Origin of the sequence: Streptomyces sp. NPDC052101, assembly GCF_040680235.1 — a bacterium.
GTDB lineage: Bacteria > Actinomycetota > Actinomycetes > Streptomycetales > Streptomycetaceae > Streptomyces.
In genome coordinates this window covers 112640-170310 of the sequence record NZ_JBFAWH010000011.1, presented here as the reverse complement: position 1 = coordinate 170310, position 57671 = coordinate 112640, and the positions used below count along the sequence as shown (strand labels likewise).

Here is a 57671-nt window from a genome sequence, read left to right as displayed (position 1 = left end):
ATACGAGACCGTTCCGTATCGAAATGATCGTACGCTCGAACACATGACAAGTCCCGTCCCTGCCTCCCGGATACCGGAAGCGGTGCACCGGCGCCGTTGGGCGATCCTCGGCGTGCTGATGCTGAGCCTGCTGATCGTGGTGCTCGACAACTCGATCCTGAACGTCGCCATCAAGACCATTTCCAGCCCCGCGCCGATCGGCCTCGGTGCCTCCCAGGGCCAGATCGAGTGGGCGATCAACGCCTACACCCTCGTCTTCGCCGGCCTGCTGTTCACCGCCGGCCTCATCGGCGACCGCCTCGGCCGCAAGAAGGTGCTGCTCGGCGGGATCGCCGTGTTCGGCATCGGCTCCGCCCTGGCCGCCGAGTCCGGCTCGCCCGGCCAGCTGATCGCCTACCGCGCGCTGATGGCCCTCGGTGCCGCCTTCGTCATGCCGGCCACCCTCGCCGTGCTGATGAACGTCTTCGAGCGCGAGGAGCAGCCCAAGGCCATCGGCATCTGGGCCGGCGGCGTCGGCCTCGCCATCGCCATCGGCCCGATCACCGGCGGTGCGCTCCTCGACCACTTCTGGTGGGGCTCGGTCTTCTTCGTCAACGTGCCGATCGTGATCCTCGCGCTGATCCTGATGACCTGGCTGGTGCCCGACTCCCGCGACCCGAGGCCGGGCCGCCTCGACCCCGTCGGCGTCGTCCTGTCCGTCGTAGGCCTCGTCCTGCTGGTCTACGGCATCATCAAGGGCGGCGAGCTGGCCGACTTCACCGACGCGAAGGTGCTGGCGACGATCATCGCCGGTCTCGTCGTCCTCGCCGGCTTCGTCGTCTTCGAGAAGCGCAGCAGCCACCCGTCGCTCGACGTCACCTACTTCAAGAACAAGGTCTTCTCGGCCGCCATGAGCGCCATCGCGCTGGTCTTCTTCGCGCTGATGGGCGTCACGTTCTTCGGTGTCTTCTACACCCAGAGCGTGCGCGGCTACTCGCCGCTGGAGTCCGGTGTGCTGATGCTGCCGCTCGCCTGCGCCCAGCTGATCTTCGCGCCGCGCGCCCGGCTGCTCGTCGACCGGTTCGGCAACAGGGCCACCACCACCGGCGGCCTGGTGCTGATCGCCGCCACGCTGGCCGCGTTCGCCGGCTTCGAGGCCGACACGCCGATCTGGATCCTTGAGGTCGTCTTCTTCCTCATGGGCACCGGCATGGCGCACATCATGACGCCGACCTCGGTCGTCATCATGCAGGCGCTGCCGCGCGAGAAGGCCGGCTCGGCCTCCGCGCTCAGCAACACCTTCCGCCAGGTCGGCGGCGCCCTCGGCATCGCGGTCCTCGGCTCGGTGCTCGCCACCTCGTACCGCAACGGCATCGAGGGCAAGCTCGGCATGCTGCCGCCCGCCCTGCGCGGCAAGGCCGCCGAGTCCATCGAGGCCACCCTCGGTGTCGCCGACAAGCTCGGCCCGCAGGGCAAGGCCCTGGTCGCACCCGCCGCCGACGCCTTCCTGCACGCCATGCACGTCACCGCGCTGTGCGGGGTGGGCGTCGCGCTGGCCGGCGCCGTGGTGACGGCCCTGTTCCTGCCGGGCAAGCCGCCGGCCGCTCAGCAGGGCGAGAAGGAGACGGAGTTGGTCGCCACCGCGGAGTGACGCGGAGTGACGTGGAGTGACAGCAGACTGGATCGCACGGGGGAAGGAGGCGGCTGCGGGACAATTCCGCAGCACAGCGAGAGGACGGATCGACGTGAGCCTTGCCGGCAGCCGGTCGCGACCGGACGGGCCCGCGCGGGGACGACCCCGTAGCGAGGCCGTGGAACGGGCCATTCTGGAAGGCGTGATGAAGCTCCTGGAGGACGGCGTACCGCTCGCCGAACTCTCCATCGAGCGGGTCGCGCGCACGGCCGGCGTCGGCAAGGCCACCATCTACCGCCGCTGGAGCGGCAAAGAGGAACTGTTCATCGACGTCGTGCGCGCCGCCGAACCCCCCGATCCCGAACTCCCGGGCAGTTCCATGCGCGACGACCTCGTCGTCCTGCTCGAGAACCTGCGGCAGCGAGGACTGGCCAGCCGCTCCTCGGCGCTGCTGCACAACGCGCACGCCCAGATCAAGAGCAACCCCAGGATCTGGGCCGCGTACCACGACAACGTCATAGCGCCCCGGCGCCGTCTCGTCATCGACGTGCTGCGCCGCGGGCAGCGCAACGGCGAACTGCGACCGGACGTCGACGTGGAGCTGGCGAACGACCTGTTCGTCGGTCCGATCCTCGTCCGCTCCGTACTGCGCCCGGGTGCCCACCTGCCCGAGGGCCTGGCCGAGCAGATCGTGGACACCGTCCTCGCGGGCCTACGACCCGTCAGCTCGACAGCCTCGTAGCACTCATGTGCGCGTTTCGTCACAGACCCACGCGTCCCGGGGGTGAACGGAACTCGCGGCCCCGCCCCGTTCGTCCTCGTCTTCCGTACGGCCGTCATGGGACGGCGAGATCGGAGCCGATCATCCCCTAGGGTCGGAAGAACACACGGGGGAACGACGGTGTGCACGGCAGGCAGTGAGGCAGACGGTATGGCGCAGCAGGCATACATGACGGAGACGGCGGACGGCGGCTCGGGGCCCGAGCGACCGGGATCCCGGCTTCGGCGCCTGCTGCACCGCCTGTTCGCCGGCTGGCGCGGCGATCCACGCATCTGGCGCCGCGGCATCATCCTGGCGGCGCTGGCCCTGCTGCTCGCCCTGGTGATGGTGCTGCACTCGCGCATCCCGAACCGGGTGGGCAACCTCGGCAGTCTCACCGAGACGTTTCTGCCCTGGCTGGGCCTCGCCATCCCGCTGCTGCTGCTCCTGGCCCTGGTCCGGAGGTCGGCGACGGCACTGATCGCTGTCCTCCTCCCGGCGATCGTGTGGCTGAACCTCTTCGGCGGACTGCTCACCGACAAGTCGGGCTCCGGCGGCGACCTGATGGTGGCGACCCACAACGTCAACGCCGGTAACCCCGACCCCGCCGCGACCGCCCGCTCGGTGGCCGCCTCCGGCGCCGACATCCTCGCCCTGGAGGAGGTCCCCGGCACCGCCGTGCCCGTCTACGAGCAGGCGCTCGCGCCGACGTACAGGTATCACGCGGTGGTCGGCACGGTCGGCCTGTGGAGCAAGTACCCGATGACCGATGTGCGGGACGTCGACATCAAGCTCGGCTGGAAGCGCGCGATGCGCGCCACCGTGACGACCCCCAAGGGACCGGTCGCGGTGTACGTCGCCCACATGCCCTCGGTCCGGGTGAAGATGGAGGCCGGTTTCACCGCCCGGCAGCGCGACAGGAGCGCCGACGCGCTCGGCGAGGCCATCGCCGACGAGCCGCTGAAGCGGGTCGTCCTGCTCGGTGATCTCAACGGCACGATGAACGACCGCTCGCTCAACGCGGTCACCTCCCAGATGCGCTCCACGCAGGGCGCGGCGGGCAGCGGCTTCGGGTTCAGCTGGCCGGCGTCGTTCCCGATGGCGCGGATCGACCAGATCATGGTCAGGGGCGCGGAGCCGGAAAGCTCCTGGACGCTGCCGCGCACGGGCAGCGACCACCTTCCGGTGGCCGCCCGTGTGAAGCTCGACACGTCCTCGTAACCCGTTGGAATACCGGGCCCGAGAGACTTTGTTCCGTAGCTGAACATAGGCTGGTACGGAACTCCGCTCCCTCACCTCGAAAGGCAAAGGCCCCTTCATGCCCCTGGCCCTGCTCGCCCTGGCCGTCGGCGCCTTCGGAATAGGTACGACCGAGTTCGTGATGATGGGCCTGCTGCCCGACGTCGCGAGCGACCTGCACATCTCGATCCCCGCCGCCGGACACCTGGTCTCGGCGTATGCGCTGGGCGTCGTCATCGGCGCCCCGCTGCTCGCCGCGCTCACTGCCCGTATGCCCCGCCGCACGGTCCTGATCTCCCTGATGGGACTGTTCGTCGCGGGCAACGCCCTGACGGCGTTCGCCCCCGGCAACGGCTCCCTGCTCGCCGCCCGCTTCCTCAGCGGCCTGCCGCACGGCGCCTTCTTCGGCGTGGGCGCGGTCGTGGCGACGTCGATGGTCCCGCCGGAGCGCAAGGCCCGCTCCGTCTCCCTGATGTTCCTCGGCCTGACGGTCGCCAACATCGCGGGCGTCCCGGTGGCCACGCTCATGGGCCAGCACCTGGGCTGGCGCGCGACGTTCCTGGGCGTCAGCGTGATCGGCCTGGCGGCGATCGCCTCGCTGGCACTCCTGATCCCGCGCGACGGGGGCCGGCCCGCCTCGTCGACCGGCCTGCGCGGTGAACTGGCGGCCCTGCGGTCCCTCCCGGTGTGGCTGGCCCTCGGTACGACGGTGGCGGGCTTCGGCGCGCTCTTCGCGGCCTACAGCTACGTCACCCCGATGCTCACGGACACGGCGGGCTACGCCGAGTCCGACGTGACGCTGCTGCTGGCCCTGTTCGGCGTGGGCGCGACGGCGGGCAACCTGCTGGGCGGCCGCCTGGCGGACCACTCGCTCAGGGGAACGCTGTTCGGCGGCCTCGCCGCACTGGCGGCGGTGCTGCTCCTCTTCCCGCTCCTGATGCGGGCCGAGTGGAGCGCGGCGCTGGCGGTGACCCTGCTGGGCATGGCGGCGTTCATCACCGGCTCCCCGCTCCAGCTGATGGTGATGGAGAAGGCGTCGGCGGCCCCCTCCCTGGCCTCCTCCGCCAACCAGGCCGCCTTCAACCTGGCCAACGCCGGCGGCGCCTGGATCGGCGGCCTGGCCCTCGCGGCGGGTTTCGGTACGACGTCCCCGGCGCCGGCGGGCGCGGCCCTGGCGGTACTGGGGCTGGGCGTGGCGGCGCTGGCGTACGCCGTCGACCGGCGCCGGACTCCACCGGCCGGCCGGGAGAGGCTGGTCGCCTCCCACGTACCGGAGGAATCGGCGGCGCTGCACCACTGACCCGGGGGGCCGGCTGCCGCGGTCCGAGCCCGCGTCCTCACTCGCCCCAGACGACTCTGCCGTTCGCCTCTTTCCACTCTTTCCACCCTCGGCCGCGCGCGCCCCGCTCCGCCTGCGATCGTGTGAGGCGGAGGACGCGCGAGGCGCTGTTGGCGGTCGCGGCCGGGCGGAATCGGTGGCTGAAGTCCAGAGGGATGTCCAGGGCCAGGAAGTTCTTGCCGTTGCCCGTCCGTGCGCGCAGGCGGATCCGGTGCCGGGCCACCGGCACCGTCTCGGGAAGCCGGAGGTTCCACGCCTGCTTCCACGGCCCGGCGGGCAGCCTCGGGTCACCCGAGAGCCTCGTGCCCATGCCTGCCAGCAGATCGGGGAGCCGGTAGCTCTTGTCCAGCATCTTCACCGGACCGAACTTCATGATCACATTGCAGGTGACCCGGGTCAGGTCGACGGTCTCCTTGAGGTGGCCGTCCATCTCCCAGCGGACCTGGTGCCCGAGCCACGGTAACGCCGGGGTCAATGTGATGTCGCGGATGTCCAGGATGTAGGTGTCGTCGCTCGCGTCCTCCACCAGGCGCATACTCACCTCGCTCACCCCGCGGTGTCGCGGATACGCGCGGATATGAATGTCGCCGCCGATGGCGCGCGCCCGACCCGGCGGCGAAGCGTCGCTCAGGGCCTCGCTCCCACCCGTTCGGGGGTAGGGGAAGCGCCGGAACGAAACCGGCGGCCGTGCCCCCGGGACCTGCGTCAACGGGCGGTGTTCGGGCGGAAGTCACCAGGCGGGTCGGCCGGTGAGGGCAGGAACGGCCGCCCGGACGCCGGGCTGCGCCGCCTGGCGTCCGGCTCGGGCAGGGTGTGCACGGCACGGGGTTGTCGGACAATGGTCGGGACCGGAGCCCCGGCCCGATTCCGGCGGGCCGGGGCTCCATGTCGTACGGTCGACCTCGGACTAGTTGTCGTGGTCGTCGTGGTCGTGGTGCCGCACCACGCGGAAGCTGGCCACGACGCCGTTGTCGACCTCGATGCCGTCGGTGTCGCACGCGTGGACGCCGAAGCTGTCGCTGTGGGGGCCGACGGTGGCGATGGGACCGCCGTTGTCGCAGACCGCCCCGCGGAAGACCTCGACGGTCTTGTCGCTGTCGTTGCGGATGTTCAGGGTCTTGGCGCCCAGGCCGCTGACGACGGTGATGCAGTCGCCGGGGTGGCTGGAGTAGGACCGCTCGTTGATCTGGATACGGCCCTCCTCCTCGTGACGACCACCTTCGTTGCCCTTGCCCTGCGTGCCGCCGTCCCGGGGCGCGCCGGCGGCGGCCGTCGGGGCTGCCTCGGGCGCCGGGACGGAGGCGGCCGAGGCGTAGGTGATGCCGGTCGCGACGAGAGCTGCCGCACCCGCGACAGCGGCGGTCACCATGTTGGAACGGGCGAGCTTCATATCGTTCTCCTGTCTCGTGTCTCGGAGATGCCGGCCCGTCAGCCGGCGTGAGACCAAAAGTACTCATAGCTGACTTATCGGCGATACCGGAGGATCTCCGACATAGTGCCGATCGGGGCATTTCTGGCTCCGGGCGCCAGGTCTCCGAGGGGCGGACAGGAGGTCAAGTGGCTTGAAAAGAAGGTGTTATTGACACACTATTAGGCCTTTAGGGTGATCCTCTGACGCCTGCTCACTCGCCGACGGAGCGTGTCGGTGCGGATGTGACGAGAAGAGTCGTGCTACATGGCTCTGCCCGCACCGCTCCACGCCCCACCGCTCGGCGAGCGCGTCCAGGAGAGCCGGGCTCCCACCCGACTCCTCCGGCGCCGTGGCGGACAGCAGGACGGGCGGGACACGTGACCCCGGGTCGGTCGGCAACTCCGTTGCGTGGAACCGGACATCGAAGCCGTGCCGTCGAGGACCGTTCATCACCGCGCTCAAGTCGCGGTGACGCGAGCCGCGGCAACGCAAAAGGGGGGGCGTGAGGTCACCAGGACCCCACGCCCCCCCCGCGTGCTCAGCGGAGCGTCAGCGCGTCAGTGCTGCTTCTGCGCGCCCTTCGCGTACGACTGGACGTAACCGTCCGCCGGCGAACCGACGCCCGTCACGTCGTCGTAGCCCTTCACCGCGGACAGCGAGCTGTCCTTGCCGAGGGAGCGGACCGAGTACAGCAGGCCACCCTTGGCGTCCAGGCCGTTGGCGAAGTCCACGCGGGCGACCGCCAGGCCGGAGCCCGTCGGGTTGTCCGTGACGTCGTGGAAGACGCCCTTCTTGCCGTACTTGGAGTAGATCGCCGGGTTGGCGAAGCCGATCGCCTTGCCGCCGCGCGCCTCCTGGGCCAGCGCCTGGACCGCCGCGATCACCGGAGCGGCGAGCGAGGTGCCGCCGATGCGGTACTCGCTGTACTGCTGCGAGCCGTCCGGGAAGGTCTGGGTCTGGCCGACCAGGAAGCCGGTGTTCGGGTCGGCGATGGCCGCGATGTCCGGGACGACGCGGTTGCCGGTGGCGTTGTTCGCCTTCGCCAGCGCGTCGGGGACGATGCCCTTCTGGTAGTACGGCTGGGCGACCGTCTTGCTGGTGCCGCCGCCCGCGCCCGAGGTGAAGGCGCCGGGGAAGTTGGTCCAGCTCTTGCCGTCGGCCGACAGGGTCGCCTTCTCGGTGCCCCAGCCGGTCTCCCACTCGTACGTGTCGCCCTTGCCGACGGCCAGCGAGGTACCGCCGACCGCGGTGACCCACGCGGAGTTGGCCGGGGTGTCGACCTGCTTCGTACCGGACTTGGCGACCTGGTCGCCGTCGTCACCGGAGGAGAAGTAGAAGCCGATGCCCTGCACCGCGCCCAGCTGGAAGACCTGGTCGTAGGCGGCCGCGAGGTCCGGGGTCTGGCTGGCCTCGACGTCGCCCCAGGAGTTGGAGACGATGTCGGCCAGGTGGTTGTCGACGACCTTGCTGAGCGAGCCCAGCAGGTCCTCGTCGTAGCAGGAGGCGGCGCCCACGTAGGTGATGTCGGCGTTCGGGGCCACCGCGTGCGCGGCCTCCACGTCGAGGGTCTCCTCGCCGTACCAGCCGGCCGCGCCGCATTCCTTGGTCTTGGTGTAGCTGTCCGGCAGGACCTGGTGCAGCTGGCTGGTCTTCCAGGCCGCGTCACCGTTCTTCGCCGCGTACGTGCCCGCGTCGAAGGCGATGGTCGGCGAGGCGTAGGCGTCGGTGATGGCGATCCGGACGCCCTTGCCGGTGTAGTCGCCGGCGCCGTAGACGGAGCGCAGCTGCTTGCCGGTGTAGCCCTTGATCGCGTACGGGATCTTCTGGCCGTACGCGTCCGGCAGCGTGCTCGCGGTCTCCGAGCCGTAGTACGAGGAGAACGGCCCGGCGTTCTTGAACACGGCGTCCGGCGGCGGCAGCTGGTCGTCGTGGTTCGCCTTGTGCGGGGCGTTGTCCAGGCCGGTGACGGTCAGGACGGCGCCCTTGAGGCTGTCCGGCACGGAGGCCGTCTGCGCCGGGGCGCGGTAGGTCGCCGAACCCTTGGCGTAGTTGTGCAGCTGGGTGCCGAAGGCCTTCTCGGCGGCGGCCACGTCACCGGAGACGGCGACGTAGTGCTGGGTGACCTCGGTGACCTTCAGCCCGGACGACGTCAGCCAGGACTTGACGGCGGCCACCTGGGCCTTGGTGGCCCCGAACTGGGACTGCGCCTTCTTGGCGTTCAGGTACTTGCCGTACAGCGGCGAGCTGGGGTCGGACACGGCCTTGGCGTAGGCGGCGAGTCCGGCCGCGTTCTTGCCGGCCAGGTAGACCCGGGCGTTGACCTGGGCGCTGTTCGAGGTCGCGCCCTTGTCCGCCTTGGCCGTGGCCCAGAGAGGCTTGGTGCCCTTCAGTGTGTCACGAGCGGGGCTGTCCGTGGCGTGCGCCGCGGGTATGCCCAGCGCCAGCGCGCCGGCGACCATCGGCAGTGTCGCTGCCATGCTCACAGCGCGCAGCTTGGCGCGGTTGGATCTCATAGAACCCCCTGCGATGCGGTTCGCATGCATGTAGTGGTCGGTACGTCATGCGTCCACGTGCCGGTCCGCGGCGGTTCGGCCGGTCGGATGGATCACATGATGGGGGTCACTCTTTCGATGAACCGTTCATGCGCGGGGAACGTAAAGGTCAAGAGAAGCTCAAGTGCCCGTCAGGTAGGGCGAATTGTTCCTTTCATCCCTCACGGTTGTGTAACGGAACTGTCCATCCGCTGTTCACATATGGCGTTCACACAACGCCGCTCACGAACGCGGCGCGGCACCCCGCTCCTTGAGCATCTGCGCCATCGCCTGAAGCTCCGACTGCTGCGCGTCGACCATGCCCTGCGCGAGCCGCTTCTCCACGCCGACGGTGCACTTGGCGACACAGCCCTCGGCCATGTGGATGCCGCCCTTGTGGTGCTCCGTCATCAGCTGCAGATAGAGGGTCTCCGCCTGCTTGCCGTCCAGCGACTGGAGCTTCTTCAGCTCGGTGTCCGTCGCCATGCCCGGCATCAGCGAGCCGTCCCCGCGCTCGGGCATGTCGCCCATGCCCATCCAGGCCATCGGCGGCTTCGCCGACACCTTCGGCAGCTCCCACAGATCCAGCCAGCCGAGCAGCATGCCGCGCTGGTTGGCCTGCGTCTGCGCGATGTCGTAGGCGAGCCGCCGCACTTCCTCGTTCTTCGTACGGTCCCGGACGATGTACGACATCTCGACGGCCTGCTGGTGGTGCACCGCCATGTCCCGGGCGAACCCGGCGTCCGCCGACTCCGCGCCCGGCGTCTTCATGTCCGAGCCGCCGGAGTCCTCGGCGACCGCGTAGGTGATCGCGCCGGCCGCGACGAGCACCGCCGCCGCGGCGCCGGCGATCCAGCCGATGTGCCGCCGCCTCACTGCATCGCCCCGCTGGTGCAGGCGGCGCCCGGCTCCGGGGTCTGCGGACCCTGGACGTAGGCGGCGAAGAACTTGTTCACCTCCGGGTCGTCCGCGCTCTTGACGGCCACCTGGTGGCCCCACGCCGACAGGATCAGCGGCGCCGCCTGGTTCTCGTACGGGCTCATCAGCGAGTACGGCGTCTTCTTCACCTTCGCCGTCAGCGCGTCGACGTCGGCCTTCTTCGCCTTGTCCGTGTACGTCACCCAGACCGCGCCGTGCTCCAGCGAGTGCACGGCGTTCTCGTCCTGCAGCGGCTTGGTGTAGACGGTGCCGTTGCAGGTCGCCCAGATCTGGTTGTGATTGCCGCCGACCGGCGGGTGCATCGGGTACGCCACCCTGTTCGCCACATGCGTCCGCGCCAGCTTGCCGCTCCAGGTCTTCAGACCGTCCTTGCCGGTGGTCCAGTGCCCGGAGTCGCCGGAGTCACCGGCGGGGCCCTTGGTGGCGCTCGCGGAGTCCTTCTTGTGCGACTGGGAGTTCACGAGGACCACGCCGCCGACCACCAGGCCGGCGACGACCACCACGCTCGCGGCGATGGTGAGCGCGCGGTTGCGGCGATCGCGCGCCCGCTCGGCGCGGCGCATCTCCTCTATCCGGGCCTTGCGTGCCGCGTTGCTGTTCTTGGCGGAACCCATGAGGTGTCCTTCTGGGGAAAGGGACGGCATCGGGAAGGGTGGGGCCCGCTGATCGTAATGGGGAAGGGAAGGCCTTCCGTAGGGAGGGCAGGGCAAAGGAACGGCTGGGGCGAGCGAGGGAAGAGGGAGGATGGGGGCACCGCGGGATAATTTGAACCGTGGATGCGTATTACCTACGCTCCTGGTATGCGGCTCCTGCGCTCCACCGACCTGGCCCTGCGCGTCCTGATGCGACTGGCCGTGGCCCCCGACGCCACACCCACCACCCGCCAGGTCGCCGCCGACATGGACGTGCCCTACACGCACACCGCGAAGGTTGTCGCCGAACTCCAGCACCTGGGCCTCGTCGACGCCCGGCGCGGCCGCGGGGGTGGCCTCGCACTGACGGAGAAGGGCCGTACGGCGTCGGTCGGGGCGGTGGTGCGCACCTTCGAGGGCGACGGCGACGTCGTCGACTGCGAGGGCCCGACGCCCTGCCCGCTGAACTCCGGCTGCCGCCTGCGCGGCGCCCTGCGCCGGGCCCAGGAGGCGTTCTTCGCCGCGCTGGACCCCGTCACGGTCGCGGACATCGTCTCCGACCCCACCGGCCCCTTGCTGCTGGGCATCTCCCGGTCCCCGCAGGGCGATTGACGTCCCTGTCCGAAGTCCGTCGTCGACCGCCGGACTCCTCTGACAGGCCTGGTCCTATTCCTATCCCTATCCCTGGGCTCCCTATCCCTGGGCCAGCCACAGGTCCGGGCCGAAGACCTCGTAGTGGAGGTCGGCCGGGGCCACGCCCTTCCCGATCAGCTGGGTACGCACCGCGCGCATGAACGGCAGCGGACCGCACAGGTACGCGTGCGTGCCCTCCGCCACCGCGATGTCGGCCAGGTCCACCAGGCCGGTGGCGGAGCCCGGCTCGGCGTCGCGCTCGTAGAAGAAGTGCACGGACGCGTCCGGGAGCTTGTCCGCGTACGTCTCGTGGTCGGTGCGCAGGGCATGGTCGGCGGGGGAGCGGTCGCCGTGCAGGACGGTGACCGGGCCGTGATGGCCGGCCGCCGCGAGATCGGCGAGCATCGCGATCATCGGGGTCACGCCGATGCCCGCGGAGGCGAGCAGCAGCGGGGTGTCCGGCCCGGCGTCCAGGACCAGGTCGCCGTACGGCTCGGACAGCTCGAGGGCGTCGCCTGCGCGCACGCGCGCGTGGAGGTGGTTCGAGACCTCGCCGTCGGGCGTCGCGGCGTCGCCCCGAACGCGCTTGACGCTGAACTGGCGCACGGCCTCGCCCGGCGCCCCGGACAGGCTGTACTGCCGTATCTGCCGGGCGCCGTCGGACAGTTCGACCTGGACGGAGACGTACTGACCGGCGCGGAAGTCGCGCACCGGGCCGCCGTCGGCCGGCCGCAGCCGGAAGGTGGCGACGTCCGCCGTCTCCTCGACGCGCTCCACGACCTCCCACGGCCGCCGGACCGTCGTGCCGCTCTCCTCGTACAGCCGCTTCTCGACGGCGATGAGCGCGTTCGCCATCAGCCAGTAGACCTCGTCCCAGGCGGCGGCGACCTCGGGCGTCACGGCCTCGCCGAGGATCTCGGCGATGGCGGCGAAGAGGTGCTCGTGCACCACGGGGTAGTGCTCGGGAGCCACGCCCAGCGAGGCGTGCTTGTGGGCGATCCGGCCGAGCATCGCGTCGGGCCGGGCGTCCGGGTGCTCCAGCAGGTGCGTGGCGAAGGCGGCGATGGATCCGGCGAGGGCCTGCTTCTGGGCGCCGGAGGCCTGGTTCCCGCGGTTGAACAGGTCGCGCAGCAGTTCCGGGCGGGCGGCGAAGAGCCGGGCGTAGAAGCGCTCGGTGATCTCGCCGATGGCCGCGCCGACGGCGGGGAGGCTGGCGCGGACGGTGGCCGCGGACTGTTCGGACAGCATCGGAACTCCTCGGATCTCGACTGGTCGGAACGCTATGAAAACTTGCATCTGAGATGCAAATTAAATGGGCGTGGTCTCGCTCACGCCGGAAGCGGATCGGCCATTACGGATGTCGGTGCGAGCAGGCAAGATGGGCAGCACAGCAGTACACCTGCCGTACGAGAGGCGTTCAGGCCGTGGACGCATCCGCGATCAAGGTCCGCAACGCGCATGAAATGGTGTTGTGGTGGGATGCTCAGGTGCCCGACCGCCTCCCGCGGGACTGGGGACAGGCGGCCTGACCAGCAAGGATGGGGTAGCGGAAGATGGACAAGCAGCAGGAATTCGTGCTCCGGACACTGGAGGAGCGCGACATCCGGTTCGTACGCCTGTGGTTCACGGACGTGCTGGGCTTCCTCAAGTCCGTCGCCGTGGCCCCCGCGGAGCTGGAGCAGGCCTTCGACGAGGGCATCGGCTTCGACGGCTCCGCCATCGAGGGCTTCGCCCGGGTCTACGAGTCCGACATGATCGCCAAGCCGGACCCCTCCACCTTCCAGGTCCTGCCGTGGCGCGCGGAGACCCCCGGCACCGCCCGCATGTTCTGCGACATCCTCATGCCGGACGGCTCCCCGTCCTTCGCGGACCCGAGGTACGTGCTCAAGCGCGCCCTGGCCCGCACCTCCGACCTGGGCTTCACCTTCTACACCCACCCCGAGATCGAGTTCTTCCTGCTGAAGGACCGCCCGCTGGACGGCTCCCGCCCGACCCCGGCCGACAACTCGGGGTACTTCGACCACACCCCGACCAACGTCGGCATGGACTTCCGCCGCCAGGCGATCACCATGCTGGAGTCGATGGGCATCTCGGTGGAGTTCTCCCACCACGAGGGCGCCCCGGGCCAGCAGGAGATCGACCTGCGCTACGCCGACGCGCTCTCCACGGCCGACAACATCATGACGTTTCGCCTGGTCATGAAGCAGGTCGCGCTGGAGCAGGGCGTTCAGGCGACCTTCATGCCGAAGCCCTTCTCCGAGCACCCCGGCAGCGGCATGCACACCCACCTGTCGCTCTTCGAGGGCGACAGGAACGCGTTCTATGAATCCGGCTCCGAGTACCAGCTCTCCAAGGTCGGCCGCTCCTTCATCGCGGGCCTGCTCAAGCACGCCGCGGAGATCTCCGCGGTCACCAACCAGTGGGTGAACTCGTACAAGCGCATCTGGGGCGGCTCCGAGCGCACGGCGGGCGCCGGCGGCGAGGCCCCGTCGTACATCTGCTGGGGTCACAACAACCGCAGCGCCCTGGTCCGCGTCCCGATGTACAAGCCCGGCAAGACCGGCTCCGCGCGGGTCGAGGTCCGCTCCATCGACTCCGGCGCCAACCCGTACCTGGCCTACGCCCTCCTGCTGGCCGCGGGCCTGAAGGGCATCGAGGAGGGCTACGAGCTTCCGCCGGGCGCCGAGGACGACGTCTGGGCGCTGTCCGACGCCGAGCGCCGCGCGATGGGCATCGAACCCCTCCCGCAGAACCTCGGCGAGGCCCTCGCCCTGATGGAACGCAGCGACCTGGTCGCCGAGGCCCTCGGCGAGCACGTCTTCGACTTCTTCCTGCGCAACAAGCAGGCGGAGTGGCACGAGTACCGCTCGGAGGTCACGGCGTTCGAGCTGCGCAAGAACCTGCCGGTGCTGTAGGCGCAGGTCGGACCTGTTTTCCGGCGAACCGACCCCTGGGGCCGACGGTCATGGACCGCCGGCCCCAGGGCGTCCGCCGCCCGCCCGCACCTCAGCGTCAGCGGATCACCGACGGATCACTCCCAGTCGGACTCGGAGTCGATCTGGGACACGGGAGCGGGCTGCCGGGACCGGGCGTCCTGACCGACGTGGCCGGGGGTGCTGACGTGGCCCTGATTGCTGCAGGCGTCGTACACCGACTGGCCTGACCACGGTACGGCGAAGGGGACGAGCCCGAGTGCCTGCTCGCAGATTTTCTCCCCGGACAGGGTCCGGCCGGCGACGTTGATGCGGCCGTGGTCGCCGTCGTGGGCGTGGGCCGGGGCGGCGAGCGCGACACCGGCCGCGGTGAGCGCGGCGAGAGCGGTGATCTTCTTCATAGCCTGGTCAACGACCCCGGATCGGCGCAGGTCACGCCGCTGACGGCGGTGTGGCTATCCGACGTACGCCGGTGACACGGCGGCCTTGCTGATCTGCCGAGGCGCCCCCGAGCCGTCCGCCGGCACCTGGTACAGATCGGCTCCGTAGTCACCCGGCAGCGCGTACACGACCGTACGGTCGTCCCGCCACACCGCCTGGTCGTCCACGCTCCTCCGCTCGGCCAGCGGGGTCTCGCGCATGGTGCGCAGATCGAGGACGTACAGGTGCCAAGGGGCGTCCTTCGGCAGGCCCTTGACCCGCTTCTTGTAGGCGATGCGCGTGCCGTCGGGCGAGAGGGACGGGCACTCGACGTTCGTGTGCAGGGTGGTGACCGTACGGGCGCGCAGATCGCCCCGCACCAGATAGGTGCCGCCCCCGGTCGCGAGCGTCGCGTAGAAGGTGCGGTCGTCGCGGGCGAACGTCACGCCCCAGAAGTTGACGTCCGGCGCCCGGTACGGATGCCCGCCCTTGAGGATCCGGAAGTCCTCCAGCGACGGGATCAGCTCACCGCTCCTGGTGTCCACGATCGCCGCGCGCGTCGAGAAGTTCGTACCGGCGTAGCTGTCACCGCCCACGAACGCCGTCCACGCGGCGAAGTGCCCGGTGGGGGAGACCCGGGCACGCGACGGAATCCCCGGCACGTCGTACGTGTGCATAGTCCGCAGCCGATCATCCAGGACCAGCGCCCGATACGTGTCCGAAACCGCCCCATGCACCGCTTGCAGACACACACCCGTCCCCGAAGCGGCGTAGAACCGCAGGCACTTGACGCCCGACGAGGTACGCGCCCCCGCCGGATCGCCCGCCGGGACGCTGACGACCTCGTCCCGATGCGGTCCCCACGCCATGTTCCGGAAGAGCATCGACCCCCGCCCGGTCAGCGTCACCGCGCCCGGCGTGACCCGCGGACCGCCCGCCTGGGTGTGGTTGCGCCGGTCGGCCCGGGCCGAGGCGTGCAGCACGGAGGCGACCCCGACCGCCGCCAGCACGGCGACGGCCGAGACCAGGATCAGGATGCGGCTGCGTACGGTCATGCGGGCACCGTTCCCTTCGGGCGCAGGGTGAGGGAGAACAGGGCGCACGCGGCCAGCGCCACGGCCGCCCCCGCCAGCGCCGCCCGGTCGCCCCACACCGTCCAGGCCGCGCCGAACAGCAGTGAGCAGGCGAACCGGGCCATCGCCTGCCCGGTCTGCACGAGGGCCAGCCCCGACGAGCGCAACTCCTCCGGCACCCCGTCCGAGGCCGCCGCCATCAGCACCCCGTCGGTGGCCGCGTAGAAGGCGCCGTGCAAGGCGAGGACGACATACGGCAGCGCCGATCCGCGCCACGCCGTGAGCAGCAACGCGTACGCGATCAGCAGACCACCGTGCCCGCCCACGAACACGGCCCACCTGCCCACCCGGTCCGCGAGCCGCCCGAGCGGCACCGCGAGCAGCAGGAACGAGGCGGCCGTACCGAGCGGCAGCAGGGCGAACCACCGGTCCGGCACGCCCAGCCGACGCTGAAGCAGCAGATAGACGAACGAGTCACTCACCGTGGCAAGCCCCAACAACAGCGCGCACACGGCGATCCGCCGCAGCCCCCGCCGCCGCAACAGCCCCACCGCACCCCGCAGAGTGGGCCGCTCGGCCGCGACCGCGCCACCCCGCCCGCCCGGCACGAAGAGCACCAGCACCAGCACCCCGAGCACCGCGACGCAGAAGCTGACGGTGAACACCGCGTCATACCCGTCCACCGTCGCCCGCAGGATCAGAAAGGCGACCAGCGGCCCGAGCAGCGCCCCAGCGGTGTCCATGGCCCGGTGCACCCCGAAGGCACGCCCCCGGGACTCGGCCGTGCTCGACAACGAGATGAGGGCATCGCGCGGAGCGGTCCGCAGCCCCTTCCCCGTGCGGTCGGCGGCGAGAACCAGCCCGATCGGCGTCAGCGAATGCGCGACGAGCAGCAACGGCTTGCACACGGCGGATATGCCGTACCCGACCCCGGCGACCCACTTGTGCCGCCCACCGCCCCGATCCGCGAGATGCCCGCCGACCAGCCGCACAAGGGCCGAGAAACCGTTGTAGACGCCGTCGAGCAGCCCGAACCCCAAGGGAGACAGCCCGAGCCCGGTGACCAGGTACAACGGCAGAACGGCGGTGACCATCTCGGACGACACGTCCGTCACCAGGCTGACGGTTCCGAGCGCGAGCACGGTAGGGGCGATCGCGGCACGGCGCCGCCCGGCCACTGGCCGGACGGCACCGTCCGCGGACGCCGGCGTACTCGCGCGGCTGTCCGCTACGTACACGTCAGGACGCCCAGATACCGCTGATGTCCTGGGCGGAGTCCGCGTTGCCCGCGTGCGACGACAGCCCCTGGCTGTCCTCCAGGGTGCGCAGCAGGTCGTAGTGGTCGTACGTCGTGGAGCTGGACGACCCGGGGGTCACGGGCTGCCCGTAGAGCACGGTCGGAATCCGGTTGCCGCTCAGCCGGTTGTCCTCGTCGAACGTGACGACGAGCAGGCTGTTGTGGGTCTTGGCCCAGCTCGCGTAGGCGCCCAGGTTGTCCTTCAGCCAGGTGTCGCCGGTGGACACCGAGCAGTCGTGCATGTCGCTGCACAGGTCCGGGGTGACGAACGACAGCTGGGGCAGCGTCGAGTAGTCCGTCGGGAACTGGTCGAACGTCATCGCGCTGTCCGTCGGCACATTGCTGAACCCGAACCACGGGTTGTGCTTGCGCGCGTAGTCCCCGCTGCTGCAGTCGGTCGCGCCCTGGCTGGGCAGGGTCTCGTTGTAGCTGGCCCAGCTGCGCCCGGCGTCGATCATCTCGGACGCGAGATTGGGCGCCGACGAGAAGCCGGGCGTGTAGCAGCTGTCGTCCGTGATGCCCTGCGTCGAACCGGAGAACAGGGCGAAGTAGTTGGGCTGGCTCGGGTGGGTCTCGGCGTACGACTGGGTCAGGTTGGCACCTCCCGACTTCAGCGAGTTGATGTACGGCGCCTTGGAGGAGCCGATGACCTGGCTGTAGGCGTGGTTCTCGAAGACCACGACGACCACGTGATCCGGGCTCGGAACGGCGCCCGCGGCGTGCGCGGACCCGGTGCCGATCCCGGTCCACAGCCCGACCGCGGCCGCGGCGAGGGCCGTTGCGGACGCCACGACGGTACGGGTACGGCGGTACACGGAACTGCCGGACACATCAACCTCCGGTGTGGGGGTGGGACGGGGCTGGCGGTGCGGACAGAGCATGCACACGCCAACATGCCCGCACCCCACGGCACCCAACCCAGACGGTGAAGAGCGGATGAACTACTGCCCACACGGACCGCCTGCCGCAGCCACGCACGTCGGGAGGGCCGCCCACGGCGGGAAGGGGACGTGGCGGGTGGTGTCCGCCCGCAGAGGCCGGCGAAAACACCGAAACCTGGCCAGAAACAGCCCGCCGGACCGAGGACGGCCACCACCCGCCGCGGCACCGACTCAAAAACCACCACAGGCGCACCCAAGCCAAGACGCACCACCACAGGCCGCCGCAGGCACCCGCGCCGCACCCGAAGGGCACCCCGCACCCGAAGAGGGCACCCCGCACCGAACCGCCCAGGCGCCGCAGTCACCCGCACCGAACCGCCCACGCGCCGCAGGCACCCGCGCCGCACCCCCACGCCCCGACCGAACCGCCGAGGCGCCGCAGGCGCACGCATCGAACCGCCGAGGCGCCGCAGGCACACGCGCCGCACCCCCACGCCCCGACCGAATCGCCCAGGCGCCGCAGGCGCACGCATCGAACCGCCGAGGCGCCGCAGGCACACGCGCCGCACCCCCACGCCACGACCGAATCGCCGAGGCGCCGCAGGCACCCGCACCGAGCCGCCCATGCGCCGCAGGCACCCGCGCTGCAGGCACCCGCGCCGCACCTCCACGCCCCGCACCGAGCCGCCCATGCGCCGCAGGCACACGCGCCGCAGGCACCCGCGCCGCACCCCCACGCCCCGCACCGCCCATGCGCCGCAGGCACCCGCACCGAACCTCCGAGGCGCCGCAGGCACACGCGCCGCCACCCCCACGCCCCGAACCGCCGAGGCGCCGCAGGCACCCGCCCCGAACCGCCCAAGCGCCGCAGGCACACGCACGAAGCCCCCGCCCCCGTCGCCGGTTAGGCTCTGGCCAGGACGATCGCACCCGAGGGAGGCCACGGAGATGACGCCGGGGCGCAGAAGCAGCACGTTCACCCGCCTGCTCCGACACGGCTTCACGGACCCCTCCGCCGCCGAGCGCCTCCTCGACGGCCCGGAACTCGCCCCCGTCCGCGACGACCCGTTCCTCCTGGAAGCCCTCGGCGCCACCGCCGACCCGGACCTGGCCCTGCACGGCCTGGTCCGCCTCGTGGAGGCCCAGGACGGCCCCACGGCCCACCGTGAACTGCTGGACACCCTCATCGCGGCCAAACCCCTCCGCGACCGCCTCCTCGGCGTCCTCGGCGCCTCCGCCGCCCTCACCGACCACCTGGCCCGCCACCCGGCCGACTGGCAGGCCCTGGTCACCTACGAGCCCCAGGACCTGCACCCGGGCGTCACGGAGTTCGAGCGCGGCCTGGCCGACGCCACCGACCCCGTCTCCCTGCGCGTCGCCTACCGCCGCTGCCTCCTCTCCATCGCCGCCCGCGACGTCTGCGGCACCACGGACGTCGCCGAGACGGCCGCGGAACTCGCCGACCTCGCCACCGCCACCCTGCGCGCGGCCCTGGCCATAGCGAAGACGCACGCCCCCGAGGACGCGGCCGCCTGCCGTCTCGCGGTGATCGCGATGGGCAAGTGCGGCGGCCACGAACTGAACTACGTCTCCGACGTGGACGTGATCTTCGTAGCGGAGGCAGCCGAAGGCACCACCGAGGCCAAGGCCCTCACCTCCGCCACCCGCCTCGCCTCGCATCTGATGCGGATCTGCTCGGAGACCACCGTCGAGGGCTCCATCTGGCCGGTGGACGCCAACCTCCGCCCCGAGGGCCGCAACGGCCCCCTCGTCCGCACCCTCTCCTCCCACCTCGCCTACTACCAACGCTGGGCGAAGACCTGGGAGTTCCAGGCCCAGCTCAAGGCCCGCCCGGTGGCCGGCGACGCAGAACTCGGCCGGGCGTACATCGACGCGCTCGAACCCCTGGTCTGGAAGGCGGCCGAGCGCGAGAACTTCGTGGCGGACGTGCAGAAAATGCGCCGGCGCGTCGTCGAGAACATCCCCGCGTCCGAGATCGAAAGAGAACTCAAGCTCGGCCCGGGCGGCCTGCGCGACGTCGAATTCGCCGTCCAGCTCCTGCAGTTGGTGCACGGCCGCACCGACCCCGCCCTGCGCAGCGGCACCACCCTGGACGCCCTCCAGGCCCTGGCCGCCGGCGGCTACGTGGGCCGCGAGGACGCCGCCCGCCTCGACGAGGCGTACCGCTTCCTGCGCTCCATGGAGCACCGTATCCAGCTGTACCGCCTGCGCCGCACCCACCTCGTCCCCGTGGCCGAGGAGGACCAGCGGCGCCTCGGCCGCTCCCTGGGCCTGCGCACCGACCCGGCGGCCGAGCTGATCCGCGAATGGAAACGGCACACCGGCGTCGTACGACGCCTGCACGAGAAGCTCTTCTACCGCCCGCTCCTCGACGCGGTCGCCCAACTCGCCCCGGGCGAGACCCGCCTGAGCCCCGAAGCGGCCCGCGAACGCCTCGTCGCGCTCGGCTACGCCGACCCGGCGGCGGCCCTGCGCCATCTGGAGGCCCTGGCCTCCGGCGTGACCCGCAAGGCGGCCATCCAGCGCACCCTGCTGCCCGTCCTCCTCGGCTGGTTCGCCGACTCGGCGGATCCGGACGCGGGCCTGCTGAACTTCCGCAAGGTCTCGGACGCGCTGGGCAAGACACCCTGGTACCTGCGCCTCCTGCGCGACGAGGGCGCGGCGGCGGAGAACCTGGCCCGCGTCCTGTCCGCCGGCCGCCTCGCCCCCGACCTGCTCCTGCGGGCCCCCGAAGCGGTGGCCCTGCTGGGCGACGGAGACGGCACGGGCATGCGCGGAGCCGGCCTCACGCTCCGCGAGCGCACCCCCCTGGAGCAGGAGATCCTGGCCGCCGTGGGCCGCGCGGAGAACGCCGAGCAGGGCGTCACCGCGGCCCGCGGCGTGCGCCGCCGCGAGCTGTTCCGCACCGCCGCCGCCGACATCGTCGGCTCCTACGGCACCGAGACCAGCCCCGCCGAGGCCGACCAGGGCGCCCTGGTGGACCGGGTCGGCGCGGCGGTCTCCGACCTCACCGCCGCCACCCTCGCCGGCACCCTGCGCGCGGTGGTCCGGGACGGCTGGGGCGACACGCTCCCCACCCGCTTCGCGATCATAGGGATGGGCCGGTTCGGCGGCCACGAGCTGGGCTACGGCTCCGACGCGGACGTCGTCTTCGTGCACGAACCGCAGGACGGCGTGGACGAGCACGAGGCGGCCGCCGCGGCGAACAAGGTCGTCGCCGAGATGCGCCGCCTGCTCCAGCTGCCCAGCGCCGACCCGCCGCTGCTCATCGACGCCGATCTGCGCCCGGAGGGCAAGTCGGGACCGCTGGTGCGCACCCTGAAGGCGTACGAGGCGTACTACCGCCGCTGGTCCCTGGTCTGGGAGTCCCAGGCGCTGCTGCGGGCGGAACACGTGGCCGGGGACGAGGACCTCGGCCGGCGCTTCACGGCCCTCATCGACCCCCTCCGCTACCCGGCCCACGGCCTCGGCGAGGACGCCGTACGCGAGATCCGCCGGCTGAAGGCCCGGATGGAGTCCGAGCGGCTCCCGCGGGGCGCCGATCCCAGGCTGCACACCAAGCTCGGCCCGGGCGGCCTGTCCGACGTCGAGTGGACGGTCCAGCTGTTCCAGCTGCGGCACGGCTGGGACCACCCCGGGCTGCGCACCACCCGCACCCGCGAGGCGCTGGCCGCCGCCCGCGAGGCCGGGCTGCTGTCCGCCGAGGAGGCGGAGATCCTGGACGAGGCCTGGGTGCTGGCCACCCGGGTGCGCAACGCGGTGATGCTGGTGCGCGGCCGGGCCGGGGACACCTTCCCCACCGAGCCCCGAGAGCTGGCCGCCGTGGGCCGCTACCTGGGCTACGGCGCCGGGCACGCGGGCGACATGCTGGACGCGTACCGCCGCACCACCCGCAGGGCACGCACGGTGGTGGAGGAACTGTTCTACGGCGACGCGACGTGACGCGCGACCACCGGCGGCCACCGCCCCGACACCACACGACGCCCCTGCGGCAGGGCTACGGCGCAGACGCCCCGGCCGGCTGCGGCTCGGGCTCCCGCTTCCGCGCCCACCCCGGCGCCACCCGCGGCAACGCGTACGGCAGCGCGCGATACCACACTCGCGCCACGCTGAAACCGAACGTCAGACACAGCACACCGCCCACCGCGTCCAGCCAGAAATGGTTGGCGGTGGCGACGATGACCAGCAGGGTGGTCGCCGGGTAGAGCAGGCCCAGCACCCGCACCCACGGTACGGACGCCAGCGCGAAGATCGTCAGCCCGCACCACAGCGACCAGCCGATGTGCATCGACGGCATCGCCGCGTACTGGTTCGACATGTGCTTCAGATCGCCGGAGGCCATCGAGCCCCAGGTGTGGTGCACCATCACGGTGTCCACGAAATGCCCGCCGCGCATCAACCGTGGCGGGGCGAGTGGAAACAGATAGTAACCGACCAGGGCCACACCCGTGGTCGCGAACAGCGCCAGCCGGGTCGCCGCGTACCGGCCCGGATGCCACCGGTACAGCCACACCAGCACGCCGAGCGTGATGACGAAGTGCAGTGTGGCGTAGTAGTAGTTCATGCCGACGATCAGCCAAGAAACCGAGTTCAGGGCGTGGTTGACAGACTGCTCGAAGGCGATGCCCAGATGGTGCTCGGCGCGCCAGATCCAGTCGGCGTCGCGCAGCGCCTTGCCCTTCTGTTCCGGCACGGCGTTGCGGATCAGTGAGTACGTCCAGTAACTCACCGCAATCAGAAGGACCTCGAACCACAGCCGAGGCCGGCGCGGCCGCCGCAGCCGGCCCAGCACGCCCCGCGGACCCCGACCGACCTCACCCGTGACGGCCTGCGGAACGGCCACCTCCTCGCGACCTTCCGGCTCTGTCACGGCCCAGTCACTCATAGGCATCAAGTCTGCCAGAAAAGGCTTCCTCGCCAGATCATCCCAAGGTCGGGTCCGCGACGCACCTTCTACGACGCGCGGAGGACATTCGGTGCCGAAGCGGTCGAACCACGCACCACCAGCTCCGGCATGAACACGAACTCACTGTGCGGCGCGGGCGTCCCGCCGATCTCCTCCAGCAACGTGCGCACCGCGGCCTGCCCCATCGCCGGAACCGGTTTCCGCACGGTGGTCAGCGGCGGGTCGGTGAACGCGATCAGCGGGGAGTCGTCGAAGCCGACCACCGACACGTCCCGGGGCACCTCCAGGCCCCGCTGCCGGGCCGCCCGTATCGCGCCGAGCGCCATCATGTCGCTGGCGCACACCACGGCCGTGCAGTTCCGCTCGATCAGCGCCGTCGCGGCCGCCTGACCACCCTCAAGGGTGTACAGCGAGTGCTGGACCAGCTCCGTCTCGACCACCTCGGCGGCGAGCCCCAACTGGTCCTGCACGGCCCGTACGAAGCCCTCGATCTTGCGCTGCACCGGCACGAACCGCTTCGGCCCGAGCGCCAGCCCGATCCGGGTGTGCCCGAGCGACACCAGATGGGTCACCGCCAGCGTCATCGCGGCCCGGTCGTCGGGCGAGATGAACGGCGCCTGCACCTTCGGTGAGAACCCGTCCACCAGCACGAACGGCACGCCCCGCGCCCTCAGCCGCTCATAGCGCTGCATATCGGCGGTGGTGTCCGCGTGCAGCCCGGAGACATAGATGATCCCGGCGACCCCGCGGTCCACGAGCATCTCGGTCAGCTCGTCCTCGGTCGACCCGCCCGGGGTCTGCGTGGCCAGCACCGGCGTATAGCCCTGGCGGGTCAGCGCCTGGCCGATGACCTGGGCCAGAGCCGGGAATATCGGGTTCTCCAGCTCCGGAGTGATCAGGCCGACGAGCCCCTCGCTGCGCTGCCGCAGCCGCACCGGGCGTTCATAGCCGAGGACGTCCAGCGCGGCGAGCACGGACTGGCGGGTGGTGGCGGCGACGCCCGGCTTCCCGTTGAGGACCCGGCTGACGGTCGCTTCGCTCACCCCCGCCTGCGCAGCGATGTCGGCAAGCCGTGTGGTCACGGCACTGGACTGTACCGGTCGTATGTCGCCTTGCACACCGGCCGGACGCCGGGCCCGGCCCGCCGGACGGCCCGGCGTCGGTTGCTGCCTCATCGCGCTCCCTCGAAGTCATGGTGGCAAGAGCTTGCAGAGTCTTGCACAAGTGCCGCCGAAACCGCCCCACAGGCCCCAATGCGCGGTTGCGCGGGGGTCGAGCGCCGGTCACGGGCGGGTAACCATCGTGTTCCCTTGCACTTTTTTTCTGCAAGGTCTTTCGCAACGCTTACATCGCTGTTACGTTCCCAGTCGCCCGGCCGCCGCAACGGCGCAGTCGGCACGACAGTGGGGACGGCGGACGGGACCGCCCCCGCACCACACGGGCTCAACCCTCAAGGAGAACTCATGCGGCGTGGCATAGCGGCCTCCGCGCTGGTGGCGTCCCTCGCCCTGGCGGCGACGGCCTGCGGCGGCGGGAGCAGCGACAGCGGCAAGTCGGACGGCCCGGTGACCATCACCTGGTGGGACACCTCCAACGCCACCAATGAGGCACCGACGTACCAGGCCCTGATCAAGCAGTTCGAGGCCGCCAACAAGAACATCAAGGTCAGGTACGTCAACGTCCCCTTCGACCAGGCGCAGAACAAGTTCGACACCGCGGCCGGCGCCACCGGCGCCCCGGACCTGCTGCGCTCCGAGGTCGGCTGGACCCCGGCCTTCGCGAAGAAGGGCTACTTCCTGCCGCTGGACGGCACGGAGGCCCTCGCCGACCAGGCGAAGTTCCAGCCCAGCCTGATCAAGCAGGCCCAGTACCAGGGCAAGACCTACGGCGTCCCGCTGGTCACCGACACCCTCGCCCTCGTCTACAACAAGGCCCTGTTCAAGCAGGCCGGCATCACCGACGCCCCCAAGACCTGGGACGAGCTGAAGTCGGATGCCGCCAAGGTCAAGGACAAGACCGGCGCCGACGGCTACTGGGGCTCCACCCAGGCCTACTACGCCCAGACCTTCCTCTACGGCGAGGGCACCGACACCGTCGACGCCGCCGCCAAGAAGATCACCGTCGACTCGCCCGCCGCCAAGAAGGCCTACGGCACCTGGCTGAGCACCTTCTCCGGCAAGGGCCTGCACAAGGCCGACACCACCGCCGACGCCTACGCCCACATCCAGGACGCGTTCGTCAACGGCAAGGTCGCCGCGATCGTCCAGGGCCCCTGGGAGATCACGAACTTCTACAAGGGCAGCGCCTTCAAGGACAAGTCCAACCTCGGCATCGCCACCGTCCCGGCCGGCTCCACCGGCAAGGCGGGCGCCCCGACCGGCGGTCACAACCTCTCCGTCTACGCCGGCTCCGACAAGGCCCACCAGGCAGCGGCCCTGAAGTTCGTGAAGTTCATGACCTCGCAGGCCTCGCAGGAGACCATCGCGCTGAAGAACTCCACCCTGCCGACCCGCTCCGACGCCTACACCGACAAGGTCAAGGCCGACCCCGGCATCGCCGGCTACCAGGGCGTCCTGTCCGCCGCCCAGCCCCGCCCGGAACTGCCCGAGTACAGCTCCCTGTGGGGTCCGCTGGACATCGAGCTGCCCAAGGTCGCCGGCGGCAAGGAGTCCCTCGACAAGGGTCTGAGCAACGCCGAGGTGGCCGTCGCCAAGCTGGTGCCCGACTTCAGCAAGTGAGCCCGCGTGGCCGTCGGATCCCCTTGCGAGGAGGGGAGGGATCCGACGGCCACCGGCCTGTGCCCAGGCCCGCCCCCTGATCTCCCGAAGGTGTCGAACATGACAGTCGCCATCGACCGCGCCACCGGCAACCGCCGCGGTGACCGCGCGCCGCGGCCCGGCCTGGGCCAGCGCATCAAAAACGGATTCCAGAAGCACTGGTACGCCTACGCGATGATCGCGCCGGTCGTCATCGTGCTCGGCGTCATCGTGGGCTATCCGCTGCTGCGCGGCCTCTATCTGACCCTCACCGACGCCAACAGCCTGAACTCGGCGCGCACCATCGGCGTCAACCACATCGCCGCCACCTACAAGTTCATCGGGATCGACAACTACAAGGACATCCTGTTCGGCCCGCTGTCCTACGACCGCTTCTGGTCGCACTTCCTGTGGACCGTCTTCTGGACGGCCGCCTGCGTGGCCCTGCACTACACCATCGGCCTGGGCCTCGCGCTCATGCTCAACCAGAAGGTGCGCGGCCGCACCTTCTACCGCCTGCTGCTGGTCCTGCCCTGGGCCGTGCCGACCTTCGTCACCGTCTTCTCCTGGCGGATCATGCTCGCCGACTCCGGCGCGCTCAACCAGTTCCTCGGCTCGCTCCACCTGCCCCAGCCCCAGTGGCTGGAGGACACCTTCTGGCAGCGGTTCGCCGCGATCATGGTCAACACCTGGTGCGGTGTGCCGTTCATGATGCTCTCCCTGCTCGGCGGCCTGCAGTCCATCGACTCCACGCTCTACGAGGCCGCGGAGATGGACGGCGCCAGCGCCTGGCAGCAGTTCCGGCACGTCACCCTGCCCGGCCTGCGCTCGGTCAGCTCCACCGTCGTACTGCTCGGCATCATCTGGACCTTCAACCAGTTCGCCATCATCTTCCTGCTGTTCGGCCCCACCGGTGCGCCCGACGCCCAGATCCTCGTCACCTGGGCCTACTACCTGGGCTTCGGACAGCAGCCGCGCGACTTCGCCCAGTCCGCCGCGTACGGCGTCCTGCTGCTGTCGGTCCTGACCGTCTTCACCTCCTTCTACTTCCGCTGGCTGAAGCGCAATGACCAGCTCGCCGTCTGACGCCGCAGGAGCCGCCGCCATGAGCACCCAGACCCTTGAGAAGACCGAGGCCGGGCCCGCCCCCGCCGCCGAGCCCGCGCGCCGCACCCGCCGGCGCGGCGAACGCGGCCCGCTCGGCGCCGCCCTGCTGCACGGCGGCCTCGCCCTCGCGAGCCTGATCGCACTGGCCCCGGTGGCCTGGCTGATCTACCTCTCCCTCGGCCCGGACAAGGACGACTACCTGCACCCGGGCAAGATCCTGGGCAAGCTCACCTTCTCCAACTACAGCTTCGTGCTGCAGCACACCGCCTTCTTCGACTGGTTCAAGTCGACGATGATCGTGGCCCTCGGCACCACCTTCATCGGCGTGTTCGTCGCGGCCACCACCGGCTACGCCGTCTCGCGCATGCGCTTTCCCGGCTACAAGCAGCTGATGTGGGTGCTCCTGCTCACCCAGGCCTTCCCGATCGCCATCCTGATCGTGCCGATGTACGAGATCTTCAGCGAACTCGGCCTCATCGACACCTACTGGTCGCTGATCATCATCAACTGCACCACGGCCGTGCCGTACAGCGCCTGGCTGCTCAAGGGGTACTTCGACACCATCCCCTTCGAGATAGACGAGGCCGGACGCGTGGACGGGCTCACGCCCTTCGGCACCTTCTTCCGGCTGATCCTGCCGCTGGCCCGGCCCGGTCTCGCGGTAGCCGCCTTCTACAACTTCATCACCGCCGTGGGCGAGGTCGCCTTCGCGACCACCTTCATGCTCGACGACTCCAAGTACACCTTCGCCGTCGGCCTGCAGACCTTCGTCAGCGAGCACGACGCCCAGTGGAACTACATGGCCGCCACCGCCGTGCTGATCGCGATACCGGTCTCGGTGTTCTTCTACCTCGTGCAGAAGAACCTCGTCACCGGCCTGACCGCGGGCGGCACGAAGGGCTGAACGCCCGCTGCGCACCAGAGTTCCCGCGCACAGCGATGCGCGGGTAGGCGGCCGCGGTCTCCATCCGACCCCGCTGTGACCGCGGCCGCCTCGTACACCCCCGGCCCCCGGCATCCGCCACCGCACCCACGCGCCCATGACCCGAAACCCGTTACCCTCCAAGGACGCCATGAGCCAGCAGCACCCTGCCGCACCGGCCCCCCACTTCGCCTCCGCCGCCGTAGCCGACCGCCGCGACTGGTGGCGGGACGCGGTCATCTACCAGGTCTATCCGCGCAGCTTCGCCGACAGCAACGGCGACGGCATGGGCGACCTGGAAGGCGTGCGCTCCCGCCTGCCGTATCTGCGTGACCTCGGTATCGACGCCGTGTGGCTCAGCCCCTTCTACGCCTCCCCGCAGGCCGACGCCGGCTATGACGTCGCCGACTACCGCGCCGTCGACCCGATGTTCGGCAATCTGCTGGACGCCGACGCGCTGATCCGCGACGCCCACGACCACGGCCTGCGCATCATCGTGGACCTGGTGCCCAACCACTCCTCCGACCAGCACGAGTGGTTCAAGCGCGCCCTCGCCGAGGGCCCCGGCTCGCCGCTGCGGGACCGCTACCACTTCCGCCCGGGGAAGGGCGAGAACGGCGAACTCCCCCCGAACGACTGGGAGTCCATCTTCGGCGGCCCGGCATGGACGAGGGTCGAGGACGGCGAGTGGTACCTCCACCTCTTCGCGCCCGAGCAGCCCGACTTCAACTGGGAACACCCGGCCGTCGGCGACGAGTTCCGCTCGATCCTGCGCTTCTGGCTGGACATGGGCGTGGACGGCTTCCGTATCGACGTGGCCCACGGCCTGGTGAAGGCCGACGGCCTGCCCGACCTCGGCTCGCACGACCAGCTCAAACTGCTGGGCAACGATGTCATGCCGTTCTTCGACCAGGACGGCGTGCACGCGATCTACCGTCAGTGGCGCACGATCCTGGACGAGTACGCGGGCGAGCGCATCTTCGTCGCCGAAGCGTGGACCCCGACCGTCGAGCGCACCGCCAACTACGTCCGCCCGGACGAACTCCACCAGGCCTTCAACTTCCAGTACCTGTCGGCGGAATGGGACGCGGAGGAACTGCGCACGGTCATCGACCGCACCCTGGAGGCGATGCGCCCGGTCGGCGCCCCCGCCACCTGGGTCCTCTCCAACCACGACGTGACGCGCCACGCCACCCGCTTCGCCAACCCGCCGGGCCTGGGCACCCAGATCCGCACGGCGGGCGACCGCGAACTGGGCCTGCGCAGGGCCAGGGCGGCGACTCTGCTGATGCTCGCCCTCCCGGGCTCGGCATACATCTACCAGGGCGAGGAACTGGGCCTGCCGGACGTCGTGGACCTCCCCGACGAGGTGCGCCAGGACCCCGCGTACTTCCGGGGCGCCGGCCAGGACGGCTTCCGCGACGGCTGCCGGGTGCCGATCCCGTGGACCCGGGACGGCTCGTCGTACGGCTTCGGCGGCGGGGGCAGCTGGCTCCCGCAGCCGGAGAGCTGGGGCGAGCTGAGCGTCGAGGCGCAGACGGGCGTACCGGGCTCGACGCTGGAGCTGTACCGCTCCGCGCTGAGCGCGCGCCGGACGCGGCCCGACCTGGGGGCGGGCGACGCGGTGGAGTGGCTGCGGGCGCCGCAGGGCGTCCTGGCCTTCCGGCGGGGCGAGTTCGTCTGCGTGACGAACACGACCGGCGAGTCCGTGACGACCCCGTCCTACGGCCAGGTCCTGCTCACCAGCGGTGAGGTGACCGAGGCGGACGGCGGGGCGAAGGTGCCGGCCGACACGACCGTGTGGTGGACGACCGTGGCCTGACGGCCCGTCTGAAAATTCTTGCATCAACTTCACCACGGCCCGCTGTCTTTCGGACAGCGGGCCATTTAACATCTGCGTCACCGCAAGTTTGCTGAACATTGCAGCAAGCGCCTTCAAAGACGAAGGACCCCCACATGGCACGCAGATTCCTCCCCGCGGCGCTCGCTCTCGCGGCCGCCACCACGGTTGGCATGTACCCAACTACCGCACAGGCCTCCCCGCCCGGGACCAAGGACGTCACCGCCGTCCTCTTCGAGTGGAACTACGCCTCGGTCGCCAAGGAGTGCACCAGCACCCTCGGCCCAGCAGGCTATGGATACGTCCAGGTCTCCCCGCCCGCCGAGCACATACAGGGCCCGCAGTGGTGGACCTCGTACCAGCCGGTGTCGTACAAGATCGCGGGCCGCCTCGGCGACCGCACCTCGTTCCAGAACATGGTGAACACCTGCCACGCGGCGGGCCTGAAGGTCGTGGTCGACACCGTCATCAACCACATGTCGGCCGGATCGGGCACCGGCACCGGCGGCTCGTCGTATACGAAGTACGACTACCCGGGCCTGTACTCCTCCGCCGACCTCGACGACTGCACGTCCCAGGTCACCAACTACCAGGACCGCTGGAACGTCCAGCACTGCGAACTGGTCGGCCTGGCCGACCTGGACACCGGCGAGGAGCACGTCCGCAGGACGATCGCGGGCTACATGAACGACCTGCTCTCCCTGGGCGTCGACGGCTTCCGTATCGACGCGGCCAAGCACATCCCCGCGGACGACCTGGCCAACATCAAGAGCCGCCTGACGAACCCCTCCGTCTACTGGAAGCAGGAGGTCATCTACGGCGCGAACGAGGCCGTCCAGCCCTCCGAATACACCGGCAACGGAGACGTCCAGGAGTTCCGCTACGCCTACGACCTCAAGCGCGTCTTCAACAACGAGAAGCTGGCCTACCTCACCAACTTCGGCGAGGGCTGGGGCTATCTGAAGAGTTCGGTGGCGGGTGTCTTCGTGGACAACCACGACACGGAACGCAACGGCTCCACCCTGAACTACAAGGCCGGCGCGAACTACACCCTGGCGAACGTCTTCATGCTCGCCTACCCCTACGGCGCCCCGGACATCAACTCCGGCTACGAGTGGTCCGACGCCGACGCCGGGCCGCCCAACGGCGGCACGGTCAACGCCTGCTGGCAGGACGGCTGGAAGTGCCAGCACGCCTGGCCGGAGATCAAGTCCATGGTCGCCTTCCGCAACGCGACAAGCGGCCAGGCGGTCTCCGACTGGTGGGACAACGGCAACAACGCGATCGCGTTCGGGCGGGGGAGCAAGGGGTTCGTGGCGATCAACCACGAGTCCTCGGCACTGACCCGCACGTATCAGACCTCGCTGGCGGCCGGCACGTACTGCAATGTGCAGAACAACACGACGGTGACCGTCAACGGCTCGGGCCAGTTCACGGCGACCCTGGGTACCAACACGGCGCTGGCGATCTACACCGGGAAGTCGAGCTGCTGAGGCTCTGACACGACACGGGGCCCCGGTTCCTGCCGGCAGCGCAGGGGCCGGGGGTGTCAGACCTTCATGTCATCCTCTGATCATGGCCAACGCAGACCCGGTCGAGGACCGGTACGACGACGATGAGCTGCCCCCTGTCCCGGCGCCCGCCACCCCCGCCGAGTGGGACCGCCTGATCGAGGAGTGGGACGAGATCCGGCAGGGCTGCTACCTCGGTGATGCGCAGCGCGCGGTGGTGGAATGCGCAAGGAATCTCGAGGCGAGCGTGGCGGCCGGCGGGCCGGAGACCGCCCTGTGGACTCTCGGGCTGGTCCTGATAGGCCCTTACGTGATCCACGCCCATCCGGACGCGGCGGCCGAGACCCGCGTTCTGGAGGCGATGGGCGCGGTCGAACGTGCTCTTGGGCAGATTCCCTGTGAACATGAAGCGCATCCATGTGACGACATGCCGCTCGATGCCGAGCTGGACAGCTTTCGGTACGTCCTGGAGATGCTGGCCCACCCGGAGCGCGACGCCGCCCATGAAGCGGCCCTGGCCGATGAGGAGATCCGGCCCGAGACATGGGCTTGCCCGCGCAATCTCGCCGGGTTCGCCCGGGCCTTTTGCTGACCCCCATCGCGGCGAGGCCGGTCCGCCCCGCGGGGGAGCGGACCGGTGAACCGGTTACTTCCAGGTGTCGCTCGTCGTGTAGCCGGACGAACTGCCCGTCGTGTACGAGCGGTTCGTCCCGGACTCCCAGGTCACGTTCCCGGAGCCGTCCTTCTTGACGTACTTGTACGTGAAGGACGTGCTCTTGGGGACGATGACCAGCTTGCTCCAGTCCGGGTACGACGCCGAGGACAGCGGGATCGCGTCGCTCGTGTTCCAGGAGCCGAGGGACGCGATCGAGCCGACGACGTAGACGTTGGTGCCCCAGTCGGTGGTCGCGTTCTCGTGGAAGGTGACGTCGGTGGCGTCGGTGTCCGCCACGTTCCAGGAGTTGTCCAGGGACAGCGCGGACGTGGTCGTCGTCGCCGATCTGTTGGCGTTGGACTCCCAGGTCACATTGCCCGAGCTGTCCTTCTTTATGTACTTGTAGGTGAAGGACGTGTTCACCGGCACGCTCACCTCGCCGGACCAGAACGGGTAGCCGGTGGACGACAGCTGGATCGCCTTCGAGGTGTCCCAGCCGCCCAGGGCCGGGACGGAGCCGACCACGTACACGTTCGTGCCGGACGTCGTCGGCGCGTACTCGTCGAACGTCGCGTTCACCGTGTCGCCGGAGCCGCCGCCCGCGTCGGAGCAGCCCACCGTGCAGGTGTAGGACGAGTTGTAGAAGGCGACCGCGCCCTTCGCCGGGATCGCGAGCGACGCGCTGCCGCCGGAGACGGTCACGGTCGTCTTCCCGCCGTCGATCACGTTCGTGTACGTCCCGTCGGCCATGCCCGTGGCGAAGGTGTACGTCGCGCTGCTCGTGCCGTTGTTCAGCGCGAAGAAGCCCTTGCCGCTGCGGCCGAAGCCGATGACGGACGACGACTTGGTCTGCCAGTCGGAGACGGCCGCCGTGTCGGTCGCGTTGTGCCAGGCCACCATGCCGACGACGGCGGTGTCGCGGTCCAGGCAGTACCAGGCGCCGGCGGTGCAGTCCGTGTTCGTGACGAAGCCCGAGGAGTTCGGCGGGGCCTGGTCGCTCTGGGTCCACTCCCAGCTGGCGTACACCGTCGGCGTCGACCACTTGTAGGCGAGCTGGAAGAGGTTGGCCAGCTTGTAGGTGTCGCCGTCCTTGTACGACATGTGCAGGCCGTTGCGTTCCGTGTCGTGGTTCGTCACGAACGACACTGAGTTCGCCGCCGGCAGGATGCCGCTGCTCTCGATCGAGGAGAGGTCGGAGACGTTGCCCTGGAACGCGGACTTCAGCTTGCTCGCGTAGGTGAAGTCCAGGACGTCACCCGAGGCGTAGTAGTCGCTCGGCTGCGGGGTCGAACCCGGGTAGATCTCCTGGAAGACGTACGGCGCCGTCCCGGACGCCGTGTTCGTCAGCTTGGACTCGATCGCCGCCAGGTCGGCCTCGGGGATGTGCTTGGCCGCGTCGACCCGGAAGCCGTCCACGCCGAGCGCCAGCTGGGAGTTGAGGTAGTTCGCCAGGCCCGTGCGGACCGTGTCGGACCCCGTCTTGAGGTCGGGCAGGCCCAGCAGCTCGCAGTTCTGGACCTGGGTGAGGTTGGAGTAGTCCTGGATGGTGAGGTCGGAGGTGGGGCAGTCGGACGAGTCGTGGTAGTCCGACCGGGACCAGTTCGGGGTGGCGTACTTGTTGGTGATCGTCGTGCCGTTGTAACCGGTTCCGGTCTGCGCGGCGGTGTGGTTGATCACCGCGTCCGTGTAGACCTTCACGCCCGCCTTGTGGCAGGCGGTGATCATGGCGCTGAACTTCGCCTGGCTGCCGAAGCGGCTGTTCAGCGAGTAGGAGTACGGCTGGTAGACGTCCCACCAGTAGTACGACGACTGTTTCAGGGACTCCTCGGGCGGCGCCACCTGGACCGCGCCGTAGCCGGCCGGGCCCAGCACGTCGGTGCACTCCGTGGCGATGGAGTCCCAGTTCCACTCCCACAGGTTGGCGATGACGTCGCCCTTGGCGGTGGTTTTCGCCTGTGCGGGCGTTGCCGGAAGCGCGATGGCTCCGGCCAGTGCGAGGGCGCCTGCGGCCGCGGCGGTGGCGGTGCGGCCGAGGACACCCGGGGGGCGGTGTCTGCTCATGTGCGGCTCCGAAAGAAAAGACAGCGTTCAACCGTCGGTGAGCGTGCGGCCCTTGGGAAGGGCGCGTCAAGGTTGACGCTGAAACTTCTTGCTATGAGTTTCAAGACTCTTGCTGTAAAGCTTTCGTTGGGGATACGGTCACGCGGGGTCGGACCCAAGAGAGCCGCATTCGCTAGGAGTTACCGCGTGATACCCAGAGCGAGACGGGCCGCGGCCGTCACCGCCGCAGCCCTCGCCGCCGCCCTGATCCAGCCACTGGCGGCACACGCCGCCACCCCGCCCGCACCTCCCTCGGACGCGGCCCTCGCCGCCCAGCCCGCCCGGCACGACGACACCCGCGAGCAGTTCTACTTCGTCATGCCGGACCGTTTCGCCAACGGCGACACGTCCAACGACAGGGGCGGACTGACGGGCTCCCGCCTCAGTACCGGCTACGACCCCACCGACAAGGGCTTCTACCAGGGCGGCGACCTCAAGGGCCTGACCGATCGGCTGGACTACATCAAGGGCCTCGGCACCACCGCCATCTGGATGGCGCCGATCTTCAAGAACAAGCCCGTGCAGGGCACGGGCAGCAACGCCTCCGCCGGCTACCACGGCTACTGGATCACCGACTTCACCCAGGTCGACCCGCACTTCGGCACCAACCAGGACCTCAAGGCCCTCATCTCCAAGGCCCACGCCAAGGGCATGAAGGTCTTCTTCGACGTCATCACCAACCACACCGCCGACGTCGTCGACCACGAGGAGAAGTCCTCCGACTACCTCTCCAAGGGCGCCTTCCCCTATCTGACCGAGGACGGCAGGCCCTTCGACGACGCCGACTATGCCGACGGGACCAGGAAGTTCCCGGCCGTCTCCACCGCCTCCTTCCCGTACACCCCGAAGGTCACGAGCGACAGCAAGGTCCCGGCCTGGCTCAACGACCCGACGATGTACCACAACCGGGGCGACTCGACGTTCGCCGGCGAGTCCACCACCTACGGCGACTTCTCGGGCCTGGACGACCTGTGGACCGAGCGTCCCGAGGTCGTCCACGGCATGGAGAAGATCTACGAGCGGTGGGTGAAGGACTTCGCGATCGACGGCTTCCGGATCGACACCGTCAAGCACGTCGACATGCCGTTCTGGACGCAGTGGGCGACCGCGCTCGACCAGTACGCCGCCCGGCACGGCCGTAGGAACTTCTTCATGTTCGGCGAGGTCTACTCCGCCGACACTTCCCTCACCTCCCCGTACGTCACCCAGGGCCGCCTCGACGCCACCCTCGACTTCCCCTTCCAGGACGCGGCCCGCGCCTACGCCTCCCAGAGCGGCAGCGCCGGGCGGCTCGCGAGTGTCTTCGGTGACGACTGGAAGTACACGACCGACAAGGCCAACGCGTACGAGCAGGTCACCTTCCTCGGCAACCACGACATGGGCCGCATCGGGTACTTCCTGAAGCAGGACAACCCGAAGGCCACCGACGCCGAGATCCTCAAGAAGGACGAGCTGGCCAACGAGCTGATGTTCCTCGGCCGGGGCAACCCGGTCGTCTACTACGGCGACGAGCAGGGCTTCACCGGCTCCGGCGGCGACAAGGACGCCCGCCAGACCATGTTCGCCTCCAAGGTTGCCGACTACCTGGACGACGACGAGATCGGCACCGACCGCACCCACGCGAGCGACTCGTACGACACCAGCGCACCGCTGTACAAGGAGATCGCCGCCCTCGCGAAGCTCCGCAAGGACAACCCGGCCCTGACGGACGGCGTCCAGACCGAGCGGTACGCGGCCGACGGCGCCGGCGTCTACGCCTTCACCCGTACGGACGCGAAGACGGGCGCCGAGTATGTCGTCGCGCTCAACAACGCGGACGAGGCGAAGTCCGCCACCTTCGCCACCGGCTCGGCGGACATGTCGTACCGGGGCGTCTACGGAACCTCCGATGAGGTGAAGTCCGACGCCGACCGCAAGGTCACCGTCACCGTCCCGGCCGGTACCGCCGTCGTCCTCAAGGCCACCGGCACCCTCGCCGCGCCCGCCACCGAGCCGACCCTCACCCTGACGGCCCCGGCCGCCGGAGCCACCGGGACCGTGGACGTCACGGCCGACGTGGACGGCGGTCAGCTCAACCGCGTGGTCTTCGCCGCCCAGGTCGGCAACGGCGGGTGGAAGACGCTCGGCTCCGCCGACCACGCCCCCTACAAGGTCACCCAGACCCTCGGCAAGGACATCCCCGCCGGCACCGCCCTGCGCTACAAGGCGGTCGTGATCGACTCGGCCGGGCACACCGCGAGCACCCTGGCGAGCAGCACCACCGGCACCCCGCCCGCACCCGAGGTCCCCACGGCCTCCTCCCGGGACTACGCGATCGTCCACTACAAGCGCACCGACGGCGACTACGACAAGTGGGGCCTGTACGCCTGGGGCGACCTGGCCGACGGCGAGTCGACCAGCTGGCCGAACAGCCACCCCTTCGTCGGTCGCGACGCCTACGGCGCCTTCGCCTACGTCAAGCTGAAGCCGGGCGCCTCGAACATCGGCTTCCTGGTCATCGACAAGGACGGCAACAAGGACGTCTCCACCGACCGCTCCATCGACGTCACCAGGACCGGTGAGGTCTGGGTCGAGCAGGGCAAGGCGGACGTCCTCACGCAGCGGCCCGACCATCCCGCCCAGGACAAGACCAAGGCGGTCATCCACTACCACCGCGCCGACGGGAACTACGACGGCTGGGGTCTGCACGTCTGGACGGGTGCCGCGCACCCCACCGACTGGTCGAACCCGCTGCAGCCGGTGAAGACTGATGCCTATGGCGCGGTCTTCGAGGTACCGCTCACCGAGGGTGCCACCAGCCTCAGCTACATCATCCACAAGGGCGACGACAAGGATCTTCCCGCCGACCAGTCACTCGACCTCAAGTCCAACGGCTACGAGGTGTGGCTGTTGAACGGCCAGGAGAAGTACCTGCTGCCGCAGCCCGCGGGCAGTGCGGCCGCCCTCGACCTGACCACGTCCAAGGCGATCTGGATCGACCGGAACACGGTGGCCTGGAACGGCGTCGACGGCGCCGCCTCCACCCAGCTGCTCTACTCCCACGACGGCTCCATCGCCGTCAAGAACGGTGCGCTGACCAGCGACGACGAGCGCTGGCTGCGGTTGACACCGACCACGCTCACCGACGCCCAGAAGGCGAAGTTCCCGCACCTGAAGGACTACACCGCCTGGTCCGTCGACCCGCGCGACCGGGACCGGGTGCGCTCGGCGCTCGGCGGGCAGCTGGTGGCCTCGCAGCGCGCGGCGAACGGTGCCGTGCTGGCCGCGACCGGTGTGCAGATCGCCGGTGCGCTGGACGACCTGTACTCCGGTGCGACGAAGGACACGCTCGGGCCGGTCTTCCACGACGGCAGGCCGACCCTGTCCGTGTGGGCGCCCACGGCGCAGTCCGTCCACCTCGACCTCGACGGCACGGCCGTGAAGATGCGCCGGAACGCCACCACCGGCGTCTGGTCCGTCACCGGCCCCGCGTCCTGGAAGGACAAGCCCTACCGGTACGTCGTGAAGGTCTGGGCGCCCAGCGTCCGCAAGGTGGTCACCAATGAGGTCACCGACCCCTACTCGGTCGCGCTGACCGCGAACTCCGAGCGCAGCCTCGTCGCCGACCTGGACGACCGGTCCCTCGCCCCGAGCGGCTGGTCGGGCCTGCGCAAGCCCAAGGCCGTCCCGCTCAAGGACGCGCAGATCCAGGAGCTGCACATCCGGGACTTCTCGATCGGCGACCCCACCTCGAAGCATCCGGGCACCTATCTGGCCTTCACCGACCGCAACAGCGACGGGTCGAAGCACCTGCGCGCGCTGGCCGAGGCCGGCACGTCGTACGTGCATCTGCTGCCCGCCTTCGACTTCGCCACCGTCCCGGAGAAGAAGGCCGACCAGTCGAAGCCCGACTGCGATCTCGCCTCCTACCCGGCCGACTCCGACCAGCAGCAGGCGTGCGTGGCGAAGAGCGCCGCGAAGGACGCCTACAACTGGGGCTACGACCCATACCACTACACGGTCCCCGAGGGCTCGTACGCCACCGACCCGGACGGCACCGCCCGTACGGTCCAGTTCCGCAAGATGGTCCAGGCGCTGAACGAGGACGGCCTCAGGGTCGTCATGGACGTCGTCTACAACCACACCGCGGCCAGCGGCCAGGCGGACACATCCGTGCTCGACAAGGTCGTGCCCGGCTACTACCAGCGGCTGCTGGCCGACGGCAGCGTCGCCAGCAGCACCTGCTGCGCGGGCACCGCGCCCGAGAACGCGATGATGGGCAAGCTGGTCGTGGACTCGATCGTCACCTGGGCGAAGGAGTACAAGGTCGACGGGTTCCGCTTCGACCTCATGGGCCACCACCCGAAGGCCAACATCCTCGCGGTCAGGAAGGCGCTCGACGCGCTGACCGTCGCCAAGGACGGTGTCGACGGCAAGAAGATCATCCTGTACGGCGAGGGCTGGAACTTCGGCGAGGTCGCCAACGACGCGCGGTTCGTCCAGGCCACGCAGAAGAACATGGCCGGCACCGGCATCGCCACCTTCTCCGACCGGGCCCGTGACGCGGTGCGCGGCGGCAGCCCCTTCGACGCGGACCCTGGCGTCCAGGGCTTCGCGTCCGGCCTGTACACCGACCCCAACTCCTCGACGGCGAACGGCACTTCGGCCGAGCAGAAGGCCCGGCTGCTGCACTACCAGGACCTGATCAAGGTCGGGCTGAGCGGCAACCTCGCCCGGTACCGCTTCACCGACACCGACGGCAAGGAGGTCACCGGCGCCGAGATCGACTACAACGGCTCGCCCGCCGGATACGCGGACGCACCCGGTGACGCCCTCGCCTATGTGGACGCGCACGACAACGAGTCGCTGTTCGACGCGCTGACCTACAAGCTCCCGAAGGACACCTCGGCGTCCGACCGGGCCCGTATGCAGGTCCTGGCGATGGCCACGGCCGGACTGTCGCAGGGGCCGGCCCTGTCCCAGGCGGGCACCGACCTGCTCCGCTCGAAGTCGCTGGACCGCAACTCCTTCGACAGCGGCGACTGGTTCAACGCCATCCACTGGAACTGCGCCGACGGCAACGGCTTCGGACGCGGACTGCCCATGGCGGCCGACAACCAGTCCAAGTGGGACTACGCCAAGCCGCTGCTGAGCACGGTCAGGGTGGGCTGCGAGCAGATCACCGGCGCCTCCGCCGCCTACCAGGACCTGCTGAGGATCCGTACGACGGAGAAGGCGTTCTCGCTCTCGACGGCCGCGCGGGTGCAAGGCGAGCTGTCCTTCCCGCTGTCCGGCAAGGACGAGACACCCGGGGTCATCACCATGGAACTCGGTGACCTGGTCGTCGTCTTCAACGCGACCCCGCAGCGGCAGGAGCAGACGGTCGGCGCGCTCGCCGGCACGCACTACCGGCTGCACCCGGTCCAGACCTCCGGCGCCGACCCGGTGGTGAAGACCTCCTCCTACACGGCCGGCTCGGGCACGTTCACGGTCCCGGCGCGGACCGTGGCGGTGTTCACGCGGGCGGCGAACTAGGCTGAGGGCACAGCCGTAGAACAGGAGCGCGCATGCCGCAGATCACCATCGACTACTCGGACATCGTGGAGAACGCCTTCGACCGCGAGGGCTTCGCCCGGGCGCTGCACGAGGCGACCGTGGAGATCGCGGCGGCGAAGCCGGAGGCCTGCAAGACGCAGTTCCGGCCGAGCGCGTACACGGTGTTCGGGTACGAGGATCCCGGGGCGCGCGGGCACGCCATCGTGCACGTGATGATCGGTCTCCTCGCCGGACGCAGCGACGAGACGAAGGCGAGGCTCACGGAGACGGCCCTGGAGCTGCTCCGGAAGCATGTGGCGGACACGGGCATCGCCCTGCACGCCTCCGCCGAGGTCTGCGACCTGGACCCGTCGTACCGGAAGTTCGACCGGTAACGGTCGACAGGCTCTAGGAACCGAGGGCGATCAGCCGGCCGACGAGCTCCGCGAAGGGGCCGTCGGCCGGCTCGTCCTCGACCATGGTCTTCAGCAGGGTCGCCATGTCCTCGTCGTAGGCGGCGCTGACCGCGGCCAGCGCGGCGAAGTCGTGCACCAGCTGGATCTCCAGCTCGCCGCGCGGGATGCGCCGGCCGTCCAGCCAGATCAGCGCCGTGGACTCGGCCAGGGAGATCCAGGAGCGGACGACCAGCTCCAGGCGCGGGGGCGCGTCGGCGACCCCGAGGTGGGACAGGATCTGCTCGTAGGCGGCCTGCCGCACGGAGTCGATGAGCGCGTTGGTGGCAGAGGAGCCGACGGCCGGTCCGCCGCGCATCAGCGCCGAGAAGCCGGGGCCGTGTTCCTCCACGAAGTCGAAGAAGCGGCGCATCACGCGCAGCAGCCGGGCGCCGAGCGGGCCCTCGTGCGGCTCGGCGAAGCGGCCCGCCAGATCCTCCGAGGCGCGCTTCAACGCGGCCTCGTACAGGCTGAGTTTGCCGGGGAAGTAGTGGTACACCAGCGGACGCGAGATGCCTGCAGCCGTCGCTATCTCGTCGATGGAGACCTCGTCGGGCGAGCGTCGGCTGAACAGGTCGAGGGCGACGCCGATCAGCTGCTGCCGCCGCTCCTCGACGCCCATCCTGCGGCGAACCCCGGTACTCATGCGAACACCTTACCGACCGGATCCGGCCGCAGGTGATCACATGTCGATCACCAGGCGATCGCTCCGGGCGCGTGACACGCAGATCAGCATCGAGTCGGCGCGCTCCTCGTCCGTCAGCAGCTCGTCCCGGTGCTCGACCTCCCCTTCCAGCACCCGCTGTTGACAGGTCCCGCAGAACCCCTGCTCGCAGGAGTAGGCGGTGTCCGGCAGTTCCCGGCGTACGGCGGCGAGCACGGTGGAGTCGGCCGGCACGGTCAACGTCCGCCCGCTGCACCGGAGTTCGACCTCGAACTCCGTGTTGCCGTCGGACGACATACGCGGCGCGAACCGTTCGAGGCGGACGTCCGGGAAGCGTGCCGCGACGGCCGCCATGAGCCCCTCGGGGCCGCAGCAGTAGACGGCAGTCCCCTCGCCCGCTTCGAGGGCGTCGAGGTCGGGCCGCCCCGCCACGACGGTCACCCGGTCCAGGCCCAGCTTCTCGACCTCCTCCAGGAACGGCATCGAGGCCCTGTCGCGCCCCGCGTACAGCAACCGCCAGTCGGCGTCCTTCGGAAGCGTCCGCACCATCGCCAGCAGCGGGGTGATGCCGATCCCGCCGGCGACGAAGAGATACGACTCCGCCCCGACCAGCGGAAAACGGTTCCGAGGCCCCCGCACCTCCAGTTCCATGCCCTCTCTCACCTGCTCGTGCACCTCGCGCGAGCCGCCCCGCCCGTCCTCGACCAGCCGGGTCGCGACGGTGTACGAGGAGGTGTCCTCGGGGTCGCCGCACAACGAGTACTGCCGCACGAGCCCTGACGGCAGGACGAGGTCGAGATGCGCGCCGGGCTCCCAGCGCGGCAGGTCCTGCCCCTCCAGGCGCAGTTGGACGACCCCGTCGGCCACCGTCCGGCGCGAGGTCACCAGCAGCCGCAGGGCCCGCGAGCGCGGCCGGCCCGAGGTGGGCACCTCCAGCGCGGGCATCGGCCACAGCGGCGAGACCTGGATACGGCGGCGCAGGGCCCGCCGGGCCAGCAGGGCGGCGCCCGCGACGAGGGCGACGGTACGCAGCTTCGTCATCAGGCGGCCCTCTTCTCCGCCGCCGTAGCGGCGGGGGAGGAGGCCAGATAGGCGACGGCCTGCTCGGTGTCGCCCTCCTGGGAGGGGTGGTAGTCGCGGCTCAGATAGCGGGGGATGGACCTGATCATGTCTCCGGTCGACGGGAGCAGGCCCTGCCGGCCGCGGACGTACAGGTCCTTGAAGCTCGCCTTGCCGTCGATGAGGGTCGGGTCGTTCTCCATGAAGAAGCGCGTCCCGCGCTGCCACAGGAACACCAGCGCCGAGAAGGCCGTGGCCCAGGTCCGTGCGCGCCGGCGGTAGCCCCCGTCGACGTGCATGAACAGCTCGAAGGCGACGGAGCGGTGCTCGACCTCCTCCGCGCCGTGCCAGCGCAGCAGGTCCAGCATGGTCGGGTCGGCGCCGCGCCGGTCGAGTTCCTCGGCGTTGAGCACCCAGTTGCCGAGGAACGCGGTGTAGTGCTCGATGGCCGCGATGAGCGCGACCCGCTCCATCAGCCACCATCGGCGCGGCCGGCCCGGCGGCAGCGTCCGGTCGCCGAGCAGCTTCTCGAAGAACCAGTCGACCTGCGCGGTGTACGGCGTCGGATCGAGGCCCTGCTCCCGCAGGTGCGGCAGTACCTCGTCGTGGGCCTGGGAGTGCATCGCCTCCTGGCCGATGAACCCGATGACGTCCTCGCGGAGCCGCTCGTCGCGTATGTACGGCAGCACCTGCTTGTACACGTGCACGAACCAGCGCTCACCGGCGGGCAGCAGGAGGTGCAGCACATTGATGGTGTGCGTGGTGAACGGATCCCCCGGCACCCAGTGCAGCGGTGTGTCCTCCCAGGAGAAGGACACCTTGCGTGCCTTGAGCGGCACCCGGGCCTGCGTGTTAGACATGGCGTCAATGTACTGGCGGGTAGGCCGACTGAGAACCCCTCCGGCAGACCTTGTTTACGCGGATGTCAGCAACCGCTTCTCTGCAGGTGTCCGCTCCCGCGCGGCTCACTACTGCAGCCCGCTGATCGCCCGCCCGTCCACCAGGGTCCCCTTCAGCTGGGCACGTGCGCCCTGCTTGGCCCGAGCCACCAGGAACCGGCCCTGTCCGGCGGCGGTGACCCCGCCGCCCGCCTGGATCGTCGCCGTGTCCTTGTCGCCCGCCGCCAGCAGGTACCAGTGCCCGGCGCCGGACTTCCACAACACCCCGGCGAGGACATGGGGATCACGCGGCCCACAGGACCGTGCGTCCGTGCCCCTGGCGACCACCGCCGCGGCCCGCCCGCCCGGTGCGTGGAACTGGGCCAGCGAGCCCGTACCGTCGCCGCGCCAGGTCTCGGCCCGGGTGCACACCCATTGGGCCGCCCCGCTGCCGTCGGGCAGCGGCTGCTCGGCGAACGTCCAGGCGTTCACACTGCGCACCCCGACGGAGCGCTCCGCCGCCAGCGAGCAGGCGAACGGCGCCCAGGCCGCCCGCCCGGCCGCGTCGGACACCTCGCCGGCCGAGCCGGGCCCGCCGGCCGTGAGGTGGGCCGGCATCAACTCGCCCAGGTCGGTGGTGAGTTCGGTGCCGGAGGCGCCGGTCAGCTGGAGCACCGTCCAGGACGTGCAGCTGCCGGCCCGCAGCGCGGGGCTGGCCAGCGGCGCCGTGATGCCGTCGGTGACCGTCAGCGGGGTCGCGGCCGCGTCCGGCTTCATCAGGTTCCGCGAGGCCGCCTTCTTCACCCAGGGCGCGGTCAGATACTGCACGTTGCCGTCGGACCGGCCCAGCACCAGGGCGCTCGCCTCGGCGCCGGCCGCGCCGTCGGCACGGGCGAAGTCGAGGGCCGCGCCCTGGGTGCCGTCGGCCGGCTCGGCGTAGCGAGTGATGCGCAGACCGTCGTAGAGCACCACCACGCGCGCGTTGTCCAGCTGGCCCGCGTACAGCAGCTGGGGCGGTCCGGCCGGGCCGCCGATGTCGGTGCCGGGGGTCGCCGAGACATGGACCGTGCCGCCGGGGCGGGCCCACACCGCGAGGGCGCGGCGCAGCAGGGCCGTGTCGCCGGTGAGCGGGCCGCGCGCCGGCCATGTCGAGAAGTCGGTGCGGGCGGCGGACTCCCAGGCGCCGGGGGAGACCCGGATCAGCCTGCCGGGGTCGAGGGCGGCCTCGGCGGCCGGGTTCGTGGCGTACACGGGCGCGGCGGCTCCGTCGGGTCCCCAGCCGTCGCCCGGCAGGGCGACCAGCGCCCCGCACACCGCGAGGGCCGCGGCGGCGGCGAGCGCGGCCTTGCTGTGCTGGCGGCGGCGCATCAGATCGGTGGGGCGGGCCTGGAGCAGACAGGCGTCGAACTCGGGGGAGGAGAGCAGCGCGGGCTGGGCCGGCACGCTGTTCGCCGAGGCCAGCGCGCCGCCCGGGTCATCGACCCCGGCGGCCGTCAGCAGCTCCCGGATCTCGGCCTCGGACAGCTCCTCCAGGCCGCGCAGCACATAGGCGGCCCGGGCCGGGCCGGACAGCGCGGACAGCCGCTGGTCCAGGGCGAGTTCGTCGGCACCGCCCGAGCGCGGGAACAGCCTGAGGCCCCACACCTGGGGCAGCAGCGGCGGCAGCTGGGAGAGCCGGGGCAGGCCCTTGCGGGGCCGGGTCGCCTCCAGGGCCGTGCACAGGACGCGCTCGCGCAGGAAGGCGTACCCCGGGTCGCCTTCCCGGTCCGCGGCCTGGGCCGGGATCACGGGCTGCTGCTGACGGCCCCGGGGCAGGGAGCGCTGGGCCATGGAGTGTGCGGTCAGCACCCGGCGGCTGCGGCCGAGGCCCGGTGGCAGCACCAGGTAGGCGATCCGGACCAGCCGTGGATAGTGCTCGACGAGCGCGGCCTCGGCCTGCTCCAGATCGACCGGTCCGTGGTGTCCGGCGGAGGCGGGTGCGTGACGCTGGGCTACATCCTGTGACTGCACGTCATGCAGAACGAGCGAGCCGGCGGTTGGTCACCACCGGATGGGTGACCCGGTTGAGCGCCGGGCGGCCGGGAGCCGTATCCGAAGGAGCTGAGGCATGCTTGGCCCACTGGACCGGAGGAACAGATGAGGGTGACACGACTGCTGCCGGCCGCCGCGGCCGTACTGGCGCTGGCGGGCTGCGGTGCGGGCGGGGACACCAGGGCGGTCCCGCCCACCGCGACCGGCAGCCTGGAGAGCCTGGCCGCCGAGGTGAAGTGCAAGCCGAACATGCAGACCGACGCCGATGAACTCCGGCAGGCCATCTGCAGGAACGGCGACGGCAGGTTCATCCTCGCCACCTTCGCCACCGACCGCGGCCAGCGCGAGTGGATCAACGACGCGAAGGACTACGGCGGTTTCTACCTCGTCGGCCGCAAGTGGGTCGCCGTCGGTGACGACGGGGTCGTCAAGGCGCTGCGCTCCACGCTCGGCGGGGATGTGGAGATGGGCACGAACCACTCCTCCCACTCCATGCACAGCGGCTGAGACGGCGGAGGCACACGGAAAGGCCGGTGACGGGAGGGGGGTCCGTCACCGGCCTCGTTCCGTGGCCCGTGTCAGGGGGTCATGCGCACTTCTGGCCGTTGTTGATGCAGTTGGCGATCCTGTTGGCCAGGCCGCCGTTCGTGACGCTGATGAAGTCGTCGTGATCGGTGATCGGCTTGTGCAGCTCCTCAGGGAAGCCGTCGACCGCGTAGGCGTTCTTCACGGTTCCGTCCGCCTGGACGACGGGCTGCGGCACGTTGTAGACCAGGCGCATCGTCAGCTGCGGGATCGCCTTGAATCCGTTCGGGCAGACCCCGCTCGCGGGATCGGCGAAGGCCACGTGCGTACGGTGGTTGGCGCTGTCGATGTTCACGCCGTCCCAGCAGCTCTGGAAGGCGAACGAGCGCACCACCTTGCTGCCCTGCGGACAGATCGGGTACTGCGTGGTCAGCTGCACCTTGTTCTCGAAGCCGGTGCAGCTCCAGTGCGCGTTGGCGTTGGCCGTGCCGTTGACGAAGGCCTTGGCGTCACCGGTGATGATGCGCAGGAACTGCGGCATCGCGACGACCTTGCTGGACGGGTTGCCGACGTACTTGATCTGCGCCTGCTGGGCGACCAGGATCTTGCCGACGTTGAGGTCCTTGCCGCCGCCGTCGGCGTTCGCGTCCTTCTCCTGCGTGCCGTCCTGCTCGCGGATCACCGGCCAGTAGTACGCCGACAGGTCGTTCCGGTTCTGGCAGCTGGTGCCGCCCTGCAGGAAGGTCTGGTTGCTGGAGAACGCGTTGACCTTCTGGTTGCCCACGTAGTCGTGCACGTGGTGGGCACCGTTGGTCACACCGGGCGCGACGATCACGTTGTCGCTGTTGTGGTTCTGGTTGGCGTTCACGCCGCAGCGCGTGATGAACGTGCCCGTCGAGGCGTTGCCGGAGTTCTGCGGCTTGCCCTGGACGTTCGGGGCGACCTTCGTGATGTCCACGAAGTCCGCCGCGGCCGGCCCGTCACCGCCTTGGCCACCGTTGTTGCCCTGCTGCTGACCGCCGTTGTTGTTGCCTTGCTGCTGGCCGCCGTTGTTCTGCTGTTGACCACCGTTGTTCTGCTGCCCCCCGGCGGTGGTCTGGTTGGCGGCCTGCGTCGTGCAGGCGGCGAGTTGGCTCAGCGCGTTGTTGAAGGAACCGCCGACACGCTGGATGTCGATCCGGATCCGGTCGATCGTCGCCGTCCGTTTGTCCTTGAGGGGACCGACGATCGCGTTCTGCACGAAGCTCGGATCACTGGCCTGCGCGTTCCGGGTCGAGGCGAGCCGGGTGTAGGCCTCGGTGATCTGCTTGTCGAGGTTGGCCAGCTCCGTCGCCACGCCCTGGCGGGCCGAGTAGGGCACGTGCATCAGCTTCTGGCCGACGTCCGGACAGGAGATCGTCGCGACCTGCGCCGTGGCGGCCTTGGTCTGGTTGCCTCCCCATGCCTGGTTGTTCGATTCATGCGCAGAGGCATAGAAGTTCGCCCAGATCAGCCCGCCCCCACCGAGCGCTAGGGCCGCCGATGCGGCTATGGCCTTCGCGGCCAGCGGCGTACGGCGTTTTCGTGTGTTGCGTCCCATGGAACTCCTCTGACTTCCTTGCGGGGCAGCATCGAGGCGCCCGACAGGAGTGAAGCGGCGCCCTTCCATACGCACGCCGCCTCAGAGGTGTTCACCGGTTTCACAAATTCCTCGGAGAAACAGGGGAGTTGGCAGGTCACACCAGTCCCGTTCACCAGTCCCGGTCACCGGTCCCGGGTCACCGGTCCCGGTCGAGGTACGCGAGCACCGCCAGCACGCGCCGGTTGTCGTCGTCCGACACCTCCAGGCCCAGCTTGGTGAAGATGTTGGAGGTGTGCTTGGCGATGGCCCGTTCCGTCACCACCAGCTGGGCCGCGATGGCCGCGTTCGACCGGCCCTGCGCCATCAGCTCCATCACCTCCAGCTCGCGCGGGGTGAGTCCCGCGAGCGGCCGGTCGTCGTTCGCCCGCCGGGACAGCAGCTGCTGGATGACCTGCGGGTCCATCGCCGTACCGCCGGCCGCCACGCGCCGTACGGCGTCGATGAACTGCTCGGCGTCGAAGACCCGGTCCTTCAGCAGATAGCCGATCCCGCCGTTGCCGTCGGCGAGCAGCTCGCGCGCGTACAGCTGCTCCACATGCTGGGAGAGCACCAGCACCGGCAGCCCCGGCCGCGCCTTGCGGGCCGCGAGCGCGCACTGCAGGCCCTCGTCGGTGTGCGTGGGCGGCAGCCGTACGTCGACCACGGCCACGTCCGGCTCCAACTCGGCCAGCGCCCGGGTGAGTTCGGGGCCGGACTCGACGGCGGCGGCGATCTCGAAGCCGAAGGCCTGAAGCATCCGCACCAGCCCGTCGCGCAGCAGGAAGAGGTCTTCGGCTAGGACAACGCGCACGGGATCTCCATCGTCACCAGGGTGGGGCCGCCGGCGGGGCTGCTGACGGCCAGGACGCCGTCGAATGTACCGAGCCGGCGTTCGATCCCGGCGAGCCCCGACCCGGCGCCGATCACCGCGCCGCCCCTGCCGTTGTCGGTGACCGTGATCCGCAGCCGGCCGTCGGTGTGGTGCAGGTCGGCCCAGAGCCGGTCGGCGCCGGAGTGCTTGACGGCGTTGGTGAGCACCTCGCTGACCGCGAAGTAGGCCGCCGACTCGACCGGGGCCTCCGCGCGGCCCGGCAGGTCCACACTCACCTCGGCCGGCAGGGGCAGCCGCAGCGCGAGGGCCCGTACGGCGTCGCCGAGCCCGCGTTCGGCGAGGACCGGCGGATGGATGCCGCGCACCAGGTCGCGCAGCTCCTCCAGCGCCTCGGCGGAGTTCCGGCGGGCCTGGGCGAGCAGCCGCTTCGCCTGCGCCGGGTCGTGTTCCACCAGCATCTCGATGGTGCCGAGGTCCATGCCCATGGCGACCAGCCGGGCCTGTGCCCCGTCGTGCAGGTCCCGTTCGATGCGGCGCAGTTCGGCGGCGGAGCTGTCCACGGCGTCGCGCCGGGTCTCGGTCAGTACCCGGACCCGCTCGGCGAGTTCCGCGTCGCCGCCCAGCACGGCCCGGGTGAGCCGGAAGTGCGCGGTCAGCAGGCGCGGGGTGAGGCGCCAGCCGACGGCGAGGATCACGGCGCCGAGCGCGGCCGCGCCGACGGCGCTCACCTCGCCGGACACCGGCACGAAGGCGTACCAGTAGGTGTCGCCCGGACCGTGCACGTACGCCCGCCACAGCCCGGCCGCCAGCAGGAAGCCCTCGACCGGGTAGAACACCAGCACGGCCGGTACCAGCGCGGTGACGAAGCCCGCGGTCATGTCCACCGGCAGCCAGAGCACGTCCCGCCGCACCTGCGGGTCCCGGAGCAGGGCGGCCGTGCGCGACCACGGGTTGGCGCTCTTCGGGAGCGGCTGGTACACCGCCGGGATCCGGATCCCGCACCACTCCGCCGCGAGCTTCCTGCGGGCGTCCGCGAGAGCCCGTACGGCGGTGAGGATCGCCGGAGTGGTGACGAGCCCGACGCCGAGCGGGATGAGCGCGACGGAGACGAGGGTCAGGACGAGAAACGCCACACCGCAGGGCAGCACCACGAGGGCCAGCACGAGCCCCTGCACGGCGGCCAGCAGTGCCTCCCTGGCCAGGGTGCGGAAGTCGCTTCTCTTCGTATCGGTGTTCATGCCGTCAGTCTCACGGACGGCGGAGCGCGGGTCACTCGCCCGAGGACCCGTCTTCGGGGGTGGTGCCAGGTACACCATCGGCCCCGGCCAGCACCTTCGCCTCCGTCTCGGGGGCGAGGCCGACGGGCGGGCGGTCCGGCCGCAGCGGTGCCTCGCCGCCGATCTCCGTCAGCCAGCGCCAGGTGTCCGCGACCGTCTCGGCGGCCGGGCGGCATGCCAACCCGGTGGCCAGCGCCCGTGAGACGTCGGTGCGGTGCACGCACTCGTACAGCTCGCTGTCCGGTGGCGTCCACACCGGCAGTTCGGTCCACGGTTGGATCCCGGCGGCCAGGATCGCCTCCGGGCCGGTCCAGCGCAGCTCGGCGTCCGCGCCGGTGACCCGGACACACAGGTCGAGCAGCTCGCCCATGGTGCTGTGCCCCGGCGGGCCGATCAGGTCGTACGGCCCGCTCAGCGACCGCTCCACCGCTCCTAGGAGCCATGCGGCCAGGTCGCGGGCGTCGATGAACTGGACCGGCAGCTCGCGCGGCCCGGGGGCCAGCACCGGGCCGCCGCGGGCGATCCGGGCCAGCCACCAGGGCAGCCGGCCCACGTTCTCGTACGGGCCGAGGATCAGCCCGGCCCGCACCAGCAGTGAGTCCGCCGCGCCGAAGGCCTCGACGGCGGCGAGTTCGCCGCCCCGCTTGTCCCGTGCGTAGTCGGTCGCCCCGGCGTCGGCGGCGGCGCCCTCGACCAGCGCCCCGGTGCCGGCGGCCCGGCCCAGGCTGGGCCAGGGCCAGGCGTACACGGACCGGCTGGAGACGTACGCGTACCGCGCGGCCCTGCCCCGCAGCAGCCGGGCCGCCGCGAGCACGGCACGGGGCTCGCCCGACCAGGTGTCGATCACGGCGTCCCAGGAGCCCGCGTCGGCGGCCAGTGCGGCGAGGCCGTCGGACGCGGTCCGGTCGCCGTACAACGACCGGACCCCGGGCGGGGGTTGGTGCCGCCCGCGATGGAAGGCGGTCACCTCCCAGCCGCGCGCCACCGCGGCCTCGGCGACCGCCCGCCCCACGAACTCCGTACCGCCCAGCACCAGAAGTCTCATGCGCTGATCGTGCCCGCTCGGGACGCGCGGCGGCAGGGGAATCTGCCGAGGGCAGAGCGGACCGGAGGGGTCAGCGGCCGGTCGGCGGGGTGTACTTGTAGCCGACCCGGCGCACCGTCTGGATCGCCTGGCGGTGCTCGACGCCGAGCTTGCGGCGCAGCCGGGCGATGTGCACGTCGACGGTGCGGCCGTCGCCGACATGGCCGTAGCCCCACACCGTGGTGACCAGCTGGTCGCGGGTGTGCACCCGGTGCGGATGCGCCACCAGGTGCGCGAGCAGCTCGAACTCCAGGTAGGTGAGGTCGAGTTCCCGGCTGCCGATGCCGGCGGTGCGCCGCACGGTGTCGATCCGCACCAGCGGTTCGGCGCCCGGGCCGGCGTCCGCGTCGGGGGCCGGCTGCGGCTGGTCGGGCACCGCGACCGGCAGGAACGGCGGCCGCTGGTCGGCCGGGACCAGCACCAGGTAGCCGACCATCGGCGGCTGGCCGGGCAGGGTGGGCAGGGTGTGCTGCGGCGCGGGCAGCCAGGTGGCGCCCGGCGGCAGGAAGTCCGCGACGTCTACCACCTCGTCCCGGTCGACGGCGCGCAGCCGGTGCCGGGCGGGGGCGGTCAGGGTGGAGGCGGAGGAGAGAGAACGAGAGGTCGCCATGAGAGGTCAGCTCTTTCGCGCGAGAAGTTCGTCGGTCGGGGCGACGGCCGCGATTCGTGGTCGGGGCTCGCCGGGGGACGTACGTCGCTTCGCGCTGGCCGAAGGCCGGGGGTGACGGCTTTAGAGGGCCCGCGCGTTCGTCGCGCGGCAACACACCCGGTCGAAGTCGTGGTGCTGACGGGAGGGCCAGAAGGGCTCGAGGTCATGGCGACCCGTCGCGGTGATCTTCTGGAAGCTGGCCATGGGCCCATTGAAGCAGACACCGGCGCCGGGCAGGAGTCTCCTCTCACTGCTTGGACACTTCCTTGGCGGGAAGTTGACGCGGGATGTGCCGCCGGACCGGCTATTCGGCCCTTGCCGCTGGCCACGAGCCTGCTCGGCCGGACACCACCCCGTCCATATGCCGAGACGGAGCCGTCGGCCACCACTGCCGCCGCCGTCAGCGCGCCAAGGTGTGCACCCCACGAATGATCAACGCCGTTCCCTTCCCCAGCCCCACGACCAGACCCACGACCAGCGTCGCGTCGCGGCATTGCCGCAGGGGACGACGGCGACGACTGAGGGCCCCGCACCTCGCGGCGGCTGCCGCCGAGTTCGGGCTGTTCGCCGGCGTGGACACGCCGCAGGGGCGCTCGCCGTGGTGGCGGGCGCCCCTGGGGGAAAGCGGGGCGGATCAGACCTGGGCGGCCTTCTCCAGGGCGGAGCAGCAGGTGTCCACCAGCAGGCGGGTCACCACGTACGGGTCGACGTTGGCGTTGGGGCGGCGGTCCTCGATGTAGCCCTTGCCGTCCTTCTCGACCTGCCACGGGATGCGGACCGAGGCACCGCGGTCGGAGACGCCGTAGGAGAACTCGTCCCACGGGGCCGTCTCGTGCAGGCCCGTCAGGCGCTCGTCGATGCCGGCGCCGTAGTTCTTGACGTGGTCGAGCGGCTTGGAGCCCTCGCCGAGCGACTCGCACGCGGTGATGATGGCGTCGTAGCCCTCGCGCATCGCCTTGGTGGAGAAGTTGGTGTGCGCGCCCGCGCCGTTCCAGTCGCCCTTGACCGGCTTGGGGTCGAGGGTCGCGGAGACGCCGAAGTCCTCGGCGGTGCGGTACAGCAGCCAGCGGGCCACCCACAGGTGGTCGGAGACCTCCAGCGGGGAGACCGGGCCGACCTGGAACTCCCACTGGCCGGGCATGACCTCGGCGTTGATGCCGGAGATGGCGAGACCCGCCTTCAGGCAGTTCTCCAGGTGGGCCTCGACGATGTCACGGCCGAAGATCTCGTCGGCGCCGACACCGCAGTAGTAACCGCCCTGCGGGGCCGGGAAGCCGCCCTCGGGGAAGCCGAGCGGGCGGGTGCCGTCGAAGAAGGTGTACTCCTGCTCGATGCCGAAGATCGGCTCCTGCGCGGCGAACCGCTCCGCGACCTCGGCGAGCGCGGCCCGCGTGTTGGACCGGTGCGGGGTCATGTCGGTGTCGAGGACCTCGCACAGCACCAGGATGTCGTCGCCGCCGCGGATCGGGTCGGGGCAGGTGAAGACCGGCTTGAGCACGCGGTCCGAGGAGTGGCCCTCGGCCTGGTTGGTGGAGGAGCCGTCGAAGCCCCAGATCGGCAGCGCGTCGAGACCGGCCGGGGCACCCGTGATGATCTTCGTCTTGGAACGGAGCTTGGCCGTCGGCGCGGTGCCGTCGATCCAGATGTACTCAGCCTTGAAGGTCACGGGGCCACATCCTTCGGGGGTGGGTCGGGCGCACTCGGTGCGGGTGCTGCGGCGCTACGGCACCGGGGCGCCGCGTCGATCTGCCCGGCAGCCTGTCAACAGGCGATTTCCCGGCCGTTGCTCGTATGTGAACCCCGTGTTACCTGGGGGTTCTGTGTCACGGCTCACGTGGTGAGGTGCGCGGCGGAGCCGCACACCGGACGCGGCCCCGCACCCCTTCGGGACCGCATACGACGTCGTGCGCGCCCCGCGCGGATCCGCCGCCTGTTCCTCCTCGACCCGGCCCACTGCTCCGCCGGGTCAAGACGGCGTATCCGCCGCGCGCCCTGGACGTGCGGGTCCCGCTGCTCGTGGCCGCGAACAGCGGGACCCTCACCGCTTTCCTGTCCGGTGCCCGAGCCTCACCCCACCTTCTCGATCAGCGCATGGCGGATGAGGAACTTGCCGGGCTCCCGGACCTGTTCGAAGGCCGCGTTGTTGAGCAGCGCACAGCTGCCGGAGACCGAGGTGACCTTCACCGTCGTGGACTTGTTGTTGTCCAGGTTGGTGACCTTCAGGGTCGTCCCCGCCGGGAACTGGCTGCTGGACGCGGCCGGGGCGCCGCCCTCGCCGGAGAGCGTGACCGTGGAGCCCTTGCAGACCTGCTGGCCGGAGCCCGCGGCACCACCGGCACCCGCGCCACCGGCGGCGCTCTGCGAGGGCTGTGCACTCTGCTGCGCGCCGCCCGCCTGCTGCCCCGCCTGCTGACCGGAGCCGGTCTGCTGCCCGCTGCCCTGCTGAGCGCCGCTGCCCTGCTGAGCGCCGCTGCCCTGCTGGGCGCCGCTGACCCCGCCCTGCGCCGCCTGGGAGCCCTGAGCCGACTCCCCAACGGTGCATCCGGCGGCCTTCTGCTGGACCTCGATCTGTTTGATGACCGCCTCGCGGTTGGCGATCCGGGCCGCCGACTGCGCGTCCGGGTGCGCCTTCTGGTCCGCGATGAACCTGTCGTTGTTGCCGTGGGCCGTGGCCAGCCCCTGGCAGACGGTCGAGTCCCCGGCGGACAGGGTCTTGGCGCCCTGCGCCGGCTGGGCGGCGTTGGAGGTCGTGGCCAGTGCGAAGGCCCCGCCGCCCGCCACCGCCGCGGCACTGACGAGCAGCGCGATCTTCTTCTTCGTACCGAGAGTTCTCCTGCGCGACATGCGCGCCTCCTGAAGAGGTAGGGGAGCGTACGCCGCTATGTACGAGATACCGAACGGGGTTGCTCAGCCGTCGCAGGAGTCGGTGAAGTGGGCTGCGTCACACGAGTGTTGGGCGCAGCTCAGCCCTTGTTGTGCTCCAGGGCCTCCCGTACCGCGTCCTCGGAGCGCGCCACCAGGGCCGTTCCGTCGTCGGCGGTGATGATCGGCCGCTGGATGAGCCGGGGATGCTCCGCGAGGGCCGTGATCCACCGCTCCCGCGACGCCTCGTCCCGCGCCCAGTCCTTGAGCCCCAGCTCCTTCGCGTCCGCCTCCTGGGTCCGGGTGATGTCCCACGGCTCCAGGCCGAGCCGGTCGAGTACGGCCCTGATCTCGTCCTCGCTCGGCACGTCCTCCAGATAGCGGCGGACGGTGTACTCGGCCCCCTCGGCATCGAGCAGGCTGATCGCGCTACGGCACTTGGAGCAGGCCGGATTGATCCAGATTTCCATGCGGCACACGGTACTCGGCACCCGGCGGGACCAGGCGCAGCGCCTGCAGGGCCACCGACAGCTCGGCGACCGCGCGGGGGTCGCGCAGCGAGCGGCCGGTGAGTTCCTCCAGCCGGCGCAGCCGGTAGCGGACGGTGTTGCGGTGGCAGTACAGCTGCCGTGCCGCACCGGCCGCGGAGCCCCCGGCCGCGTACCACTGCTCCAGGGTCTCCAGCAGCCGGCCCCGTTCCTCGGGCGGCAGTTCCAGCACGCGCGCGAAGACCGCCTGCGCGATCCGGGCGGCCTCCTCCGGCGCCGCGGCCACCAGCGGCGCGAGGGGGCCGTCGTCGAACCGGACGACGCCCGTCGCCCCCTTCGGCACCCGGGCCAGTGCGAGGCGGGCCTGTCGCAGGGCCCTGGGGGTGTCGCGCAGGGCCCGGTACGCGGGGCTGAGGCCGACCCGGGACGCGGCGAAGCCGCCGAGGACGCGCAGGGCGGCCTCATCGCCGTCCGGACCACGGGTCGCCAAGACGCCGATCTGGAGGTCGGGCAACAGCCGCCAGGCCGAGCGGACCTGCTCGGCCAGCAGCCGGGGCTCGATGCCGGGCAGCCCCTCGCGTCCCGGCGCGGGGACACCGGCCGCCACCACGACGAAGGGCCCTTCGGTCGGCAGTCCGAGCGCGTCGGCGGCTTCCCAGAGGGTGGTGCGATCGGTCAGCGCGCCCGTGAACAGGGCCTCGACCAGCACGGAGCGCTCACGGTCGCGCTGGAGCAGCAGTTCCGAGGCGGTCTCCCGGTAGGCGTCGCTGGCCGCCGCCGCCAGGCCTTCGTTCACCCACCACGCGGCCAGGGCCACGATGGTGTCGGCGGTGACGGCGCCCGCGGCACGGGCCTCGGCCGCCAGCTCGGACCACAGGAACTCGGAGCCGACGCGGTAGGCGTGCAGCAGTTCCCCCAGCGGCGCTCCCTCGCGTGCCGCCCTGCGGCCCGTCTCCTGGGCCGGCTCCATGGCGCCCGTGCAGCCGTCGGCCAACTGCCCGAAGACCAGCTCGGCGTTGCGCCGGCAGGAGGCGGTCAGCTCCTCGAACGTGACGGGCCCCTGGCCGCCGTAGTAGCCGACCTCGGCGCGGATGCGGCGGGCCATGCGGAGGCCCAGGTCCTGGGCACGGCTCAGCAGTACGGCCGCGACCGGCGCGATCGCGGCGGGAGGCGGCGGTGTGCGGCTCATGACCGGCAGGTTACCGAGCGGCGCCCGGCGCACGGGAAGGTTGTGCACGGGCACAACCGGGCCAACTTGCCGCGGTGTGCGGGCACATGGTCCGCCGGGGCGAGGGCCACGACGATGTCGAAGACGTTACCGGCCGGTATCGGACCTGCGTTTCCGTCGTGATCCCGTCGTCACACCTCCCCAGGAGCACCCGTGCCCAGAGCCGCACTGACGAGCACCCGCACCACCGCCCGGCGGACCCGCCGCGCACGCAAGGCCATGACCTGGACGTCCGCCGCCGCCGGCGTGCTCCTGGCCGGCGCCCTCGGCACCGCCGCCCCCGCCGAGGCCTCGGTCCCGGGCGGCGGCGACCTGGCCGGCGGCGTCTATGTGGCGCTCGGGGACTCCTACGCCGCGGGCGCCGGCATCCCCGCCCAGTCCGCCGGCCTGTGCATGCGCTCCGACCACGACTACGGCCGGCTCGTCGCCCAGTCCCTGGCCCCGGGCGCGTACCGGGACGTGACCTGCGCCGGCGCCAAGGTCGGCGCACTCACCACGCCCCAGACCGACGCCGGTGCCATCGTCGTCAACGGCCCCCAGCTCGACGCCGTCACACCGGACACCACCCTGGTCACGCTCACCGTCGCGGGCGACAACCTCGGCACATCCGACTTCGGATTCGGCGATGTCGCCGCCATCTGCTCCGCCCTCTCCGTGACCGATCCGCTCGGCACCCCCTGCCGCGACTTCTACAAGGACACGCTCGGCGCGCGGCTGGACTCCGCCGGGGCGGAACTCGGCAGCGACCTGAAGCTGATCCACGCGCGCGCCCCGCGGGCGGCGGTACTGGTCGTCGGCTATCCGGCGGTGCTGCCCGACGATCCCGGGCAGTGCCTCGGCAAGCTGCCGGTCACGACCGGGGACCTGGGCTTCCTGCGCTCGGTCCTCGGCGAGCTGAACGACACGGTCGCCGCCACCGCCCGGGCCGGCGGCGCCACGTATGTGGACACGCTCACCCCGACCCGGGGCCATGACAGCTGCTCCGCCACTCCCTGGATCTCCGGGCTGTTCCCGACCTCGCCGACGCTGCCGCTCCATCCGTACCCCGCGGGGGAACGCGCCATGGCGGACGCCGTCCTGAACGCGCTGGGCCGCTGATCCGGCAAGGATCCACCGCCGCTGCGCCGCCGTTGCGCCGTACGGCCCCGCAGGGCGCTGTTCGAATTACATCCGCCTCACACGCATCGCCAAGACCCTGTGTGACGTGGCCACAATTCCCATCCCCACCTGGGGTGTTGTGCGCTCCTGCGGGCCTTCGATTGTCAGTGCCCGGCGGTAGACTGGAAGCAGTGTTCGAGGGCATCGCCGGACTGTCCGGTGGGTGCCCTGACTGCGACAGGAGGATGCCTGTGCCCGCTGCCGCCCTGAAGCCGAAGCCGTTGCCCACCCAGTCCACCGTCCAGCATCCCGTGCTGTTCGACTCGCCCTACGAGCCCGTGACGAAGCGGCCGCTGCCGGCCGGACGGCCGCGCGAGTGGTACGTCACCCACAACCGCCGTCTGAAGGCCATGCGCCTCGCCATAGCCCTGCTCGACTCGGGGATCTACCTCCCGGCCCAGGCCCGCGACGAGCGGATCCGCAGCGCGGCGCAGGAGATCGGCATGCGCCCGCCGTCCGACACGACCTGCCACATGGTCCGGGCGTTCATGCGCTACAGCCGCTGACCCCCGTCCACGGCGCCGGGTGCCCCGCGTTCCCTGGAGCACCCGGCGCCCCTCACCCACCGGCCACGTCCCCGCGATCCGGCACTCTCGCCGTCACCGGGGCGTCAGCGGTGGGTGCTTGTGTGGTCCGGTTGGGGCACCCGCCGCCGGGGATGCCGCACGGCGCGGGTATTCGTACGCGATGAAGGGGGAGAGCCATGCCCGACGCATGCTCCACCGTGCTCGACTGGCCGCTGGCCCGCGTGTGTCCGATGTCGCCGCCGCCGGCCCTCGGTGTGGTTCGCGACGGCCCGCCGACGCTGGTCCGCCTGCCGGCAGGCGCCGGTGAGGAACAGCTGGTGTGGTTGATCACCCGCCACGAGGATGTGAAGGCCGCTCTCAAGGACCCCCGGCTGAGCGCCGACGAGACCCGGCCCGGTTTTCCGTTACGCATCCCCGTGCCCGCCGACAGCCGGCCGAGCGGATTCCTGCGCATGGACGATCCGGAGCACGGCCGGCTGCGCCGGATGGTCGCCCCTGAGTTCACCGTGCGCCGGGTGCGCGCGCTGCGGCCCCGGGTCCAGGAGCTGACCAACCTGGCGGCCGACGCGCTGGCGGCCGGCCCGCAACCCGCGGACCTGGTAAGGGACTTCGCCACCAAGGTGTCGGCGCTGGTCATCGCCCGGCTGATGGGGATCCCGGACGAGCACACACCGTTCTTCCTGGAGCAGACCCAGATCCTGCTCACGGACGGTGACCCGGCCCTCTCCCTGGCGGCGCACCACCGGATCATCGCGTTCCTCGACGAGAACGCGCGCGCCAAGGAGCGCGACCCGGGTGACGACCTGGTCAGCCGTCTCGTCCTCAACCACGTGTCCACCGGCGAACTCGACCGCGCCGATTTCCTGGCCGTCCTCAAGCTGCTGCTCATCGCCGGCCATGAGTCGACCGCCACGCAGATCGCGGTCAGCACGCTGAGCCTGCTGACCGATGACGCGCTGCGCGCCGAGGTCCTCGCCGAGGGCGGTGCGCTCCTGCCGAAGTTCGTGGAGGAGTCGATGCGCTTCTGGTCGATCATCCAGGACGGCGTCGTGCGCCAGGCCACCGAGGACGTCCGCATCGGCGAGACCCTGGTCAGGGAGGGCGAGTCGGTGATGATCAGCCTGCTCGCCGCCAATCACGACGCCGCCGTCTTCCCCGACCCCGAGCGCCTCGACATCCACCGCGACGCCTCCGCCCATCTGCTGTGGGGCCATGGCGCCCACTTCTGCCTCGGCGCGTCGCTGGGCCGGCTGGAGGTGACCCTCGCCCTCGGCTCCCTCTTCACCAGGATGCCGACCCTCCGTCTGGCCTGCGAGGCGTCTCAG

At 70.7% G+C, this 57671-nt stretch carries 45 protein-coding genes (1 of these 45 cut by a window edge); 19 read left to right on the top strand and 26 right to left on the bottom strand.

The features are described 5' to 3' along the window. The first annotated feature begins 43 nt into the window (after nucleotides 1-43). From AB0L75_RS21055 to AB0L75_RS21040, 4 genes are all read left to right on the top strand, one after another. A complete protein-coding gene (locus tag AB0L75_RS21055; protein ID WP_365182854.1) occupies nucleotides 44-1630 on the top strand; it encodes an MFS transporter in 1587 nt (528 codons plus the stop codon). A 94-nt stretch (nucleotides 1631-1724) separates the two neighbouring features. Further along, nucleotides 1725-2354, top strand: a complete 630-nt coding sequence (locus AB0L75_RS21050) for a TetR/AcrR family transcriptional regulator (RefSeq protein ID WP_365182852.1) — start codon at nucleotides 1725-1727, stop codon at nucleotides 2352-2354. A 189-nt stretch (nucleotides 2355-2543) separates the two neighbouring features. Next, complete coding sequence (locus AB0L75_RS21045; RefSeq protein ID WP_365182850.1) at nucleotides 2544-3593, top strand: endonuclease/exonuclease/phosphatase family protein; 1050 nt, start codon at nucleotides 2544-2546, stop codon at nucleotides 3591-3593. 97 nt (nucleotides 3594-3690) lie between these two features. Beyond that, nucleotides 3691-4911 (top strand): MFS transporter, encoded by a 1221-nt coding sequence (locus AB0L75_RS21040; RefSeq protein WP_365182848.1) that lies wholly within the window; start codon nucleotides 3691-3693, stop codon nucleotides 4909-4911. A gap of 37 nt (nucleotides 4912-4948) precedes the next feature. Here AB0L75_RS21040 and AB0L75_RS21035 read toward each other — a convergent pair whose 3' ends face one another. The 5 genes from AB0L75_RS21035 to AB0L75_RS21015 form a co-directional block, all read right to left on the bottom strand. Further along, nucleotides 4949-5491 (bottom strand): hypothetical protein, encoded by a 543-nt coding sequence (locus tag AB0L75_RS21035; protein WP_365182846.1) that lies wholly within the window; start codon nucleotides 5489-5491, stop codon nucleotides 4949-4951. Nucleotides 5492-5857: 366 nt separating this feature from the next. Continuing rightward, nucleotides 5858-6340, bottom strand: coding sequence for a hypothetical protein (locus AB0L75_RS21030; RefSeq protein ID WP_365182844.1), 483 nt, complete (start codon nucleotides 6338-6340; stop codon nucleotides 5858-5860). A 578-nt stretch (nucleotides 6341-6918) separates the two neighbouring features. After that, nucleotides 6919-8874, bottom strand: a complete 1956-nt coding sequence (locus AB0L75_RS21025) for a S53 family peptidase (protein WP_365182842.1) — start codon at nucleotides 8872-8874, stop codon at nucleotides 6919-6921. A gap of 261 nt (nucleotides 8875-9135) precedes the next feature. Then, complete coding sequence (locus AB0L75_RS21020) at nucleotides 9136-9768, bottom strand: DUF305 domain-containing protein (protein ID WP_365182841.1); 633 nt, start codon at nucleotides 9766-9768, stop codon at nucleotides 9136-9138. Beyond that, the gene (locus AB0L75_RS21015; RefSeq protein ID WP_365182839.1) at nucleotides 9765-10445 is read right to left on the bottom strand and encodes a DUF3105 domain-containing protein; all 681 of its coding nucleotides are present in this window, start codon (nucleotides 10443-10445) and stop codon (nucleotides 9765-9767) included. The genes AB0L75_RS21020 and AB0L75_RS21015 overlap by 4 nt, the downstream gene beginning before the upstream one ends. 186 nt (nucleotides 10446-10631) lie before the next feature. Here AB0L75_RS21015 and AB0L75_RS21010 point away from each other — a divergent pair, with 186 nt between their 5' ends. Continuing rightward, a complete protein-coding gene (locus AB0L75_RS21010; protein WP_365182837.1) occupies nucleotides 10632-11075 on the top strand; it encodes an Rrf2 family transcriptional regulator in 444 nt (147 codons plus the stop codon). 81 nt (nucleotides 11076-11156) lie between these two features. On the opposite strand, the gene AB0L75_RS21005 is transcribed toward AB0L75_RS21010, so the two are convergent. Beyond that, a complete protein-coding gene (locus AB0L75_RS21005) occupies nucleotides 11157-12344 on the bottom strand; it encodes a globin domain-containing protein (protein ID WP_365182835.1) in 1188 nt (395 codons plus the stop codon). A gap of 305 nt (nucleotides 12345-12649) precedes the next feature. Between AB0L75_RS21005 and glnA the strand changes: the two genes are divergently transcribed. After that, nucleotides 12650-14011, top strand: a complete 1362-nt coding sequence (gene glnA / locus AB0L75_RS21000; protein ID WP_365182834.1) for a type I glutamate--ammonia ligase — start codon at nucleotides 12650-12652, stop codon at nucleotides 14009-14011. A gap of 116 nt (nucleotides 14012-14127) precedes the next feature. Here glnA and AB0L75_RS20995 read toward each other — a convergent pair whose 3' ends face one another. The 4 genes from AB0L75_RS20995 to AB0L75_RS20980 are packed head-to-tail and all read right to left on the bottom strand — an operon-like array spanning nucleotide 14128 to nucleotide 17649. Continuing rightward, nucleotides 14128-14430 carry a hypothetical protein gene (locus AB0L75_RS20995; RefSeq protein WP_365182832.1) on the bottom strand — a complete coding sequence of 101 codons (303 nt, stop codon included), beginning with the start codon at nucleotides 14428-14430 and terminating at the stop codon, nucleotides 14128-14130. A gap of 54 nt (nucleotides 14431-14484) precedes the next feature. Then, nucleotides 14485-15504, bottom strand: a complete 1020-nt coding sequence (locus AB0L75_RS20990; RefSeq protein WP_365182830.1) for a TolB-like translocation protein — start codon at nucleotides 15502-15504, stop codon at nucleotides 14485-14487. Further along, the gene (locus AB0L75_RS20985) at nucleotides 15501-16760 is read right to left on the bottom strand and encodes an MFS transporter (RefSeq protein WP_365182828.1); all 1260 of its coding nucleotides are present in this window, start codon (nucleotides 16758-16760) and stop codon (nucleotides 15501-15503) included. The genes AB0L75_RS20990 and AB0L75_RS20985 overlap by 4 nt, the downstream gene beginning before the upstream one ends. Before the next feature lies 1 nt (nucleotide 16761). Continuing rightward, nucleotides 16762-17649: an alkaline phosphatase family protein gene (locus tag AB0L75_RS20980; protein WP_365182826.1), complete on the bottom strand. Its 888-nt coding sequence runs from the start codon at nucleotides 17647-17649 to the stop codon at nucleotides 16762-16764. Nucleotides 17650-18648: 999 nt separating this feature from the next. Here AB0L75_RS20980 and AB0L75_RS20975 point away from each other — a divergent pair. Continuing rightward, complete coding sequence (locus AB0L75_RS20975; protein WP_365182825.1) at nucleotides 18649-21663, top strand: bifunctional [glutamine synthetase] adenylyltransferase/[glutamine synthetase]-adenylyl-L-tyrosine phosphorylase; 3015 nt, start codon at nucleotides 18649-18651, stop codon at nucleotides 21661-21663. A 55-nt stretch (nucleotides 21664-21718) separates the two neighbouring features. Here the strand turns inward: AB0L75_RS20975 and AB0L75_RS20970 are convergent, their stop codons facing one another. Further along, nucleotides 21719-22606, bottom strand: coding sequence for a phosphatase PAP2 family protein (locus tag AB0L75_RS20970; RefSeq protein WP_365182823.1), 888 nt, complete (start codon nucleotides 22604-22606; stop codon nucleotides 21719-21721). Between the two features lie 68 nt (nucleotides 22607-22674). Beyond that, nucleotides 22675-23709 carry a LacI family DNA-binding transcriptional regulator gene (locus tag AB0L75_RS20965; RefSeq protein WP_365182821.1) on the bottom strand — a complete coding sequence of 345 codons (1035 nt, stop codon included), beginning with the start codon at nucleotides 23707-23709 and terminating at the stop codon, nucleotides 22675-22677. A gap of 381 nt (nucleotides 23710-24090) precedes the next feature. Between AB0L75_RS20965 and AB0L75_RS20960 the strand changes: the two genes are divergently transcribed. The 6 genes from AB0L75_RS20960 (at nucleotide 24091) to AB0L75_RS20935 (ending at nucleotide 31355) form a co-directional block, all read left to right on the top strand. Next, nucleotides 24091-25365, top strand: coding sequence for an extracellular solute-binding protein (locus tag AB0L75_RS20960; protein ID WP_365182820.1), 1275 nt, complete (start codon nucleotides 24091-24093; stop codon nucleotides 25363-25365). Between the two features lie 99 nt (nucleotides 25366-25464). Then, nucleotides 25465-26469, top strand: coding sequence for a sugar ABC transporter permease (locus tag AB0L75_RS20955; protein WP_365182819.1), 1005 nt, complete (start codon nucleotides 25465-25467; stop codon nucleotides 26467-26469). 19 nt (nucleotides 26470-26488) lie between these two features. Continuing rightward, on the top strand, nucleotides 26489-27394 hold the full coding sequence (locus AB0L75_RS20950) for an ABC transporter permease subunit (RefSeq protein WP_365182817.1): 906 nt from the start codon (nucleotides 26489-26491) through the stop codon (nucleotides 27392-27394). 169 nt (nucleotides 27395-27563) lie between these two features. Next, nucleotides 27564-29234, top strand: a complete 1671-nt coding sequence (locus tag AB0L75_RS20945; RefSeq protein ID WP_365182815.1) for a glycoside hydrolase family 13 protein — start codon at nucleotides 27564-27566, stop codon at nucleotides 29232-29234. A gap of 134 nt (nucleotides 29235-29368) precedes the next feature. Then, on the top strand, nucleotides 29369-30745 hold the full coding sequence (locus AB0L75_RS20940; protein WP_365182813.1) for an alpha-amylase family protein: 1377 nt from the start codon (nucleotides 29369-29371) through the stop codon (nucleotides 30743-30745). A gap of 82 nt (nucleotides 30746-30827) precedes the next feature. Continuing rightward, nucleotides 30828-31355: a hypothetical protein gene (locus tag AB0L75_RS20935; RefSeq protein ID WP_365182811.1), complete on the top strand. Its 528-nt coding sequence runs from the start codon at nucleotides 30828-30830 to the stop codon at nucleotides 31353-31355. Between the two features lie 54 nt (nucleotides 31356-31409). Here AB0L75_RS20935 and AB0L75_RS20930 read toward each other — a convergent pair whose 3' ends face one another. Further along, nucleotides 31410-33479 carry a carbohydrate-binding module family 20 domain-containing protein gene (locus tag AB0L75_RS20930; RefSeq protein WP_365182809.1) on the bottom strand — a complete coding sequence of 690 codons (2070 nt, stop codon included), beginning with the start codon at nucleotides 33477-33479 and terminating at the stop codon, nucleotides 31410-31412. Between the two features lie 186 nt (nucleotides 33480-33665). On the opposite strand from AB0L75_RS20930, the gene pulA reads away from it, so the two are divergent. Continuing rightward, the gene (gene pulA, locus AB0L75_RS20925) at nucleotides 33666-39032 is read left to right on the top strand and encodes a pullulanase-type alpha-1,6-glucosidase (RefSeq protein ID WP_365182807.1); all 5367 of its coding nucleotides are present in this window, start codon (nucleotides 33666-33668) and stop codon (nucleotides 39030-39032) included. A gap of 32 nt (nucleotides 39033-39064) precedes the next feature. Then, nucleotides 39065-39427, top strand: coding sequence for an isomerase (locus AB0L75_RS20920; RefSeq protein ID WP_365182806.1), 363 nt, complete (start codon nucleotides 39065-39067; stop codon nucleotides 39425-39427). Between the two features lie 13 nt (nucleotides 39428-39440). Here the strand turns inward: AB0L75_RS20920 and AB0L75_RS20915 are convergent, their stop codons facing one another. From AB0L75_RS20915 to AB0L75_RS20900, 4 genes are all read right to left on the bottom strand, one after another. Next, complete coding sequence (locus AB0L75_RS20915; RefSeq protein WP_365182804.1) at nucleotides 39441-40130, bottom strand: TetR/AcrR family transcriptional regulator; 690 nt, start codon at nucleotides 40128-40130, stop codon at nucleotides 39441-39443. A gap of 36 nt (nucleotides 40131-40166) precedes the next feature. After that, a complete protein-coding gene (locus AB0L75_RS20910) occupies nucleotides 40167-41189 on the bottom strand; it encodes a PDR/VanB family oxidoreductase (RefSeq protein ID WP_365182802.1) in 1023 nt (340 codons plus the stop codon). Further along, the gene (locus AB0L75_RS20905) at nucleotides 41189-42067 is read right to left on the bottom strand and encodes a metal-dependent hydrolase (RefSeq protein WP_365182800.1); all 879 of its coding nucleotides are present in this window, start codon (nucleotides 42065-42067) and stop codon (nucleotides 41189-41191) included. Before AB0L75_RS20905 ends, AB0L75_RS20910 begins: the two co-directional genes overlap by 1 nt. 108 nt (nucleotides 42068-42175) lie before the next feature. Then, a complete protein-coding gene (locus tag AB0L75_RS20900) occupies nucleotides 42176-44095 on the bottom strand; it encodes a hypothetical protein (RefSeq protein ID WP_365182798.1) in 1920 nt (639 codons plus the stop codon). Between the two features lie 126 nt (nucleotides 44096-44221). Between AB0L75_RS20900 and AB0L75_RS20895 the strand changes: the two genes are divergently transcribed. Next, nucleotides 44222-44623: a hypothetical protein gene (locus tag AB0L75_RS20895; RefSeq protein WP_365182796.1), complete on the top strand. Its 402-nt coding sequence runs from the start codon at nucleotides 44222-44224 to the stop codon at nucleotides 44621-44623. Nucleotides 44624-44702: 79 nt separating this feature from the next. Here AB0L75_RS20895 and AB0L75_RS20890 read toward each other — a convergent pair whose 3' ends face one another. The 9 genes from AB0L75_RS20890 to AB0L75_RS20850 form a co-directional block, all read right to left on the bottom strand. Continuing rightward, nucleotides 44703-46220 carry a DUF1996 domain-containing protein gene (locus AB0L75_RS20890; protein WP_365182795.1) on the bottom strand — a complete coding sequence of 506 codons (1518 nt, stop codon included), beginning with the start codon at nucleotides 46218-46220 and terminating at the stop codon, nucleotides 44703-44705. Nucleotides 46221-46398: 178 nt separating this feature from the next. Continuing rightward, a complete protein-coding gene (locus AB0L75_RS20885; RefSeq protein WP_365182793.1) occupies nucleotides 46399-47052 on the bottom strand; it encodes a response regulator transcription factor in 654 nt (217 codons plus the stop codon). Beyond that, entirely contained in the window at nucleotides 47037-48311 is a 1275-nt protein-coding gene (locus AB0L75_RS20880; RefSeq protein ID WP_365182791.1) for a sensor histidine kinase, read from the bottom strand. Before AB0L75_RS20880 ends, AB0L75_RS20885 begins: the two co-directional genes overlap by 16 nt. A 31-nt stretch (nucleotides 48312-48342) precedes the next feature. Further along, a complete protein-coding gene (locus AB0L75_RS20875) occupies nucleotides 48343-49395 on the bottom strand; it encodes an NAD-dependent epimerase/dehydratase family protein (RefSeq protein WP_365182789.1) in 1053 nt (350 codons plus the stop codon). Between the two features lie 70 nt (nucleotides 49396-49465). Then, a complete protein-coding gene (locus tag AB0L75_RS20870; RefSeq protein WP_365182787.1) occupies nucleotides 49466-50044 on the bottom strand; it encodes a winged helix-turn-helix domain-containing protein in 579 nt (192 codons plus the stop codon). Between the two features lie 673 nt (nucleotides 50045-50717). Beyond that, nucleotides 50718-51749, bottom strand: coding sequence for a glutamine synthetase (gene glnII / locus AB0L75_RS20865; RefSeq protein WP_365182785.1), 1032 nt, complete (start codon nucleotides 51747-51749; stop codon nucleotides 50718-50720). A gap of 401 nt (nucleotides 51750-52150) precedes the next feature. Further along, complete coding sequence (locus AB0L75_RS20860) at nucleotides 52151-52927, bottom strand: hypothetical protein (RefSeq protein WP_365182783.1); 777 nt, start codon at nucleotides 52925-52927, stop codon at nucleotides 52151-52153. A gap of 119 nt (nucleotides 52928-53046) precedes the next feature. Then, nucleotides 53047-53415, bottom strand: coding sequence for an arsenate reductase family protein (locus tag AB0L75_RS20855; protein ID WP_365182781.1), 369 nt, complete (start codon nucleotides 53413-53415; stop codon nucleotides 53047-53049). Beyond that, nucleotides 53375-54622, bottom strand: coding sequence for a helix-turn-helix domain-containing protein (locus tag AB0L75_RS20850; protein WP_365182779.1), 1248 nt, complete (start codon nucleotides 54620-54622; stop codon nucleotides 53375-53377). Before AB0L75_RS20850 ends, AB0L75_RS20855 begins: the two co-directional genes overlap by 41 nt. A 192-nt stretch (nucleotides 54623-54814) precedes the next feature. Between AB0L75_RS20850 and AB0L75_RS20845 the strand changes: the two genes are divergently transcribed. The 3 genes from AB0L75_RS20845 to AB0L75_RS20835 form a co-directional block, all read left to right on the top strand. Further along, nucleotides 54815-55759 carry an SGNH/GDSL hydrolase family protein gene (locus tag AB0L75_RS20845; protein WP_365182777.1) on the top strand — a complete coding sequence of 315 codons (945 nt, stop codon included), beginning with the start codon at nucleotides 54815-54817 and terminating at the stop codon, nucleotides 55757-55759. A 251-nt stretch (nucleotides 55760-56010) separates the two neighbouring features. Further along, on the top strand, nucleotides 56011-56325 hold the full coding sequence (locus AB0L75_RS20840) for a hypothetical protein (RefSeq protein WP_365182775.1): 315 nt from the start codon (nucleotides 56011-56013) through the stop codon (nucleotides 56323-56325). A gap of 197 nt (nucleotides 56326-56522) precedes the next feature. Further along, nucleotides 56523-57671, top strand: partial view of a cytochrome P450 gene (locus tag AB0L75_RS20835; RefSeq protein WP_365182774.1) — the 5' portion only. 60 nt of this gene lie beyond the right edge of the window; the window shows 1149 of its 1209 coding nt (coding positions 1-1149); the start codon lies at nucleotides 56523-56525; its stop codon lies beyond the right edge, outside the window.

Bases quoted from the DNA above. Each gene is read 5' to 3' on its own strand.
- AB0L75_RS21055 (WP_365182854.1), top strand. From the start codon at position 44: ATGACAAGTCCCGTCCCTGCCTCCCGGATACCGGAAGCGGTGCACCGG.
- AB0L75_RS21045 (WP_365182850.1), top strand. From the start codon at position 2,544: ATGGCGCAGCAGGCATACATGACGGAGACGGCGGACGGCGGCTCGGGG.
- AB0L75_RS21040 (WP_365182848.1), top strand. From the start codon at position 3,691: ATGCCCCTGGCCCTGCTCGCCCTGGCCGTCGGCGCCTTCGGAATAGGT.
- AB0L75_RS21030 (WP_365182844.1), bottom strand. From the start codon at position 6,340: ATGAAGCTCGCCCGTTCCAACATGGTGACCGCCGCTGTCGCGGGTGCG.
- AB0L75_RS21025 (WP_365182842.1), bottom strand. From the start codon at position 8,874: ATGAGATCCAACCGCGCCAAGCTGCGCGCTGTGAGCATGGCAGCGACA.
- AB0L75_RS21015 (WP_365182839.1), bottom strand. From the start codon at position 10,445: ATGGGTTCCGCCAAGAACAGCAACGCGGCACGCAAGGCCCGGATAGAG.
- AB0L75_RS21010 (WP_365182837.1), top strand. From the start codon at position 10,632: ATGCGGCTCCTGCGCTCCACCGACCTGGCCCTGCGCGTCCTGATGCGA.
- AB0L75_RS21005 (WP_365182835.1), bottom strand. From the start codon at position 12,344: ATGCTGTCCGAACAGTCCGCGGCCACCGTCCGCGCCAGCCTCCCCGCC.
- glnA (WP_365182834.1), top strand. From the start codon at position 12,650: ATGGACAAGCAGCAGGAATTCGTGCTCCGGACACTGGAGGAGCGCGAC.
- AB0L75_RS20995 (WP_365182832.1), bottom strand. From the start codon at position 14,430: ATGAAGAAGATCACCGCTCTCGCCGCGCTCACCGCGGCCGGTGTCGCG.
- AB0L75_RS20990 (WP_365182830.1), bottom strand. From the start codon at position 15,504: ATGACCGTACGCAGCCGCATCCTGATCCTGGTCTCGGCCGTCGCCGTG.
- AB0L75_RS20975 (WP_365182825.1), top strand. From the start codon at position 18,649: ATGACGCCGGGGCGCAGAAGCAGCACGTTCACCCGCCTGCTCCGACAC.
- AB0L75_RS20970 (WP_365182823.1), bottom strand. From the start codon at position 22,606: ATGAGTGACTGGGCCGTGACAGAGCCGGAAGGTCGCGAGGAGGTGGCC.
- AB0L75_RS20960 (WP_365182820.1), top strand. From the start codon at position 24,091: ATGCGGCGTGGCATAGCGGCCTCCGCGCTGGTGGCGTCCCTCGCCCTG.
- AB0L75_RS20955 (WP_365182819.1), top strand. From the start codon at position 25,465: ATGACAGTCGCCATCGACCGCGCCACCGGCAACCGCCGCGGTGACCGC.
- AB0L75_RS20950 (WP_365182817.1), top strand. From the start codon at position 26,489: ATGAGCACCCAGACCCTTGAGAAGACCGAGGCCGGGCCCGCCCCCGCC.
- AB0L75_RS20945 (WP_365182815.1), top strand. From the start codon at position 27,564: ATGAGCCAGCAGCACCCTGCCGCACCGGCCCCCCACTTCGCCTCCGCC.
- AB0L75_RS20940 (WP_365182813.1), top strand. From the start codon at position 29,369: ATGGCACGCAGATTCCTCCCCGCGGCGCTCGCTCTCGCGGCCGCCACC.
- AB0L75_RS20935 (WP_365182811.1), top strand. From the start codon at position 30,828: ATGGCCAACGCAGACCCGGTCGAGGACCGGTACGACGACGATGAGCTG.
- AB0L75_RS20930 (WP_365182809.1), bottom strand. From the start codon at position 33,479: ATGAGCAGACACCGCCCCCCGGGTGTCCTCGGCCGCACCGCCACCGCC.
- AB0L75_RS20920 (WP_365182806.1), top strand. From the start codon at position 39,065: ATGCCGCAGATCACCATCGACTACTCGGACATCGTGGAGAACGCCTTC.
- AB0L75_RS20915 (WP_365182804.1), bottom strand. From the start codon at position 40,130: ATGAGTACCGGGGTTCGCCGCAGGATGGGCGTCGAGGAGCGGCGGCAG.
- AB0L75_RS20910 (WP_365182802.1), bottom strand. From the start codon at position 41,189: ATGACGAAGCTGCGTACCGTCGCCCTCGTCGCGGGCGCCGCCCTGCTG.
- AB0L75_RS20905 (WP_365182800.1), bottom strand. From the start codon at position 42,067: ATGTCTAACACGCAGGCCCGGGTGCCGCTCAAGGCACGCAAGGTGTCC.
- AB0L75_RS20895 (WP_365182796.1), top strand. From the start codon at position 44,222: ATGAGGGTGACACGACTGCTGCCGGCCGCCGCGGCCGTACTGGCGCTG.
- AB0L75_RS20890 (WP_365182795.1), bottom strand. From the start codon at position 46,220: ATGGGACGCAACACACGAAAACGCCGTACGCCGCTGGCCGCGAAGGCC.
- AB0L75_RS20880 (WP_365182791.1), bottom strand. From the start codon at position 48,311: ATGAACACCGATACGAAGAGAAGCGACTTCCGCACCCTGGCCAGGGAG.
- AB0L75_RS20875 (WP_365182789.1), bottom strand. From the start codon at position 49,395: ATGAGACTTCTGGTGCTGGGCGGTACGGAGTTCGTGGGGCGGGCGGTC.
- AB0L75_RS20870 (WP_365182787.1), bottom strand. From the start codon at position 50,044: ATGGCGACCTCTCGTTCTCTCTCCTCCGCCTCCACCCTGACCGCCCCC.
- AB0L75_RS20860 (WP_365182783.1), bottom strand. From the start codon at position 52,927: ATGTCGCGCAGGAGAACTCTCGGTACGAAGAAGAAGATCGCGCTGCTC.
- AB0L75_RS20855 (WP_365182781.1), bottom strand. From the start codon at position 53,415: ATGGAAATCTGGATCAATCCGGCCTGCTCCAAGTGCCGTAGCGCGATC.
- AB0L75_RS20850 (WP_365182779.1), bottom strand. From the start codon at position 54,622: ATGAGCCGCACACCGCCGCCTCCCGCCGCGATCGCGCCGGTCGCGGCC.